Origin of the sequence: Streptomyces sp. NPDC079141, from assembly GCF_040686775.1 — a bacterium.
Classification (GTDB): domain Bacteria; phylum Actinomycetota; class Actinomycetes; order Streptomycetales; family Streptomycetaceae; genus Streptomyces.
Genome location: NZ_JBFBLP010000003.1, coordinates 892,649 through 948,969, shown reverse-complemented (window position 1 = coordinate 948,969; position 56,321 = coordinate 892,649). Strand labels below are relative to the sequence as shown.

Sequence of the window (56,321 nt, the reverse complement as noted above, 5' to 3'; positions counted from 1 at the left end):
CCAGGGTTCCTGCGGGAGCGGGCTGCCGGTCTCCAGGAGCGACTTGAGGTTGGACAGCACGGCCGGCCAGCCCAGGGAGACGTCCGCGAGGTCGCGCTCGGTGCGCAGGTCCTCGTGGGTGACGGTGAGCCGGACGATGTCACCGTGCGGCCGGATGTCGAAGGTGACCCGCGAGTACATGTCCGCGCGCCCCTCGTTCCCGGGCTCGGTCCAGGTGGTGACCAGCCGGGTCGGCCGCTCGCTCGCCACGACGGTGCCGACGACGTCGGCGATGCCGGAACCGTCGGTGCGCACATGCTCCCAGCGGGAGCCCTCCTGCCAGTCGGAGACATTGCGGTGCCCCCAGTAGGCGGCGGTCAGGTCGGCGTCGGTGAGCGCCTCCCAGACCTTCTCGGGCGTGCTCTCGATGTAGGTGACGTAGACGAATGTCGGTTTGTCGCTCATGGCTTCCTCGGCTCGTCGCTTCACGGCGCCGAGCGCGCGCAGGCGCGGGCGCTCGAACTTGTCGATCCACCGCTCCTGGATCTCGTGGAGCGGGACCGGGTTGAGGTAATGCAGCTTCTCCCTCCCCCGCCGCACCGTGCTGACCAGGTTGGCCGCCTCCAGGACGGCGAGATGCTGGGTCACCGACTGACGCGCCATGTCGATGCGCGCGCACAGTTCCCCGAGTGACTGGCCGTTGTGCTCGTGCAGCCGGTCCAGGAGCCGTCTGCGGGTGTCGTCGGCCAGGGCCTTGAAGACCTTGTCCATTCCGGAGTCACTCTCTGATCGCACACTCAACGTTATGCAGGCAATTACCTGCATGTCAATGCGCGCCCAGTTCCCGGCGGTGGTCCGCCACCCACGCGTAGGCGGCCCGCATCTCGTCCACGACTCCGCGTTCCCGCAGGCCGACCAGGGCCGGTTCCCCTCGCTCGGCTCCGGCCGAGATGCCCCGCAGGCAACGGTCCTGCCACCAAAGGACCGTGTCGATCAGCCCGTCGAGGCCGTCCCCGCCGTATGCGCAGCGGATCAGCACGATCCGCCGGGCCGCTTCGGGCACGTCCGTCACGCCCGGCCCCAGATCGAGGTACTGCCAGCACACATGGGCCACGTCGTGGACACGCTCGCCCGGTGCGGCGAGGTCCCAGTCGATGAACGCCGTCGGCCGCCATTGCTTGCCGTCCACGGCGTACACGGTGTTCTTCGGGGCGAGGTCGTTGTGGCAGACCACGTCCCGGTCACCGGCCTGCGGGGTGCCGTGCGTCAGGTCGTGGAACGCACGCACCATCCGGGCAACGCGCGCCAGCGCCGCGTCCGTTCGGGCCGCGACCCTGTCCCGCGGGCTCACCGCCGCCCGCCCCTCGATGTGGTCCAGCACGTCGCGCCCGCGCTCGTCGCTCCCGAGGAAGCGCGGCGCGCCCGGCCACCCGCGCCGCTCGAACAGGCCCAGCAGATCGCGTACGTAGTCCGATCGCGGCGTCGGCGTGCGGCGCACGGTCGCACCCACGCGTACCACCTCGTTGACGGCGCCGCCGCCGAGTACGCGCTCTTCCATCGGCGCCCGCCTACTCCTGGACGGTGAAGCGGTGGGGGGCGAGCGAGGCGAGCAGGGCGTCCAGGACGAGCTCGGTGGACGCGGCCATGGTGACGGAGGTCGGGTCGAGGAGCCACTGGACCTGGAGGCCGTCCATGACGGCGATGATCGCGTTGGCGGCGGTCTCCGCCCGCTCGTCCTCGGGTGCGAGCCCGCAGGCTTCGCGCAGGGCGTCGGCGACGAAGGCGCGCAGTCCGGTGTACCGGTCGCGGAAGTAGTCCCGCGCGGGATGGTCCTCGGTGACGGACTCCGCCGAGAGGACCGTGTAGAGGCGGACGATGCCCTCGCGTTCGGCGTTGCGGTGGGCGGTGTCCACGAGGTGGCGCAGGAAGTCCAGGCCCTGGGGGCGCTCGGGGCCGAGCTGTTCGATGTCGGTCTGGTCGCGCAGCTCCAGGACGCTCGTGAGCAGGTTCGCCTTGGAGCGGAAGTAGTGCAGGACCCCGGCCTGGGTGAGGCCGGCGCGGTCGGCGATCTCCGCGATCGAGGCGTTGTTGTAGCCGCGTGCGGCGAACGTTTCCATGGCGATGTGCAGGATGTCCCGCTGCCGCTGCTGGGCCTCCGGGCTGCGGGGGGTGCGCGGTTTGCCACGCGGGGCTCTGCGTGCTGGCTGCTGGCTCACGGGCCCGAGCTTAGACGCGGCGGCCAGGCCGGGCCGTGGCCGCAGGACGATCCAGAAGAGGTGTGACCCACATCACTTACTAAGTACTTAGTAAGCATGCTTTCATGTGGCCGGTGGGCCGAGCTGATCGGCACCCTCGGCCTTGAGTCGAAGGTCCGGCTGCTGACCCCGGTGTTCCACCCCTTCCGTCGCCGACCCGAAGGAGAGCCGCACCGTGTCCACCATCAGCAGCAGAGCCGGAGCGCGCGCAGCGGGCACCGCCCTGGCACTGACCCTGACCGCCCTCGGCCTCACCGCCACCGGCACCGCACAGGCCGCGGACCCCGTCGCCCAGGTGTGGGTCACCACCCCCGACGGCACCAAGAAGCTGTCGGACGAGGGCACCGTCCCCTTCTCCGCGAGCCCGCAGCCCATCGACATCCGTATCGACGCGGGCAGCAAGGGCCAGAAGTTCACCGGCGCCGGCGCCTCGGTCACCGAGGCCTCCGCCCACCTCATCCAGGGCCTGCCCGCCGACAAGCGCACCGAGCTGCTCACCTCGCTCTTCTCGCCCAGCGAGGGCATCGGGCTGAACTACCTGCGCCAGCCGCTCGGCAGCACCGACTTCAACTCCGGAGGCTTCTACACCTACGAGGACACCAGGGGAAGCTTCTCCATCAACCGGGACCTGCAGGAGATCATCCCGGTCCTCAAGCAGGCGACGGCCCTCAACCCGTCGATCCGGTTCATGGGATCGCCCTGGTCGCCTCCGGCCTGGATGAAGACCGGCAACTCCCTGAGCGGGGGCAGCCTCAGGCCCGACCAGTACCAGGCGTACGCCGACTACCTGGTCAAGGCCATCAAGGCGTACGGCCAACAGGGCATCACCCTGACCGACCTCACGGTCCAGAACGAGCCCGAGTTCGCCACCACATACCCCTCGATGTCCATGACGTCGTCCGAACAGGCGGCGTTCCTCAAGGTCCTGGACCAGACCCTGATCGCCAACGGGCTGCCGACCAACATCCTCGCCTACGACCACAACTGGGATCACCCGAACTACCCGCTCGACGTCTTCAACGCCACCCCGGGCATCCAGCGCGTCATCGGCGCGGCCTTCCACTGCTACGGCGGCGCCCCCTCCGCCCAGCAGCAGATCATCAACGCCGGCAAGCGGGTCTTCTTCACCGAGTGCTCGGGCACCGACACCGCCAACACCTTCGCGGACACGCTCCGGTGGCATGCCGAGAACCTGGTCGTGCAGAACATGCGCAACGGCGGCGAGACCGTCGTCAACTGGAACCTCGCCCTCGACCAGAACGGCGGCCCGCACCAGGGCCACTGCACCAACCGCTGCAACGGCGTCGTCGAGATCGCCGGCGGCAACGTCACCCGCGGCGCCGAGTACTACGTCCTGGGCCACGTCACCAAGTTCATCAAGCCCGGTGCGACCCGCATCGGCTCCACCAGCCAGGGCAGCGGCGGCATACAGAACCTCGCGTTCCAGAACCCGGACGGCTCCCGCGCCGCGTTCGTCGTGAACACCGCCACCAGCGCCCAGCGGTTCTCCCTCACCGACAACGGCAAGTCCCTCGCCCACACTCTGCCGGCCGGCGCCGTCGCCACGATGACCTGGCCCGGCACCACCGCACCCACCGGCCCGATCGACGCCACCAAGTGGTACTCGGTCGTCAACAGCAACAGCAACGCCTGCCTCGACGCCACCGACTGGGGCACCTCCAACGGCACCCCCGTCCAGCAGTGGACCTGCACCACCGGCCAGGCCAACCAGTCCTGGCAGTTCAGGCCCACCAGCGACGGCTACTACCAGGTCGTCAACCGCCACAACGGCCTGGTCGTCGACGTGGAGGGCGGCCCCGGCGCCACGGCCGACGGCACCAGGATCCAGCTGTGGAGCTGGGCCGGGAACACGAACCAGCAGTGGCGCCCCGAGCCCGTCGGCACCTCGGGCACCTACCGTTTCGTGGCCCGTCACAGCGGCAAGTGCCTGGCGGTCAACGATGCCTCGACCGCCAACGGGGCGCGCGTCTCGCAGCAGCCTTGCGGCACGTCCACTGCCCAGACGTTCACTTTGAACGGCTGACGCCGTCGCCGAGCACGACGTGCGGGCCCGGCGCGACTGCCGGGCCCGCACGGGCGACGCTGCCGCGCCACGCGTCTACGCCTTTGGTTCCTCCGTCGGCTGCGGTGCGGTCCAGTTGGTGAGCAGCTGGAGCGAATGGGCCGTGTCGGAGGAGGGCTCGACGTTGTAGACGCAGAGGGTTTGGTCGGCGTCGCCGGGGGCCTGGAAGGACTCGTACGAGAAGTACAGGTCGCCAACCAGCGGGTGATGGTAGTGCTTCGTGCCGTGGGTGCGACGGAACACGCGGTGGTCGTTCCACCAGGCCGAGAACTCCGGGGACTTGAGGGTGAGTTCCCCGATGAGGTCGGCGAGCCGGCGGTCGTCGGGGTGGCGTCCGGCTTCGAGGCGGAGCATGGCGACGGTCTCGGCGGCGATGCGCTCCCAGTCGCCGACACGTTCGCGGGCCTCGGGGTCCAGGAGGTAGTAGCGGGCCAGATTGCGGCGGGTCGCGGGCAGGGCGTCGAAGTCGGTCAGGACTTCCCGGGCCAGGCGATTGGACGCCAGGACGTCGGTACGCCGGCCGAGGATGAAGGCGGGCACATGGTTCAGGGTCTCCAGCATCAGGTGCAGTCCGGGGCGGACGCGCTGTGCGCCGGCGGGGGCGCGTCGGGCCGGGGTGGGGCGGGCCAGGAGGTCGGTGAGGTGCTCGCGCTCGGAGGCATCCAGCTGGAGGGCGCGGGCCAGGGCTTCGAGGACCTCGGGGGACGGGTTCTGCGCACGGCCCTGTTCGAGCCGGGTGTAGTACTCGGTGCTCACTCCGGCCAGGCGGGCCGTCTCGTCACGGCGGAGGCCCGGCACGCGGCGGACCCGGCCGTCGGCGGGGAGCCCCGCCTGTTCGGGGGTGACCCGGGCCCGGCGGGTGCGCAGGAAATCTGCCAGCTCGCGACTGCGGTCATTCATGCTTCCAGTGTGGCGGGCGTGGCCGGGTCATGGCGGGCGCCGGGTGGTACTGCCAGTACCTTCCTCGCGGATACCTGCCTGCTCAGGGCCCTTTGTGGCGTCCCGTGAGACGTCTGCGGGTGGTGTTCTGGTGGAGGGCCGGCGGCGACAGGCCGCCCATCCGAGCCCCCCTCCCACCCGCCTTGAAAGGTGTTGCCATGACCACGCAGAACTCCGCCCGTCCCCTCTCCGGTCGCGTCGCGGTCGTCACCGGTGCCTCCAGCGGTATCGGTGCGGCCACGGCCGAGCACCTGGCCGGGCTCGGCGCCCGTGTCGTCGTCCTGGCACGGCGTGCCGAGCGGCTGGACGACCTGGTCGGCCGGATCGAGAAGAACGGCGGCGAGGCGTTGGCCCTTGCCGTGGACGTTACCGACATCGCGGCCGTGCAGGCGGCCGCGGAGCAGGTGGACACCCAACTCGGCGGCGCCGACCTGCTGTTCAACAATGCGGGGGTCATGCTCCCGGCCCCGGTCGAGGAACTGGCCACCGACCAGTGGCAGCAGCAGATCGACCTGAACATCACCGGTTTGATGAACGTCATCGGCGCGTTCACGCCGCAGCTGGTGAAGGCCGCCGGGGAACGGGGTGTGGCCGACCTGGTCAACACGTCGTCGATCGCGGCGCAGAACATCTTCCCCACTTTCGCCGTCTACTCCGCGACCAAGGCCTACGTCACCCATCTCTCCCGGCACCTGCGAGCCGAGCTGGGTGCCAAGCACGTCCGGGTCTCGGCGATCGAGCCGGGGATCGTCGGCACCGAACTCCAGAGCCATGTCACCGACGCGGGGGCGCTGGAGTGGCTGGCGGGCTCCAAGGAGACCATGGAGTGGCTCACCTCCGAGGACATCGCGCAGACCGTCGGCTTCGTCGCGGCCCTCCCGCCGCGGGTCAACCTCCAGCAGGTCACCATCATGCCCACCGGCCAGCCCAGTTGAGGTGTGCCCCAGCGTCAGGGGCAGCCGCCGGGGGCCGTCGGCACCGTGCCGGCGGCCCCCGGCTCACGGAACCGGGATGTCAGCTCCGTCCGGCTCCCTTCAGGAACCGGCGCCGTACCTCGCGCGCGTACTCCGTGTTCTTCGCCGCCCGTTGCCGTGATTCCTCCGCACGGCGTTCCAGCCACTCCTGGCGCTGCGCGGTGAACTCGGCCATGCGGGCGTCGCGTTGGTCGTACATGGAGCGGCGCAGGTCGTCCAGGCCGGTGCGGTCCGGGGTCGGGAGGTCCTGCATCGACGGGCTGTCGGGGCGGCGCGGCAGACGCTGTTCGACGGGGAGGAGGTCGAAGCGGGGGGCGGGGAGCGTCTGGTACCAGTAGGCGGTCGAGGCCCAGTCGTCCGACAGGTGGTTGGCATGGCCGTGTTCCATGGTGACCTTGATGCGCTCCTCGAAGCGGACCGGGTCGGCCAGGTGCCATCGGTAGCTGATCTGGTAGCCGGGGACGTCGTCCTCGTGGATGATCGTGCCCTGGAAGGGATAGTTGATCTTCTGCATGCCCCAGCCGTGGCTGAAGTAGTCCTCGCCGCCGGTGCCGTGCATGCTCGGTGGCCAGCGGGTGGAGCCGTCGGGCAGGAAGTCGTCGTCGATCCAGATCATGTCGTCGCCCTCACCCCACCAGGTCTCGGTGAAGTGGGTGACCGTGTGGTTGCAGCCGATGTAGTTGCCGGTGCCCTCGGTCTCCAGGATGACGTAGTTGTCCTTGCCGTCCAGGTTGGGGACCTGCGTCTCCAGGCTGTTGACCTGGAGGTCCGGTCCCCAGCCGTCGCACGGGTTGTTGCGGCGCCACTGGGCGTGGAAGTAGAGGGTGTCCTCGGGCTGGTCCTCGGCGAACAGCTCGTAGTCGACGTAGAAGTACTGCATGTACGCCGACTCGCCCTGGTTCTCCACCTCGATACGGGCCCGGCGGTTGAACGGCATCGGCAGGAAGCAGTTGAAGGCGGCGGGGCCGCCGAACCTGCGTTCGGAGTCCTCCTTGACCGACACGGTGAAGGGCAGTGACTGGAAGCTGGCGGGCATCGAGTTGCCGACGCAGAAGAAGTCGCCCAGCGGTGCGACGACGCTGGGGTGCTCCTGGTCGTCCCAGTACATGCGGATGATGACCTTGCGGTAGTAGTCGGGGTCGTTGACCTCCCAGTTGTAGCCGAGGGCGTTGTTGAACTCGACCATCGCGGTGCCGGCCTGCCGGGCGTCGAACAGGCCGGGGCCGAGGACCAGCCGGCAGCCCTGGACGAACCACAGGTGGGTGATGGCGCCCGGGCCTTCGAGGTCGGCCAGGACGGCCGTCTCACCGGGCATGACGACGAACGCGTCCTCGTTCAGGCCGGTGTGGTCCCAGCTGGCCACGCGGGCCGAGCGGGCACGGCGGCGCTTGGCGGCCCGGCCGAGCAGGTCGTCGCCTAGGGAGAAGGAGGGGACAGACATGGGCGTGCGGCTTTCCGTGAGGTGGGTTACGAGGCGGGGCGCTTGTCGTGGATCTGGAGGCCGGCGAGGTCCCATGCCTCGACCGCGTAGGGCGCCGATGCCGTGGTCCGCAGATGCCACGGGGCGCCGCCGACCGGATACAGGCGCAGGGTGAGGGCCTGCCCCTCGGCCGTGAACACCTCGACGACCGAGCGGTCGAGGACGATCCGCAGATCCACCGGCCCCTCGGGCGCGGGCAGGCGCCAACTTCCCTTCTTGGCACGGGAGTCCAGCGACGCGTGGGAGCGGTCGACGATCACCTCTCCGGTCGCGGGATCGCGGGTGATGTCCAGATACTCGTCGCCGCTCGCGTCGGTGGTCAGGCGCAGGCCGCCCGTCGTGTCGAGGCGCGCGGTGATGTCACTGACGGGCGCGATCTCGCCGAGGTCGGCGGGCCCATCGCCCGAGGCGCGGATGCTCTGTCCGCGGCGCAGCTGGTCCAACTCCCGTGCGGGGCGCTGGCGTACGGTCCCGTCGTCGGCGAGGGTCAGCTCGCGGGGGAGGGACAGCATCCCGGCCCAGCCCACCGCGTCCGTCCAGGTGCTGGGCGCGCCGACGCGCTCCTCGTCCCGCGCCTCCCAGATCCAGGCCCACATCAGCCAACGGCCGTCGGGGGCGGGGAGCAGGGCGGGGGCGTAGAAGTCCGGGCCGTGGTCGAGGCGTTGGGGCGCTACGGCGGTGAAGGCGCCGTTCTCCTCGCGGCCGGGCCAGGCCGCCGTGCACAGGGCACCCTCCTGCGGGTCCCAGGCGCTGACGAGCACCACGCCCCGGCCGTCGCCGAAGTGGGCGTACTGGGCGCACTCCCAGCCCTCTTCGGTGTTGCCGCCGCCGGGCAGCGGCTCCGGTGCGCGGGCCAGGAAGATGCCTTGGTACGTCCAGTCGGTGAGGTCGGTCCCGGCCGAGTACTGGAGGGCGGCTCCGCGTCCGTCGCTGAGGCCGGCGCCGACGAGCATGCGCCAGCGGTCGCCGTCCCGCCATACATAGGGGTCGCGGAACATGACGGTGTCGGGCGGTGGGTCGGGGATCAGCAGGCCTTCGCGCTTGCTGAAGGTCGTACCGCCGTCGTCGGAGACCGCCGAGGTCACCGGCTGGTACCAGCGGTCGGGGCGCTTGGCGGAGTAGAAGGCGACCAGGTGGCCGTCGGCCTCGACGGCGTTGCCCGACCAGACCCCTTCGGCGTCCTCGCCGCCGGGGGTGGGGGCCAGGGCGTTGGGCAGGAGCTCCCAGGTGAGGAGGTCGGAGCTGCGGAAGTGGCCCCAGTGCATGTCCGCGTGGCGGGCGCTGTGCGGGTTGTACTGGAAGTAGACGTGGTACCGGCCGTCGTGGAAGACCAGGCCGTTGGGGTCGTTGAGCCAGTTCGCGGGCGGGCGCAGGTGCAGTGCCGGGAAGTGCGGGTCGTGGGCGGTGTCAGCCATGGGCGCGCTCGTCGTAGCGGCGGCGGACCGCGGCGGCCTGCTTGATGTTCGCCTCGGACTCCTGAAGCGAGCGTTCGCCGCGCTGCCGGGTGCGTTCGGCGAGGCGGTCCATGTGCCGTTCGAAGCGTGCCCGGTACTTCTCCCGCATCACGGCGATCTCCTCGGCGACCGTCCCGGCGCGCTCCGCCGGGACGGGCATCGGCTGTCCGGCCGGGCGCACGGGCAGGCGCTGTTCCAGCGGAAGGATGCTCGCCTTCGGGGAGGGCAGGGTCTGGTACCAGTAGGCGGTGGAGGCCCAGTCGTCGGCCAGGTGGTTGCCGTGGCCGTGCTCGACGGAGACCTTGATGCGCTCCTCGAAGCGGACCGGATCGGTCACGTGGAAGCGGTAGTTGACGGAGTATCCGGGGACGTCGGCCTCATGGAGGATCGCGCCGTGGTAGAGGTAGGCGTTCTTCTGCATCCCCCAGGCGTGGTTGAAGTAGTCCTCGGTGCCGGTGCCGTGCAGGGAGGGCGGCCAGCTGGTGGAGCCGTCGGCCAGGAAGTCGTCGTCGATCCAGATCATGTCGTTGCCCTCGCCCCACCAACTCCCCTGCCGGTGATGGACGGAGAGGTTGCAGCCGACGTAGTGGCCGCGGCCCTCGGTGTCGAGGATGACGTAGTTGTCCTCGCCGGTGACGTCGACGATGTTGACCTCGGGGCTGTTGGTCTGGATGTCGGGGGCCCAGCCGTTGCACGGGTTGCTGCGGCTCCAGCGGGCGTGGAAGTAGAGGGTGTCCTCGGGCAGTTCCTCGGGGAACAGCTCGTAGTCGATGTAGAAGTACTGCTGGATCGGCAGGTCGTTCTCGTTGACCAGCTCGATCCGCGCCCGCTTGTTGAACGGCATCGGCGCCCAGCAGTTCAGCGCCGCGCTGCCGCCGAAGATGAGGGACTCCTCGGGCTTTGCGGAGACGGTGAACAGGGCCGACTGGTAGCTGTTGGGCATGCAGTGGCCGATGCCGAAGAAGTCACCGAGCGGGACCAGGACGGCCGGCTCCTCCTCGTCGTCCCAGGTGATGCGGATGAGGACCTTGCGGTAGTAGTCCGGGTCCGGCTCCTCCCAGTTGACGCCGAGGGCGTTGTGGATCTCCATGACCGGGGCGACGGTGTCGGCCTCCAGCGGGTCGATCAGGCCGGGGCCGAGCGTGCGGCGGCAGAACTGGGTCATCCAGATGTGGGTGATCCGGCCGGGGCCCTCCAGGTCGGCGAGGACCCGGGAGGAGTGGGCGGGGGTGGTCCAGTAGTCCTGGTTGCGGCCGCGCTGGTCCCAGCTGGAGACACGGGCGGAGCGGGCGGTGGTGGGACGGGTGAGGTGTTCGAGGGATGAGGACATGAGTAAGTGATCCCTTCGGTCGGTTGTGGCAGTGGTGGAGTTGGTTCGGTGATGCGGGGGGGGCTATCGGGGGTTGCAGCCGCACGACGCGCGGTAGACGATGCGCGGCGCCAGGCGGATGACCCGGCCGTCCTCGCCGATGTCGCCGTTGACGCGGCGCAGCAGCAGAACCATGGCCGTGGCGCCCACGTCGAAGGCCGGCTGGACGACGGTGGTGAGACGGGGTTCGAAGAGGTCGGACTGCGGGAAGCCGTCGAAGACCGCGAGCTTGAGGTCGCGCGGGACCCGTAGTCCGAGCTCCGCGGCGGCCTCCATGACACCCACGGCGGTCTCCGTGCTGGCGCAGGCGACCGCCTCCGGCCTGCTGCGCCGGTCGCCGAGCAGCCGGCGGGCCAGGACGCGGGTCTGCGCGGCCAGCCCCGATCCGGTGAGCACCAGCCCGGGATCCGGCTCGATGCCCGCCGCTTCGAGCGCCTGGACGTAGCCGCGGTGGCGTTCGGCCATGGTGGGTACGGCGAGGTTTCCGGCGGCCAGGGCGATGCTGCGGTGCCCGTGCCCGAGCAGATGCTCCACGAGCTCGCGCATCGGCGCGGTGTTGTCCACCCCGACCTGGTCGCCGAACCCGGGGTCGCCGAGCCGGTCCAGGATCACCACGGGCGTACCGCTGCGCTGTACGACCTCGGCCTCCCGGCCGGTGGAGCGCGCGGCCGGGGCGACGATGAGGCCGTCCACCCGCCGGGCGGCCAGCGCCTGCACCGACCGCGTCTCCCGGGCCGGGTCCTCCCCGGAGTTGGCGAGCAGCAGGGTGTAGCCCGCCTGCGCCGCCTCGTGCTCGACGCCCCGGACCATGTCGGCGAACGTGGGCTGGCCGGCGTCGGAGACGACCAGCCCGATGGAATCCGTACGCGAGCGGCGCAGTGACCGGGCGAGCGTGTCCTGGCGGTAGCCGGTCTGCTCGATCGCCTTCAGCACCCTCGCCCGGGTCCGGTCGGCGACCGGCCGGGTCCCGTTCACGACATGCGACACCGTCGAGATGGAGACTCCGGCGAGCTGTGCCACATCGACGATGGTGACCACACACGACCCTCTCTATCGAAACGTTTGCGCGAAACGTTTGCGCAGATTCTTGCCTCAGGTTCGGAAGGGCGTCAAGGCGTTGAGAGGTGCCAACTTTGGCTGATCTGCGGGAGCTTCCTGCACGGATGGGCGGGTGCCGCCTGCGCGGATCCAAGTGACCCACGACCCCAGAGCCCCCCGCGGAGGAAATCTCCCCGACACAGCCTTGACACCCGAATCCGCCTGAGTATCTTTCATCGAAACGTTTGCCCCCGCGGTCGGGCTCAACGCAAGCAAGCCCCCCACGGCCGTCGACGGGCCGTTCTCCGCCGGCCGAAGGTCTTCCGGCACCGCTGCGCGTACGAACCGACGAACCGAGCCGCTCCCCCGAACCATCCCGACATTCAGGAGCCGCACATGAACCGAGGATCAACACCGATCTCACGCCGCAGAGTTCTGGCCGCGGGGCTCGGCACCGCGCTGACCGCGGCGGCGCTCACCACCACCGCACAGCAGGGCACCGCACAGGCCGCCACCGCCGAAGCGCCGCGGCCGCGTCCGCGCCCCCACCATCCGTCCTACCGGTCCATCGTCGGCCTTCTCTGACCGTCCGCCGACGCGCACCCGAGCCACCACAGCGCCCGGGTCGCCACCCGCCACCCACTGCCGGCCGCCGCCCCCTCCCCCGCCGGCCCCCGCCACGCGCCCTCACTGCGTCGCACCACGCCAACTCCCCCGCCATCACGAAGGGTTGAGCCGCCTTGCCCACCGTCTTCGACGTCACGACATGGACCCACTCCAGCAACCCGTCGATCACCTGCTACACCGACATCGGCGCCCTGATCAACGACATCATCGCCCGCATCAAGCAGGACCAGCCCAACCAGGCGGCGAAGCCGGGGGCCGTCATCTACATCCCGCCGGGCGACTACCCGCTCAAGACGAGAGTCACCGTCGACATCAGCTACCTGACCATCAAGGGATCGGGGCACGGCTTCGCCTCGTCGAGCATCCGCTACAACGCGGGCGACACCTCGGCCTGGCACGAGCTGTGGCCGGGCGGGAGCCGTATCAAGGTCCAGAACACGGACGGCAACAGCGAGGCCTTCCTCGTGGCGCGGACCGGCGACCCGCGACTGGGTTCGGTCGTGTTCAAGGACTTCTGTATCGACGGGCTGAGTTTCAGCCCCCACCAGAACTCGTATCTGAACGGCAAGTACGGCATCAAGGTCAACACCGCCAACGACGCCTTCCGGATCGAGGGAATGGGCTTCGTCTATCTCGAACACGCGGTGCTGGTGCGCGATGCCGACGCACTGAGCATCAGCGGCAACTTCATCGCCGAATGCGGCAGTTGTATCGAACTCGTCGGCTCGGGCCAGGCGACGAAGATCACCGACAATCTGATCGGCGCCGGCTACGTCGGATTCTCCATCTTCGCCGAGCAGCACCAGGGCCTGCTGATCACCGGAAACAACATCTTTCCGCGCGGCAGAAGCTCCGTCCACTTCAAGAACGTCGACCGGTCGTCGATCACCGCGAATCGCCTGCACTCCTTCTACCCCGGAATGATCGACTTCGAGGGCGTCAACAAGGAGAACCTGATCAGCGGCAACCACTTCCGGCGCGAGGCGGAGCCCTGGCCGCCCATGCAGTCGTACAACAACGGCAAGGACGACCGGTACGGGCTGATCCACCTGCGTGGTGACAACAACATGGTCTCCACCAACTTCTTCGCCTTCAATGTGGCGTCCGGCTCGATCACGCCCTCGGGGGCGACACCGGTGATCGTCCGCGTCGAATCCGGGGACGCGAACCACATCTCGAACAACCGGGCCGTCACGAATATCGCGGCCAAGTCGGTGCTGCTGGCCTCCACGACCACCGCGACAAAGGTTCTGGACAGCGCCACGGCCGCCGAATTCCAGGCCGACACAACGAACCACACCTTCCGCGCCACGCCCTGATTCCGCACGCACGCCCAAGACGCCCGCACATCCACAACCGACGTTCGACCCGGAATGTTCAACCCGATGGGGAGCAAGTCATGCAGAACGGGAACACCACACCTGGCGCCGCGGGCCTGCCGCGCCGGAACATACTGAGGCTCGGCGGGCTTGCCGGGCTGGGCCTGCTGACCTCCACGGCCTGCGGCGCCGGCGGCTCGGGCGACTCCTCGGACGGCTCCGGGTCGCTTCGGGTGCTGTGCGAGGCCGGTGGCAAGCAGGAACTGCTGAAGACCGCCGCGCTGTTCAAGAAGAAGACCGGCACTTCGGTGACCTTCGTCGAACTCCCCTACGACGGGCTGTTCAACCGGCTCTCCAGCGACTTCAGTTCAGGAGCGGTGAGCTTCGACGTCGCCGCCCTCGACGCGATCTGGCTGCCGGCGTTCGCCGGAGGCGTCCTGCGCCCCCTCGACGAACTGTTCACCGCGGACGTCAAGAAGGACCTGTTCCCCTCCCTCGTCCAGGGCGCCCAGGTCAAGGGCACCTACCTGGGAATGCCCGCCTGGACCAACGCCGAGATCCTGTTCTACCGCACGGACCTGTTCGAGGACCCCAAGGAACGAAGGGCCTTCGAGAAGGAGTACGGATATCCGCTCGCGCCGCCCACGGACTGGAAGCAGTTCTCCGACACGGCGGCCTTCTTCACTCGCGAGGGCATGTACGGCACCGACGTGAAGGGCGCGGTCGAGACCGAGTGGCTCGCCCATGTACTGCAGGCCGGCTCGCCCGGAGCGGTCCTCGACGACCGGGGTGAGGTGATCATCGACAACCAGCAGCACGTGGACGCGCTCCGCTTCTACAGCGACCTCAACAACAAGGCCAAGGTCAGCCCGCCCGGCGCGAAGCAGCTCGACTGGGGCGGGGCGCAGAACCTGTTCAACCAGGGCAAGACCGCGATGATGCGGTTCTGGGCCCACGCCTTCCCGCTGATCCCGAAGGACTCGCCGGTCCACGGCAAGGTCGGCGCGGCCCCCATGATCGCCGGCGCGCAGGGCATCGCCGGCGTTCCGGGACCCTGGTACCTGTCGGTGCCGGAGGCCACCAAGAAGGCTGACCTCGCAACGGAGTTCGTCAAGTTCTGCTACGACAACAACGCGCTCGGCATCCAGTCCTCGCTCGGCCTCGCCGCCCGTACCTCGGCCTTCGAGGAGTACCAGGACAAGCCCGGCTACGAGCACTTCAAGCCGCTGGTGCAGACCCTGTCCGCACCCGCCACCCGCTCCCGCCCCGCGACGCCGAAGTGGCAGCAGATCGTCGACACCGTGCTGGTGCCCACCCTGCAGAAGTCGCTGACTCCGGGCGCCGACTACGCGGAACTGCTGAAGGGGGCCCGCTCCGATGTCGAGCGTCTCCTCGGATAGGCGGGTGCGTCGTCGGACGGTGCTCCCGCCGTCCGACGGTGTCGGCTCCCGCCCTGGCCCCAGGCGGCGGCGCCGGGGGGCGCGGCTGACCGACGCGCGGTTCGCGCTCCTGCTGATGGCACCGGCCGCGCTGTTCTTCGCGGCCTTCGTGCTCTGGCCGTTGGCCCGCCTGGTCGTCGACAGCTTCTACGACATCGCCCCGATGGCCGGTGAGCGCCGGTTCGTGGGGCTTGGCAACTACCGGGACGCCTTCGCGTCCGACGAGTTCATCAGTTCCTCACTGCGCACCCTGCTGTACACCGTCCTTGTCGTCAGCGCCGAGTTCCTGCTCGGCCTGGCGGCCGCCCTGATGTTCAACGCCCTCGGGCAGCGCTCGCGGATCCTGCGCACGGTGTTCCTCTATCCGCTCATGATCGCGCCGGTGGTCGCCGGTCTGCTCTGGCGCTTTCTGATGATCGACAACTTCGGCATCGTCAACGAGCTGCTCACCGGCCTCGGAGTGATCGACGATCCGGACGACCTCGGCTGGCTCAGCGACCCCGACATCGTGCTGTTCTCGGTCGCCCTCCCCGACATCTGGCTGACGACGTCCTTCATGGCGCTCGTGCTCTTCGCCGGCCTGCAGAACCTGCCCGGCGACGTGCTGGAGGCGGCTCGCCTCGACGGAGCGGGCCCGGTCCAGATGCTGGTGCGGATCATCCTGCCCCTGCTGCGGCCGGTGATCGCCGTGGCCCTCATCGTGCGGGGCATCGACGCGGCCCGCGCCTTCGACGTCATCCTCATCCAGACCAACGGCGGCCCGCAGAACGCCTCGCAGACCCTGAGCCTGCTGATCTACCGCACCAATGTCCGCTTCGCCGACCCCGGTCTCGCATCGGCCATGGGCACTCTGTACCTCCTGGCGATGCTGGCCGTCGCCCTGATCGCGGTCGCCACCATCTGGCGTCCCGGGAAGGCATGAGCGTGAACAGTCCGCGAGTCCGGCGGCCGACGGCCCGCGCCCTGCTGTGGGCCCTGCTCTCCGCCATGATCGTGCTCTACGCGTTCCCCTTCGCGTATCTCGTCCTCACCTCCTTCAAGAGCCCGAGCGAGGCGATCTCGGTGCCGCCGAGCATCGTGCCGCGCAGCTGGAGCTGGAGCTGGGAGAACTACTCGGCCGCCCTCTCGGAATCGGGGGTGCTCGCCTCGTTCGTCAACAGCATCAGTACGGCATCCATCAGCACGGTGCTCTCGCTGGTCCTCGCCGTGCCGGCCGCGTACGCCGTCACCCGTTTCCGTACGCCCGCCGGGCGGGTGTTCGTCCTCGCCGCGCTGGTCACCAGGATGGTTCCGCCGGTCGCCGTCGGCGTACCGCTCGTCGGCATGATGAAGACGCTCCATCTGACCGATACCCCCTTCGGGCTGGCGCTGGCCCACACCACCGTGTCCCTGCCGCTGTCGATCTGGCTCATGACGAGCTTCCTGGAGGCGGTGCCCGGAGAGCTGGAGGAGGCCGCGAAGGTAGACGGCTGCAACCGGTTCGAGGCGATGCTCCGGGTGGTCGTGCCCGTCGTGTCCGGCGGTATGGCTGTCACGGCCATCTTCGCCTTCCTGGCCTCGTGGAACGAGTTCCTCTTCGCCCTCCTCCTCACCGCGGTCGAGGCGCAGACCACCCCCCTGGTGATCGCCGAGTTCCAGACGCAGTTCGGTCTTCAGTGGGGCTCGATGACAGCCCTGGCCACGCTCTACTCCATCCCCGTCGTACTCCTGACCCTCCTCCTCCAGCGCCGCATCGTGGCGGGCCTGACGCTGGGGGCGGTCAAGAGCTGACGCCTCGGTGGTGGCAGCCGAACGGACTGTTCGGGCCGTCCGTGGGCACTCGCGCAGGTGCGGGGGACTTGAGGAAAAGGGGCAGAGATGGAGATCTCTGGCGTCATCAGTGCCATCGTGATCGGCATCGTCATCGGTGTGCTGGGGCGGCTCGTCGTCCCGGGCCGTCAGCGCATCGGGATCCTGCTGACGATTCTCGTGGGTATCGCGGCCGCGCTGATCGGTACGGCGGTCGCCGATGCGGTCGACGTGGCCGACACCGAGGGTGTCGACTGGGGCGAGTGGCTCATCCAGATCGGCCTGGCCGCGCTGGGCGTCGCCGCGCTGGACCGGAGCAGGGCGCGCCGACGCTGAGGCCGCCCGCCGGGCAGGGCTGCGGGCGGCACCGAGGAGGGGCGGTACGCCGCCGTCCCTCCCCCTCCTCGCCCGGGCCCAATTTCCGTTGCGGTCCGCCGGCAGCGGGGGCTAGCCTCTGCCGCTCGCCCAAGTCGACCATGACGGAGTCACGTTGTCCCTTCTCATCACCCCTCTCGCCGACCCCGAACCCGGTGCTTCCAGTCGCCGTCTGGCCTGGCTGGCCTCGGGAGCGGAGGGCGCGCCCGTCGGTTCGGCATTCCTGCGGCTGTTCACGCGGGAGGGCCAGGAGCATCTCGCCGAGGTGGAGATAGCGGTGCACGGCACCGAGCGGCGGCGGGGCGTCGGCAGCCGGCTGCTGGAAGCCGTCGTGGCCGCGGCGCGGGCGGAGGGCCGGCGGTCGGTGCTCGCCCAGGCCGAACAGGGCTCCCCCGCCGATCTGTTCCTGACGGCGCGCGGATTTCGTCCGGTGCTGGCACTGACGTACGCCAGGCTGCCGCTGCCGGGGGCGGATCTCACGGGGGTCGAGGCGGTGGCCCACAAGGCGGTTCCCGGGTACCGGATCGTCGAGTGGGACGGCACCGTGCCCGCGTCCCTCGCCCAGTCCTACGCCGGCTCACGGTCCGCGATGGACGACATGCCGATGGAGGAAACCGACTACGGGACGGTCGCCTGGGACGTGGACCGGGTGGTCGCGGCGGCCGAGGCGGTCGCGGCGCGCGGGGAACTGCTGCACACCGTCGCCGTGGTGGCCGAGGAGGACGGCTCGGTCGTCGGGTTCTCCGAACTCGTCGTGCCCGGCGACGGACTCGGGGACGCCCAGCACTACGGCACGGCCGTGCTGCGCGCACACCGCGGTCGTGGCCTGGCCCGCTGGATGAAGGCGACCTCGATCCTCCGGGCCCGTGAACGTCACCCGGAACTGGCCGGGTTGCTCACCGACACCGCGGACAGCAACGCGCCCATGCGCGCCCTCAACGACTCCCTCGGATACGAGCCCACGCACCGCGCGGTGGAGCACCAGCTCGACCTCTGAGCGCGGTGCCCACCCCGGGGGTCCAGGCCCGCCGACGCAGCTCCCCTCGCGTACGGCGGGCCTGCCGCCTGCACCGTGCGCCACCCGAGCGGGAGTTCGGGCGCACGGGAGGCAGTTCCCCCCGGGGTTGGCGGCTCCCCACATCATCAGAATCGCAGCGGTCGGCGCCGCTCACCGTGGGCCGAACGGCCCTTCAACCCAGGTCCGTACGGCCCCCGTTGGGCACACGCGGTCAGCGGGCCCCGGCCCGCATCGCCGCGAGCCCGTCCCGCGCGGCCGGATGTACGGGCGACCAGCCCAGTTCCCGTTCGGCCTTGTCCGTCGAGACCCGCAGGTTCGTCGACATCACCGTGTGGGCGTAGGACATGGGCCGCATCAGCCACAGCGGTACGGTCATCGGCTTCGGCAGTCCGAACTCCTCGGCCACGGCGAGGACATGGGCGCGGAAGCCGAGCGGTGTGCGGTCGGCGATGTTGTAGGCCTGTCCGGGGCGGCCGTGTTCGACGGCGGCGACGACCGCGCGGGCGGCGTCGGTGAGTTCGATCCATGGCAGGACGCGTCCGTGGTCGTCGGGGACGGGCAGTTGCCGCTTGCGCAGCATGGCGATGAGGGCATCGGTGCCGCCGGGGCCGTAGAAGAGGGCGAAGCGCAGGGCGATGCCCTCAAGTCCCGGGGTTTCGAAGGTGAGTTGTTCCTTGGTGCGCATGGCTCCGACGTGCTGCTCCAGCTCCGGGGAGCTGCCGCGCGGGCCGAAGGGGTCGTCCTCGGTGAGTGCGCGGGCGCCGTGGTCGCCGTAGCCGTATCCGAAGACCATGGACTCCGTCACGAAGCGGCGGGCTCCGGTGATCTGGGCGGCCTCGACGAGGTGGGCGGTGCCGGCGATGCGCAGCGCGTTGGTGGCGCGCATGCCACGGTGGCGCATGGGCGCCTTGTGCAGGGCGGTCGCGGCGTGGATCACCGTGTCGAAGCGATGGCCGTCCACGGCGCGCAGCAGGGCGTCGCGGTCCATCAGGTCGGCGCGGATGCCGTTGCCCTGTCCGCGGCCGAGGCCGGTGACCTGGTGACCGGCCTCGGTCAGGGCGCGGGCGACGTGCCGGCCGAGAACGCCGCTTGCGCCCGCGAGGAGGATGCTCTGGCTCTTCTCGTTCGTCGTCATGACAATGCGACGGATGCGGTGGGCCCGGATGTGACATCCCCGGCGTGACCGCGCCGGTCACTGCCGGCCGAGCCACTCCGCGTACCAGGCGACGGTGGCGTCGATGGTCTCCTGGAGCGGCACGGGGGCCGCGCCGAAGGCCTGCTCGAAGGCCGAGGAGTCCATGATCTGGGGCTCGGTGTGCTGGTAGAACATCTCCGCGTACTCGGCCATGAACTCCTCGTCGAACGGGCCGAAGGGGCGGGCCTCGGGCACGGGCACGATCTTCAGCGGGCGGCCCACCCGCCGCTCGATCATCGTGAGGATCTCGCGGGTGCTGACGGCGGGCGCGGTCGGCAGGTGCCAGACGCGGCCGTCGCCCTCCGGGTGTTCGCCGAGGGTGGCGAGACCGGCGGCCACGTCCTCGATGTTGGTGTAGCTGTGCGGCAGGTCGATGTCACCGAGGCCCGGGACCTCGCCGCCGGTGAGCGCGGCCGGGAAGACGGCGGCGCCGAGGGTGGAGCTGAGCACGCCGGGGCCGACGAAGTCGGCGGAGCGGCCGAGGACCACCCGGACGCGGCCCTCGCGGTGCGCGGCGAGGTACTTCCCGTCGAGTTCGGCGCGCATCCGGCCCTTGCGGGTGGTGGCGTTCCACGGGGAGTCCTCCGTCATCACCGCTCCCCCGGTCTCGCCGTACGGGTAGAGGGTGTCGAGCACGACGAGCCGGGCGCCGACGGCTTCGACGGCCCCGAGGACGGCCTCCTGTATGCGGGGCATCGCCTCGACCTGGAGGTGATAGCCGACGTTGACGCAGTGGTGGACCACGGCGGCACCGGCGACGGCCGCCCGTGCGCCCTCGGCCGTGGAGACGTCGGCGGCGAAGCGCTGCACGCCGTCGGGCGCGGGCCCTTGCCCCTTGCGGTCGACGAGGCGCACGGAGTGGCCGCGGCGGGCGAGTTCACGGGCGAGTGCGGTTCCGGCGGGGCCCGAGCCGAGGACGACGTGCAGGGTCATGACTGACTCCTTCTCGAAGTGGTTACTTCAACTCGCTTTCGTTAGAGACTATAACTCCATGGATAGGGGTTAGCAATGGCGGGCTGGTGACGCTTCGCTCGACGGCGGACTGTCCGCGGGGCCTTCCAGTGTCACCTTGGGCAGCAGCCGGGCCAGCGGGGCGGGCAGCCACCAGGCCCACTTGCCGAGCAGCTGCATGATGGCCGGGACCATCAGGCAGCGGATGACCAGCGCGTCCATCAGGATCGCCACCGCAAGGCCCAGGCCGAACTCCTGGAGCATCCGGTCAGCACTGAGGACGAAGGCGCCGAACACGACGATCATGATGGCTCCGGCCGCGGTGATCACCTTGCCGGTGGAGGCCAGTCCTTCCCGTACCGCGAGGGAATGATCCTTCGTACGCTCCCACTCCTCGTGCATGCGCCCGACGAGGAAGACCTCGTAGTCCATGGAGAGCCCGAACACGATCGCGAAGATCAGGACGGGGAGGAACGCTTCGATCGGACCGGGCTGCACCCCGAACAGGCCGTGCTGGAACACCAGGGTCATCGCGCCGAGCGCCGCGGTGATCGAGATCAGGTTCAGCAGCGCTGCCTTGAGGGGAATCAGGACCGACCGGAAGACCATCATCAGGAGCAGGGACGACAGGCCGACCACGACGGCGACGAAGAGCGGCATCCGCCGGGAGACGGTCTCCGAGAAGTCCTGGGAGGCGGCGGTGGCCCCACCGACCAGGACCTTGGCACCGGTCTCGCGCTCCAGCCCGGGGGCCACGTCCTCGCGCAGATGGTGGACGAGGTCGGCGGTGCCCTCGTCCTGAGGCGACGTCCTGGGATAGACGATCACGGTGGACAGGGCGCCGTCCTCCGAGGGCATCGCAGGGCTGGCCGCGGCCACGCCCTCGGTCCGGGCCAGGGTGGACTGCACCGCCTTGCCCGCGGCCTCGTCGCCCTGCGCCAGGACGACAAGGGGGCCGTTGAAGCCCGGGCCGAAGCCTTCGGCGAGCAGGTCGTACGCCTGCCGGGAGGTCGTGGCCTTCGGGTCGTTGCCCGCGTCGGCGAAGCCGAGCCGCATGCCCAGAGCCGGTGCGGACAGGGCCAGCAGGGCGATGGTGGCGGCCAGGAGAGCCGGCAGCGGCCGACGCTGCACCGCCGCGGCCAGCGCCCTCCAGCGCCGGCCTTCGGCCCTGCCCTTGGCCTCGGTCCTGGCCGCGTGCTTGAGCACATGGCGTTGGATGCGCCGGCCGAAGAGCGCCAGCAGCGCGGGCAGCAGGACCAGCGAGGCGGCCATCGTGGTCAGCACGGTCAGGGCCAGGGCGAGGGCCACGCCCTGCAGTGAGCCGAGGCCGAGTGCGACCAGGCCGAGGAGGGCGATGATCACCGTGCAGCCGGCAAAGAAGACCGTACGGCCGGCGGCGTCCAGGGCCTTGCGGCCGGCCTCGGCCGGTTGGGCACCGTCGGTGAGTTCCTGCCTGTACCGGTAGAAGATCAGCAGGGCGTAGTCCACGCCGACACCGAGCCCGACGAGCATCGTGATGGGCGGGGTGAAGTCGGCGATGGTGAAGACGTGCGAGGCAAGAACGATCAACCCGAGCGCGGAGCCCACCGCGAAGAGCGCGGTGATCAGCGGCACGGCGGCCGCGACCAGGGAGCCGAAGAGCAGTCCGAGGATGACCAGGGCGGCCACGATGCCGGCGAGTTCGGCGGTAGGACTGCCCTTCTCCTCCGCGCCGCGCACGGCCTCGCCACCGACTTCGACCTGGAGATCGCCCGACTCGGCACCCCGGGCGGTGTCGATGATCCCGGTGATCTCCTCCTTGGGTACGGATTCGGCCTTGCCGTCGAGCGTGACGGTGGCATAGCCGATCGTGCCGTCCTCGGACACGGCGGAGGCATCGGCGTACGGGCTGCGCACCTCGGCGACGCCCGGCAGCCGCTCGACCTCGGCGAGCATCTTCTCCACGGCGGCCTTGGGCCGGTCGATGCCCCCGGGATCCTTGAGCACGATGTCGACGCTGTCCCCGGCCTGATCGGAACCGTGCTGCGTGAACAGGTCGGTGGCGGTCTGCGAATCGGTGCCCGGCAGCGCGAAGTTGTTCTTGTACGCGGAGCCCGCGGCCTGCGAACCCAAAGTGACGGCGGCCAGAACGGCCAGCCACATCAGCAGGGCCGCCCAACGGTGACGCTGCGCCCAGCCTGCCAGGGCGCCGAACCGGCCGACGCGGGTCTTCGCGCGTCGGCCGGGCGGTGCGGGTGGGGCAACGGGCGCGGATACCCCGCGAGTTGGAGACATGGTGACTACCTCTGATTCGAGCGTGAGTGACCGGGCATGACGAACGCGCCCACCACGGCGCCGCACAACGCGGGCACGCCGATGGCAGGGACGGCGAACACGCCGTCGATCTCCAGAGCGAGGGCCCCGGCAGCCGAGACCAGCAGAATCCCGGCGGCGGCTCCGACGAGCGCGCCGACAAACGCGGTCGTGACCCGTCCGGGAGAGGAAGGTGCGTTCATGGCCCTGATCGTGCACGCGGGGCACTGCCGAAATCGTCGGCCCCGGGATGACACAGGGCGTACCTCGGCGGATGTAGGCGAGGCGGTACCCGCGAAGTAGAACGGCGTCAGGGGGTCATCGCAGGGCGGTCGGCCGGGCCGGCTAGTCCCCCAGCCAACCGGGGCTGACCATGCCCGACTCGTACGCCAGCACCACGAGCTGTGACCTGTCCCGTGCGCCGAGCTTCGTCAGGATGCGGCTGACGTGCGTCTTCGCCGTCGAGTGTTGCAGCACCAGCCGCTCGGCGATCTCGTCGTTCGTCAGCCCCGCGGCCACCAGTTGCATGACCTCGCGTTCCCGCTCGGTGAGCACGTCGAGCCGGGGATCCGGCTGCGGGCGCTTCACCCGGGTCGCGAAGTCGGCGATGAGCCGGCGGGTGACCGACGGGCTGATCAGCGCATCGCCCCGGGCGGCGACCCGTACCGCGTGGAGCAGTTGCTCCGGCTCGGTGTCCTTCACCAGGAAGCCCGTCGCCCCGGCGCGCAGCGCCCCGTACACGTAGTCGTCCAGATCGAAGGTCGTCAGGATGACCACCTTCACCGACGCCAGCCGCTCGTCCTCGGTGATCACCTGGGTGGCGTCCAGACCGTCCATCCCCGGCATCCGGATGTCCATCAGCACCACGTCCGGATTCAGGTCGTGGCAGGCGGAGACGGCGGTCTGCCCGTCGACCGCCTCGCCCACCACCTCGATGTCGTCCTCATCGTCCAGGACCGACCGGAATCCGGCCCGGACCAGCCAGTGGTCGTCCGCCAGCAGGACCCTGATCATCGGTCTCCCCGCTCCATCGGCTCTTGTGTGATCCCGTACGGTAGCCGGGCCCGCACCGCGAATCCGCCTTCCGGCCGTGGGCCCGCGGTCAGCTCGCCGCCCAAGGCCCGCGCCCGCTCGGTCATGCCGGCAACGCCGCTGCCGCCGCCCGCCTGGGCGGGGCGGGCCGCCCCGCCCAGGCCGTCGTCCTCGACCGTGACCGTCAGCTCACGGTCTCCGTAGGCGAGCCGGAGCGTGACCTGTCCGGCGCCGCTGTGCCGAGCCGCATTGGTCAGGGACTCCTGCACGATCCGGTACGCCGCCAGGTCGACCCGCGCGGGCAGCGCGCGCTCGGCGCCGATCCGCTCGACCCGCACCGCGAGCCCCGCGAGTTTCGCCGAGGCGACCAGTGCGTCCGCCCGGGCCAGGCTCGGCGCCGGGGCCCTGGGCGCGTCCTCGTCGACCCGGCGGAGCACGTCGAGGGTGGCCCGCAGCTCCTGCAAGGTCTCCCGGCTGCCCGCCTTGATGGCGCTCAGCGCCGCCTCGGCCTGCGCGGGATCCTTCTTCAGGCGGTGCAGGGCCGCACCCGACTGCACGTTGATCATCGAGATGTTGTGCCCGATCACGTCGTGCAACTCGCGGGCGATGCGCAGCCGTTCCTCGGTCGCCCGCAGCCGTGCCTCCTCCTCGGCGTAGGCCACCCGGCCGTGCCGCACACTGCCCAGAGCCACCACGGCGACCAGCCAGCCGGTGAGCATGAACACCGCCGTACCCGTGACGTCGCTGTCGGTCATGAGGGCGCCCACACCGACGCCGATCACCATCGCCGCCGCGATGGCGACGGCCGCCTGCATCCGGCCCTGGGCCGCGATGGCGTACAACGCCACGATCGGAACCAGGACCAAGGGCCCGTCGACGGCACTGAGCACGTAGTAGCCCCCGGTGGCCAGCGCCGTGAACCAGCCCACCGCCACCGGCACTTGACGCCGGAAGAACAGCGCGCCGCACACCGCGGCAATCAGCAGCCAGGACACCGACAGCGAGAGCGCCGAGCCCTCGCCGTCCCGCAACCGCTGTCCTTCGGCGATCGCCACCAGCACGAACGTCCCCAGAGCCAGTACGGCGTCGGCGCGGGCCCCACGAGGCAGCCGGAAACGGGTCTGAGCGAGAGGCGACACGCGTCCATTCTGCCCGTGACCCCGCTGCACGACGGATGCCGGAGGCGGCAGGGCAAGGGGGCCGCCCGGTGAACCGTGCTCGGCCGACCTGGTCATTCGTACACGTACGGCGTCGTGGTCGTCAGCGGTGCGAAGCCCAGGCGTTCGAGGATCGGGCGGCTCAGGTCGGAGGCGTCGACCTGGAGGTAGCGGTAGCCGCGGTCGGCGGCGGCACGCGCGCGGTGGGCGACGAGCGCCCGGTAGATGCCGCGTCCGCGCCACCCCTCGACCGTGCCACCGCCCCACAGTCCGGCGAACCGGGTGCCGGGCACCAGCTCCATCCGGGCCGAGCTCACCGGTGTGTCACCGGCGAGGGCGACCACCGCGACGACGGTGTCCGGGTCGGCGGCGAGCCGGGCGAGCATCTGGTGCCGCAGCCGGGAGGCGTCCGTGCCGAACGCCCGCTCGTGGACGTCCGCCACGAGGTCCACGCCCGCCGTGTCGGTCACGGCCACGACCCGGATGCCGTCCGGCAGTTCCACGTCGGCGGCCTGAGCGGCGGCCTCGGCGACCATCAGGGTCTCCTCCGGCTCGGCCGCGAAGCCGGCCGCGACGAGCCGCCGCCCGAGGTCCAGCGGCTGGTCGTGGCCGTAGAGCTTCCACTCGAAGCCCTGGCCGCGCCCGGCGAAGAACGCGATCTGCTCGGCGATCGCCGCATCCGCGCCCGACTCGTCCAGGCCGGACCAGACGACGCCGTTCCAGCCCTGCGGGCCGGCGACCTGGCGGACGACCCGCCCGGCCCGCTCGACGCGTGCGTCGGGGCCGTCCGGCCGCGCGCCTTCGCGCATGTCCCGGTCGTACAGGGCGAGTACCGCGGCATGATCCATGCGCCCCACTCCAGCAGCCGGCCGCGACACCGGCAACGGCTTTACGACGGCCGCACCGCGGCCAGGTAGGCGCGCAGCCGGTCGCGGTTGCGGGCCAGGCAGTCGATGCGGGCCTGGATGCGGTCGATGTGGCCCTCCAGCAGGGCGGCCGTCTCCGGCGTCAGGCACTCGGCGGGCAGCAGGATCTCCTCGGGGCCGGAGAGGTAGGGCAGGATCGCCCGGATCATCTCCGTGGTCAGGCCCGAGTCGAGCAGCCCGCGGATCTGCTGGACGTCCCGGACGGCCTGCTCGTCGTAGTCGCGGTAGCCGTTGGCGGCGCGGCCGGGGCGCAGGAGGCCCTGGTCCTCGTAGTAGCGCAGCAGGCGGGTGGGGACGGTGGTGCGGCGGGAGAGTTCGCCGATCTTCATGACGGTCTTCCGGGTCGGCCTTGCCTTCACACTGATGTGAAGGTTCGAGCATGGTCGCATGTCCACCTCGTCCCTGGCCAAGGGCACCGCCCTGTCCGGGCCCCGGACGCTACCGTGGTCCGGGCTGCTCGCCCTGACCACCGCCGCGTTCACGGCCGTCCTGACCGAGTTGCTGCCCGCGGGCCTGCTGCCCCGTATGGCGCCGGCCCTCGGTGTGTCCGAGGCGCGCGTCGGTTTCCTGGTGACCGGCTACGCGCTCGCCTCCTTCGTGGGCGCGATCCCGCTCACGGCTGTGCTGCGCGGGCTGCCGCGTCGCCCGGTCCTCATGGGCTCGCTGCTGGGGTTCGCGGCGAGCAACGCGGTGGTGGCGCTGTCCCCGTCGTACCCGCTGACCTTCGCCGCCCGGCTCGCGGCCGGGCTGATGGGGGGTGTGCTGTGGGCGATGCTGGCCGGGTACGCGGCCCGGATGGTGCCCGTCGAGCGGCGCGGGCGGGCGATCGCCGTCGTGCTCGCCGGGATCACGCTCGCGCTGGCGCTGGGTGTGCCCGCCGGGACCTGGCTGGCCGAGGTCGTCGGCTGGCGTGCGGCCTTCGCCGTCCTCGCCGCGCTCGCCGTCGTGCTGGCCGGCTGGGTGCGGTGGCGGGTGCCCGGCTTCCCCGGGGAGGCGCCCGGCGCGCGGCTGCCGGTGGTCCGGGTGGCCGCGCTGCCGGGGATCCTGCCCGTCCTGTCGGTCACGCTGTTCCTGCTGGTCGGCCATCAGGTGCTGTACACCTACGCGGCCCCGTTCGCGGCGCACGCCGGGTTCGGCCGGACCGGCCTGGTGCTGCTGGTGTTCGGGACGGCCACGGTCGCCGGGATCTGGGTGACCGGCCTGGTCGTCGACCGGCACCTGCGGCCCGCCCTGCTCGCCGCGCTCGCGGTGTGTGCGGCGGTGATGCTCGCGCTCGGCCTGTACGCCCGTACGCCCGGTGTGCTGCTCACCGCCGTCGCCCTGTGGGGCATGGCGTTCGGCGGGGCGCCCACGCTCATCCAGACCGCCCTGGTCGACGCCTCCGGGCCGGTGCACGCCGACGTGGCCACCTCCTTGCAGACCACCGTGTACAACGCGGGCATCGCGGCCGGTTCGTTCACCGGCGGTCTCGCCCTGGACCGCCTGGGCGCCGGTGCGCTGCCCTGGACGGCTCTGCCGCTGGTCGCGGCGGCCCTCGTCACCGTGGCGCTCGCCTTTCCGCCCGGGCGGCGGCGCACGTAGGGTGCGGGGGAAGATCACGTCGCGAGAGAGGGTCGTACGCCATGGTCGTGAAGGACTCCGAACTGCCGTATCTGCGCCGGTGCGTGGAGCTGGCGGCCGCGGGACTGGAGGCCGGGGACGAGCCGTTCGGTTCGGTGCTCGTGGGGGCGGACGGCACGGTGCTGGCCGAGGACCGCAACCGGGTGGCCTCCGGCGACCGCACCCGGCACCCCGAGTTCGAGCTGGCCCGCTGGTCGGCGGAGCATCTCGGCCCCGAGGAACGGGCGGCGGCAACGGTGTACACGTCCGGCGAGCACTGCCCCATGTGCGCCGCCGCGCACGCCTGGGTCGGCCTCGGCCGCATCGTCTACGTCGCCTCCTCCCAGCAACTCGGTGCATGGCTCGCGGAGTTGGGGGTGCCCGAGCCGCCGGTGCGCACACTGGCGGTCAACGACGTCGCGCCCGGCGTTGTGGTGGAGGGGCCGGTGCCCGAACTGGCGGAGGAGGTACGGGCCCTGCACCTGCGTTTCCATCACCGCCAGGGCTGAGCCGCGGGCGCCGTCCGTCCGAGATGCAGGGGCTGACCTGCGATGCCTAGGATCGGAAATGGACCGAACCAGGTGGACGGCCGGGTTCCTCCCGCGGGGGAGGTGCATGCCCTTGCTGCCGGCGCAGCGGCTGACGGCCGCTCTGCTCACGCTGGTCGCCGTCGCCACGGTCGTCTACCTCACGGTCCCCGCTGCCCGGACCCCGGTCTGGGCCGTGATCGGCCTGCTGGGGGTCGCCGCCGTCCTGGCCGGGACCCGGCTGCACCGGCCCGCCCACCGCTGGCCCTGGTGGGTGCTCGCGGCCGGTCTGCTGACCTTCGTCGCGGGCGACACGTACTACAACGTCATGGAGGAGTACTTCCACGCCTCCAACCCGTTCCCCTCCCCCGCCGACGCCTGCTACCTCGCCACCTATCCGCTGTTCGCCGTCGGTCTGTCCGGCCTGGTGCGCTACCGCTGGGCCGGCCACGATCTGCCCAGCCTGCTGGACGCGATCATCCTCACCGCGGGGCTGGCCCTGCCCGTGTGGCTGTATCTGGTGCAGCCGCTGACACAGTTGGAGGGGCTGACCTGGCAGCAGCGGGCGATCAGCATCGCCTACCCGCTCGGCGACGTCCTCGTCCTGGCCCTGCTGGCCCGGCTGCTCACCCCCGCCCCGATCAGCGGCCACAACCCCGCGGTACAGCTCCTGGTCCTCGGCACGCTGACGCTGCTCTGCTTCGACATCGCCTACGGCATCCTCCAGCTCAACGAGATGTGGCAGGCGGGAACGCTGCTCGACGCGGGCTGGATCGTCTTCTACACGGCCTGGGGCCTGGCCGCGCTGCACCCGGCCATGGTCGAGCTGACCGCGTCCGTGTCCGCCCGCGAGTCGCTGCTGCCGCCGCCGCGCCGGCTCGCGCTGCTCGCCGCGGCCACCCTCATCGCGCCCGGGATCCTGCTGTACGAGGCGGTGACCGGCCCCGCCCACAGCGCCGGTGTGCTCGCCGCCTTCTCCGGCCTGCTGTTCCTGCTGGTCATCGTGCGTCTGGCGGGCATGGTGGTGGCCCACCGCAGGGTGGTGGCCCGGGAGCTGGCGCTGCGCGGCGCCGCCGCCTCGCTGGTCGCCGCGGCCCGGCCGGCGGACGTGGCGCGCTCCTGCGAGCGGGCCGTGCGCACGCTGCTCGGCGCCGGCGTCCCCCATCAGACCCTGCTGCTGCCCGCCGAGCAGGCGCGGGACCCGGTCCTGCACCACACGCACCTGACGACCGCCGACGCACTCGGCCCGGACATCGCCGCCCGGCTGGGCGATCAGCCGGACGTCATGGTGTGCACCACCGCCCAGCCCGACCGTCCGGCCGGGCCTGCCGCCGGCGTGCTGCTCGTGGCCGGGCCGGTCGGGCCGCTCACCGAGACCCGCGGATCTCTGGAGATCCTCGCCTCCCACGCGGGGCTCGCGCTGGAGCGGGTGGTGCTGCGCCAGGAGGTCGTGCGCCGGGAGAGCGAGGCGTACTTCCGCACGCTCGTGCGCAACACCTCCGACGTGATCCTGATCGTGGAGGACGACGACACCGTCCGGTACGCCAGTCCGTCGTCGGCCTCCGTGTTCGGCACCGCGGACCTGGCCGGCAGCTCCCTGCCGGAGCTGGTGGACCCCGGGGACCGGCAGCGGGCGGCCCGGACCCTGGCCTCCGTGCGGCAAAACGGATCCCGGCCGAGCCACGACCACTGGTGGGTGCGGCGCCGGGAGGGCCGCGTCGAGGTGGAGGTGCGGTGCAGCGACTTCCGCAACGAGCCCACCGTGGGCGGCCTGGTCGTCACCCTGCGGGACGTGACCGAGCAGCGGCGGCTGGAGCACGAACTGACCCAGCGGGCCTTCCACGACTCCCTCACCGGTCTGCCCAACCGGACGCTGCTGCTGGAGCGCATCGAACGCGCCCTGCTGCGCGGCCGCCGCGAGTCGGCGCTGACCTGTCTGCTCTTCATCGACCTGGACGACTTCAAGCAGGTCAACGACATGCTCGGGCACTCGGCGGGCGACCATCTGCTGATGGCCGTCGGCGACCGGCTGTCGCACACGCTGCGGCGCAGCGACACCGCGGCCCGCCTCGGCGGCGACGAGTTCGCCGTGCTGATGGAGGACGCGCGGGAACCGCTGGACGCGGAGCTGCTGGCGGCGCAGGTGATCCAGGCGCTGTCCCGGCCGTTCGCGCTGGCCGAGGAGTCGGTGACGGTTTCCGCCAGCGTGGGCGTCGCCACCGCCCGGGACAGCACGGACGCGGAGGAACTGCTGAGCCATGCCGACCTCGCGCTGTACGCGGCGAAGGCGGCCGGGAAACGGCAGTGGCGGCGCTTCCAGCCGCTGCTGCACACCCGCATGGTCGAGCGGCACGATCTGCAGAGCCGGCTGGCCCGGGCGATCTCCGGCGAGGAGTTCGCGCTGCGCTACCAGCCGGTCGTGGACATCACCGCGGGCGACGTCGTCGGCTTCGAGGCGCTGGTGCGCTGGCCGCACGCCCCGCGCCGGCCCGTGCAGCCGGAGCAGTTCATCACGCTGGCCGAGGAGACCGGGCACATCGCCGTCCTCGGTGCGTGGGTCCTGCGCAACGCGGTACAGGACATCGCGGGCCTGCAACGGCTGGTCCCGGCGGGTGGGCCGCCCTACGTGAGTGTGAACGTCTCCGCCCGCCAGTTCCGTGACACCGGGTTCCTGGACCAGGTCGACCGGGCGCTGCGCACGCCCGGGCTGGCCCCCGGAAGCCTCCAGCTGGAGCTCACCGAGACGGTGCTGCTGCGGCGCGACGCGCAGATCCAGGGCATGCTGCACGCCCTGAAGGACCTGGGCGTGCACATCGCGGTCGACGACTTCGGCACCGGGTTCTCCTCGCTGCGCTATCTGCGGGACTTCCCCATCGACGTCCTGAAGATCGACAAGACGTTCATCGACGACATCCCGCGCGACGCCCAGCAGGTGGCGCTGGTCGAGGGTATCGTGCGCATCGCCGACACCCTCGGCCTCCAGGTGATCGCCGAGGGCATCGAGGACCCGGCGCAGCGGGATCTGCTGGCCGGCATGGGATGCCGGTTCGGGCAGGGCTATCTGTTCGCCCGGCCGATGACCGTGGAGCAGAGCGAGCGGGTGCTGCGGCGGCACACCGGCGCCCTGGGCACGCGGGCCCGCGACACGCCCCCGCCGGATCCGTCGGCGCGGGACACCGGCCCGGGCGACCTCGACCGGCTGCGGCGCACCAGCCCGATGAGCGACGCCGTGCTGGACGAGGTGCGCGGGCGGCATGTGCGCTGCGGCGACCACTGGCTGATCGATTTCGCGTCCTGCAACTACCTCGGCTTCGACTGGGACCCGGAGATCATCGACCGCGTCGAACCCGCCGTACGCCGCTGGGGCACGCATCCGAGCTGGTCGCGGCTGCTGGGCAGTCCGCGGCTGTATCCGCAGATCGAGGAGCGGCTCACGGACCTGCTGGGCGCGCCCGACACCCTGCTGCTGCCGACGCTGACCCTCATCCACGCCTCGGTCATCCCCGTCCTCGCCGACCAGGGCCATGTCTTCGTCGAGGCGACCGCCCACCGCACGGTCTACGACGGCTGCCTGGTCGCCCGCGGACAGGGCGCCACCCTGCGCCGCTTCCACGCCGAACGGCCCGACGAACTGGACGCGTTGCTCTCCGCGACGCCCGCGGGCGCACCCCGGCTGGTGTGCCTGGGCGGCGTCAACAGCATGAGCGGCAGCGTCTGCGACCTGCCGGCGCTGGCCGCCGTGTGCCGCCGCCGGGGCGCCACCTTGTACGTCGACGACGCGCACGGCTTCGGCGTGATCGGGCAGCGCGGACCGGGCGAGCCGTGCCCGTACGGTTCGCGCGGCAACAGCGTGGTGCGGCACACCGGTGAGACCTACGACGGGATCGTGCTCGTCGGCGGCTTCTCCAAGGCGTACTCCTCGCTGCTGGCGTTCGTCGCGCTGCCCACCGAGCTGAAGAACCGGATGAAGACGGCGGCGGCACCGTATCTGTACTCGGGCCCGTCACCCACGGCCTCCCTGGCCACGGCGCTGGCCGGGCTGGACGTCAACGACCGTCGCGGGGACGCCCTGCGCGCCGATCTGTACCGCAAGACGGCCCGGGTCGTGGACCATCTGGCCGCCCTGGACGTGTTCACCCCCAACGACGGCCGGCTGCCCATCCTGGAGATCCCGCTGGCGAACGCCGGCGACCTGGACGCGGTCGCCCGGTTCCTGTGGGACGAGGGCATCTATGTGACGCTCGCCGCCTATCCGCTGGTCCCGCGTGACCGGGTGGGTGTGCGCATCCAGATCACGGCGCTCAACTCCGACGCCGACATCGACCGGCTGACGGACGCGCTGACCCGGCTGTCCGCGCGGTTCCCGCTGCGGCACCGGACGGCGCCGCGGCCGGGGCGACGATGACGACCCGCAACGACGACGTGGACTGGGACCGTTGGCCGGTGGCGGACTATCTCGCCGATAACTACCGGGAGTTGCACCCGGCGGACGCGGCGGTCATCGCCCATCACTCGGCGTTCTACCGGCGGCTCGCGCCCGACTCCGTTGTGCGTGCGGTGGAGTTCGGGGCGGGTCCGAATCTGTATCCGCTGCTGCTCGCCGCCGCCGCGTGCCGCCGGATCGACGCCGTGGAGGCGGGCGCGGGCAACGTCGCGTATCTGGAGCGGCAGATCCTCGAAGGTCCCGACGCCAGTTGGCTGCCGTTCCACGCCTTGTGCCGGCGGCTCAACCCGGCGCTGCCCGCGACCCCGGCCGGGGGGCTGGCGCGGGTGCGCGTCGAGCACGCGGACGTCCGCCGGCTGCCGCCGGGCGGGTACGGGCTGGCGTCGATGCACTTCGTCGCGGAGGGCGCCACCGAGGACGCCGGGGAGTTCGCCGCCTTCTGCCGGGCCTTCGTCCGCTGTGCGGCGCCGGGCGGCTACGTCGTCGCGGCGTTCATGGAGAACATGCCGACGTACCGCATCGGCCCGGCCTCGCGCTGGCCCGGCTGCCCGGTGGATCCGGAGGTCGTCACGCGCGTCTTCGCGCCACTGACCCGGGAGTTGTCGGTCACCCGCATCGACGCGGACCCGACTCTGCCGGATTACGGGGACTCCGGGATGGTGCTGCTCACGGGGGTGGTGGCCTGAGGGTTGACCGGGGGCGGGCCGGCGGCGCGGACGGCGGAGGCCCCACCGGTCGGGGGGAGTATCCGGTGGGGCCTTCCGTCCGTGCTCGGCGCTGCGGAGTGTCAGCGCGTCGCGCGGGGGCGGAAACGCCGGTGGAGGGCGGCGCCGCCGAGGATCAGGGCAGCGGCGCCCGCGACCGCGGGGACGGTGTGGTCGGCTCCCGTGTGCGCGAGGGAGGTGTCGGGTCCCTCCGGCACCCGGGGCACGGGCCTCGGGGCGGGGCGGTTCTTGGGGGGTGCGGGCGGTTCGGGGGTGGGCTCGGCGGGGCGGTCGGGGCGGTCGCCGGAGGTGTTCACGGACTCGTTGCCGACGGCCGCGTTGCCGATGCCGACCACGTTCACGCTGTTGCCGCTGACGTTCACCGGGAGATCGACCGGCAGCTGGACGCCGTTGCCGGAGAGCACCCCCGGTGAATCCTTTCCGCCGCCCTCGGCGGACGCTCCGCCGGGCGCCGCGCGGTCGTCGCCAGTGCTCTCGTTGGCGCAGGTGTTGCCCGCGGCCGGGTTGAGCACTCCCACCACGTTCACGGTGTTCCCGCACACGTTCACCGGGACGTGCACCGGGAGCTGGACGGTGTTGCCGGAGATCAGACCGGGCGAGCCGGCCGCGGTGCCGTCCACCGCGGAGTCGGCCTGCGCGGGCATGGTCACCGCCAGCGCGCCGGAGGCGGCGGCGACGGCCATCACACCGTTTCGGGTAACCCGTCTCATAGGTTCCCTGCCTTCCAGACATGGACGCGGGCGCTCGCCCGCACCGGATAAAACGCAGGCGAACCATCCGAGTTATGGCTTATCGGCCTTTCACCCCATCGAGCGGCACGGTTATCGAACTAGTGACGAAACCGCCTCAACCATCGGCAAGGGGTGCAGGGTACGGCACATCGCGCGGCCCCGCCCGCCCACGGGCGCGGCCCACGGTCACCGCTTATCGTGATCGAAGGCGCCGTCCCGGGCGTCTCTGGAGGCATCGATGCGGGTCAAGCTGTCGAAGCGGGGCACGCTGCGGCGCTGCGCGGTCACCGGCGCCGTCGGACTCGCGCTGCTGGGCGCGGGGCTGCCGGCGGTGGCGGCGGACGGCGACGAACCCGACCTGACGCGGTTCTACCGGCAGAAGGTGGACTGGACGAGGTGCGAAGGCGCCGAGACGCCCAAGGACCTGCAGTGCGGAAAGGTCACCGTCCCCCTCGACTACGCCCACCCGGAGACGGGCACGCTCGACCTGGCCCTCGCCCGCTATCGCGCCACGGGGAAGTCCAGGGGCTCGGTGCTGCTGAACTTCGGCGGCCCCGGCGGCGCGGGCGTGGCTCAACTCGCCTTCGGCGGCAAGGACTTCATGGGCCTGACCAACGGCTACGACGTGGTGACCTTCGATCCCCGCGGCGTCGGCAGGTCCTCGCCGGTCAGCTGCGGCGACGGCGCCGAGGAGACCGCGGACACCTCGGACGACAGCATCGAACTCGACGCCGATCCCGAGGCGGTGCTCGACGGGATACGCAAGACGGCGGCCGCCTGCGCCAAGTACTCCGGGCCGGTCCTGCCGTACATCGGCACGGTGAACGCCTCCCGCGACCTGGACGTGATGCGTCAGGCCCTCGGTGACAAGAAGCTCAACTACCTCGGCTTCTCCTACGGAACGCGGCTCGGCGCGGTGTACGCGGCCCAATTCCCCAAGAAGGTGGGCCGGATGGCGCTGGACGGCGTGGACACCCTCACCGAGCCGCTGACCGAGCAGGGCGTGGCGGGCGCCGAGGGGCAGCAGACGGCGCTGGAGAACTTCATCGACTGGTGCGCCGAGGACATCGCCTGCCCGTTCGGCCAGGATCCGCGCACGGCACGGGCGGAGGTCGTACGGCTCGTCGACTCGATGGACCAGGACCCGGTGCCGACCGGCTTCGGGGACCTGTTCACCGGCCAGGACCTGGTGGCCGCGATCGGACAGGCCCTGTACAGCGAGGAGTTGTGGCCGTCCCTGCAGCGGGCCCTCGCCTCGCTGGTCGAGGACGGCGACACCAGCGGCGTCGAGGCCTTCGCCTCCGGCGGCATCGCCCTGCCCGGCCGCGAGGACGACGACGGCGGCGGCCTGGTCGACGAGGAGGACGTCCCGCTGGACAACCTCCCGGCGGCGCTGATGGCGATCAATTGCGCAGACGACCCCGACCGCCCCACCACCGAGCAGATCACCCGCAACCTCGGCCGGTTGCGCGCCGAGTACGAACGGGCGTCACCGGTGTTCGGCCGCTACCGCCTCACCGAGGTGCTGATGTGCTACGGCCGCCCCAAGGGCACCGACTTCATCCGCGAGAAGGTGAAGGACGTCAAGACGCCGAAGCTGCTCCTGGTCGGCACTCGCGGCGACCCGGCAACCCCGTACCGCTGGACCGTGCAGACGGCCCGACGGCTCGGCGACTCGGCGGTCGTCCTGGACAACCGCGACGACGGCCACACCGGGTACTCGTCCTCCCCCTGCGTGCACCGCAAGGTCGACGCGTTCCTCCTGTACGGTTCCCTGCCGGCGAACGGCAGTTCGTGCGGGGACGAGGACTGAGCGCAGGGCGCGAGCAGGAACCCCGGCTCGCGCCTGCCGTTGTCAGTGGCCGCTGTCATGATGCCCGGGAAGATCGACATCCGGGAGCGGAGCATGGTGGAGCAGGCGGTTCGGCCGATCGTGGCGGAGATCATCGAGCAGGCGCCGGAGGGCTGGACGCACGCGGTGCTGCACGCCCGGGCCGGGCGCGGCGGCACCTCGGCGACCGGCGGGTATGTGCCCGCAGCGAACCCCTGGACGGCGCGCGTGCCCGCGCCGCACCAGGAGATCATGGCCCTGGGGACGCGGCTGGGCGCGGAGCGCGGCTGGGAGCGCGTGAGCCTTGAGATACGGTGCCGGCCGTCGGGCGAGTGGCGGCTCGTCGCCTTCCACGACGCCGTGACCTACGAGACGGGGTCGGGCGGTGCCTTCCAGGTGGTCCTGGACGCCGACCACCGGCTGGCGCAGCCCGGTCTGCGCCAGGAGGCCGGCACGGCCGCTCCGGCAGGCGACCCCGAGGTGGCCGTGGCCCGCTTCCACACCTACCTGGAGCGACGCGCCGCGATCCTGGGCCGGCGTGACCAGCTCCCCGCCCCCGCCACGCCCGCCGCGATCGAGGAGGCCGAACGCCGTCTCGGCCGCCGGCTGCCCGCCGACCTCCGGGCGCTCTATCTGATCGCCGACGGCGACTGCGTCGACTACGGGAGCCGGGGCCTGTTCCGGGGCAACTCCTGGCTGTCGCTGGCGGAACTCGTCGCCGAGTACGGCGAGTGGGGCGCGAGCGAACGCCCCTGGTACGGCTGGGACCTGGAGTGGGACTCCGTCGTCTTCGACGCCGCGCCGGGCGACACCGTGCGCCGCTGCGGAGGCCACCCCGGCTGGCTGCGCTTCGGCAGCAGCGAGGACGGCAACTACCTGGCCGTCGACACGGACCCTGCCCGGAGCGGCCGCCCCGGGCAGGTCATCCGCACCGGCCGCGACTACGACGACGGCCCCGTGTACGTCGCCGACTCGGTCACGTCGCTCCTCGGCCACTACCTGGAACTGCTCGACCAGGGTGCCTACGAGCGGCACGGCGACCACATCTCCCTGCGCGCACCCGCCCGTGACACAGGTCCTCGGCAGATCGTCGGCGCCATCCCGGACGAGGTCCCGCCGACCCTCCAGGCGATCCACATCAACGACGCCCCCGGCCTCGTGGACCTCGCTCCGCTCACCGCCGCCGCGCACCTGCGCCTGTTGCACCTCAACCGCTCCGCCACCGCCGACCTGACGCCCGTGCGTCAACTCCCCGTGGAATCCCTGCGCGTCACCCTGCCCGACGGCGACCTGACCGCGCTCACGGGCCACCCCCACCTCGCCTCCCTGGACCTGACGACCACGGTCCCGGTCGATGCGGGGCGGTTGCGCACCGTCCCCCGCCTGCACGGCCTCGACCTCTCCCGCGCCAACGTCCCCGATCCGGCGCCCCTGGCCGACCTGGCGGAGCTGCGCTACCTCTCCCTCACGGGGTCCCAGTGGGCGGCCCTGCTGGACGGGCACAAGGCGCCGCCCGCTCTCGCGGCAGCCGCACTCGCCGGCAAGGACGCGGGCTTCGACGACGCCCTCGCCTGGGCGGCCCGACTCGGGCTCGACACCGGCGACGCCCTCCGCGTCACCGGCACCTTCAAGAGCGCCGGGGCGTGAGCAGGCTCAGTCGTTCCCGTAGGCAAGCCGCTCCAGGGCGGCCGCGGTACGGGTGAAGCCGTCGTCGCCGAGCAGCGCGCGCATCTCGGCGTTGAAGCGGTCGATCTCCGGCCGGGCCGCGGTCAGCGCGGCGGTTCCGGAGTCGGTCAACTCCAGGACCACGGCGCGGTGTTCGCTCGGGTGGGCCCGCCGCGCGAGCAGGCCGGCCGTGGTCAGGCGGGCCACGAGGCCGGTGACGGCGGACTCCCGCAGGCCGAGCGTGCGGGCCAGCTGCTGCTGGGTGATGCCCGGCCGCTCCTCCACGGCGAAGAGCGCGCCGAGCTGTGCGGTGGTGACCCCGGCGGCCGCCACGCAGCGCCGGTCGGCGGTGGTGCGCAGCCGGTGCGCCGCCCGCTGCAACAGGAAGTACAGGCGCTGATCGGGCTCGGACATGGGCCGATCTTGACAGAGGACACCGGGCCGCGCCACCCTCACTTCACTACTGAAGTGAGATGGAGAGGTGAGCGGGACGATGGATCTGGAACTGGCCCGGAAGGTCCTCGCGGAACAGCCCTTCAGCAGGCTGCTCGACGCCAGGGTGACGGCGTTCGGGGACGGCGAGGCCACACTGGAGCTGGACATCCGCGAGGAACTGCTCCAGCAGTACGGCTTCGTCCACGGCGGAGTGCTCTCCTACGCGGCCGACAACACCCTGACGCTCGCGGCGGGCACCGTCGTCGGGGCGGGGCTGATCACGTCCGGGTTCACCATCGACTACCTGCGCCCGGCCAAGGGCGAGATCCTGCGCGCGCACGCCCAGGTGGTGCGGGCCGGCCGCACCCGTGTGGTGTGCCGCTGCGACCTGGTCACCATCGACGCCTCCGGTACGCAGACCCTGTGCGCCGTGGCGCAGGGGAACATCGCCGTGATCGACACGGCGGGCGAGTCGCGGTAGGTCAGAACGTCACGGCGTCCCGCACGATCGGGCACGTCATGCAGTGACCGCCGCCGCGGCCGCGGCCCAGTTCGGCGCCGACGATGGTGATGACCTCGATCCCGGCCTTGCGCAGCAGGGTGTTGGTCTGGGTGTTGCGGTCGTAGGTGAACACGACGCCGGGCTCCAGGGCCACCGCGTTGTTGCCGCTGTCCCACTGCTGGCGCTCGGAGGCGTAGACGTCGCCACCGGTCTCCACGATCCGCAGCTCCGACAGCCCGAGCGCCTTGGCGACGACGTCGACGAACCGTCTCGGGGCCTCGTCGACGAGTTCGACGCCGGGCGGAGTGTCGGAGGGGCGCAGGGAGAAGGTGTGGACGCCGTCCATGATGGCCGGGTAGAGGGTCACCAGATCGCGGTCGGCGAAGGTGAAGACGGTGTCCAGGTGCATCGCGGAGCGCAGCCGTGGCATGCCGGCGACGATGACGTGCTCGGCGGCACCGCCCTCGAAGAGCGCCTTGGCCACCTGGGTGATCGCCTGGCGCGAGGTGCGCTCGCTCATCCCCATCAGGACCACGCCGTTGCCGACCGGCATGATGTCGCCGCCCTCGAACGTCGCTTGCCCCCAGTCGAGTTCGGGGTCGCCCCACCACACGGTGGAGCCCGCGTACTCGGGGTGGAAGGTGTAGACCGCCTTCATCAGCAGCGTCTCGTCGTGCCGGGCGGGCCAGTACAGCGGGTTGAGGGTGAGCCCGCCGTAGAGCCAGCAGGTGGTGTCGCGGGTGTAGAGGGTGTTGGGCAACGGCGGCATGAGGTACTCGCGGACGCCGGTCGACTCGCGGGCGAGGGCGAGGTAGCCGGAGCGGTACTCCTCCGGCAGGTCACCGGTGGCCAGGCCGCCGATCAGGTACTTGGCGAGGCGGTCCGGTTCGAGGGACTCCAGATACGCACGCGTGCTGTCGATGAGGCCGAGGCCGACCTCGTTGGCGACGATCTTCCGGTCCAGGAGCCAGTCGCGGGCCCCGGGGACCGCCATCGTCTGCGCGAGCAGCTCGTGCAACTCGACGACGTCGACGTCCCGTTCACGCAGTTTGTTGACGAAGTCGGCGTGGTCGCGCTGGGCGTTCTCCACCCACATCACGTCGTCGAAGAGCAGGTCGTCCGAGTTGGTGGGGGTGAGTCTGCGGTGGGCGAGCCCGGGCGCGCAGACCAGCACCTTGCGCAGTCTGCCGACCTCGGAGTGGACGCCGTACGCGGGACGGGTTTCCTGACTGGTCACGGTGCACCTTTCCGAATGTCCGGGCGGTCAGAGGCCGATCCAGCCCAGGGCCAGGGCCACGATCCCGAGGACCGCGCCGGCGACCGAGGCGGTGAGGATCACGTATTCGCGCGGTGAGAACAGCCGTCTGCCCTGCTCCCTGCGGGCCATCACGAACAGGACGGTGGCGGGGGCGTAGATGATGAAGGAGACGAGGACGAACTTGAGGCCGGCCGCGTAGATGAGGAACGCGGTGTAGGCCGTCGCGAGGGCGGCGACCGTCAGCTCGCCCGCCCTGCCGCCCCATCCGATCTTCACTGCGAAGGCCGCGGCCAGCAGGAACGGGATCAGTGTCAGGGCGCTGGTCAGGTCGAGGGCGAAGTTGAACGCGTCGTCGGAGAACAGTGTGATGACGAGGAAGACCTGGCTGAGCAGTGTGGTCATCACGAGCGCCGGTACGGGGACGTCGGCGGCCGTGGAGCGTTTCAGGAACCGCGGCATGTCGTCGTCCTTGGCGGCCACGAACAGCACCTCGGCCGCCATCAGCGTCCAGGCGAGATAGGCGCCGAGCACGGAGACGATCAGTCCGACGCTGATGAAAACCTGCCCCCAGGTGCCGACCGCGTGCTCCAGCACCTCGGCCATGGACGGCTGGCGCAGTTCGGCGATCTCGGCCATCGGCATCAGGCCGTACGACACGATGGTCACCGACGCGAAGATCGCGAAGACGCTCAGGAAGCCCAGCACGGTGGCCCGGCCGACGTCCTCGCGGCGCCGGGCGTGCCGGGAGTAGACGCTGGCGCCCTCCACTCCGAGGAAGACGAAGACCGTGGCCAGCATCGTGCCCTTGACCTGGCTGAACAGGGAGCCGGCGTAGTCGGCGCCGCCGAAGTTGTCGGCGAAGACGCCGGGTTCGAGGTAGAAGAGCGCCAGGACGACGAAGACGATGATCGGCACGACCTTGGCGACCGTGACGATCCGGTTGATTGCCGCCGCTTCCTTCACTCCGCGGCTGATGAGCGCGAAGAACAGCCACAGCCCCACGGAGGAGAGCACGACGGCGAGCACGGTGTCGCCGTCGCCGAGCGCGGGGGCGATCGCGCCGATGGTCGACATGATCAGCACCCAGTACGTCACGTTGCCGACACAGGCGCTCGCCCAGTAGCCGAACGCCGAGAAGAAGCCGAGGTATTCACCGAAACCGGCCTTGGCGTACGCGTACACACCGGCGTCGAGGTCGGGGCGGCGCACCGCGAGCGTCTGGAAGACGAAGGCGAGCATCAGCATGCCGGTGCCTGCCACGGCCCAGGCGATCAGCGCACCGGCGACCCCGGTCTCCTGAGCGAACCGGCGCGGCAGGGAGAACACACCGGCGCCGACCATCGAGCCGACCACCATGGTGGTGAGCGTGGGCAGGCTCAGCTTGGCCGTGCGGGATTCCTGGGTCGGGCTCTCGACCTGGGTCATGGGCGTCCTCGACGGTCGGGAAGCGCCGCAGAAGGGGCGCCACGAGGACGCCTCCAGCGACCCGAGCGAGATTAGCAATGAAATGCCCGCATTGCCCGATCAGTTTGCCCCCTCATGCCCGATCGGCGAAACGGTCCTATCGTGCTGTCATGGAGCACGCACTGAGTCCCACCGCACTGACCGAGTTGCGCCGTCCGCGCCCGTATCCCGCGGTGTCCGTGCTGACGCCGACACATCGCCGGGAGCCCGAGAACACCCAGGACCCGGTCCGGCTGCGCAACGTGGTGGCCGAGGCCAAGAAGCAGCTGGAGGCGGATCCCTCGGTCACCCGTGACCGCCGGGTCGACGTGGCCCGGCAGCTCGACCAGGCCCTCGCCGAGGTCGATCTCGCGCATGCCGAGGACGGTCTGGTGATCTTCGCCGCGCCGGGTGAGCACCAGGTGTGGTCACTGGCCCGCCCCGTACCCGAACGCGTGGTGCTCTCCGACACCTTCCTCACCCGCAACCTCGTCTCGGCGCAGGCCGCCGAGCGGCCGTTCTGGGTGCTGTCCGTCTCCGCCGACCGGGTCACGCTGTGGAACGGCGGCGCGGGCCGCGTCACCGAGGAGGACGCCGGAGGCTTCCCGCTCATCCGCAGCCACGACAACTTCGACGCCGAGCGTCAGGAGCGGATCGGTGATCTGTCGAGCACCTTCCGTGACGAGAGCACCCGGCACTTCCTGCGTGACGCGGACGCCGCGATGAGCAAGCTGCTGCGCGACGATCCCCGTCCGCTGTACATCACCGGCGAGACGGCGGCGCTGTCCCTGCTCGACGAGGTCGGCAGCGCCACCAAGGACGCCGTCCACGTCCGGCACGGCGGCCTCGCGGACGCCACCCCGGACACCGTGTGGCAGGCGGTGCGCCCGATGATCGCGGCCGACGCCCGCAGGACCACCGACACGGTGGCCCGGGAACTGGTGTCGGCCCGCGGTCGCAAGGCGTACGCGGCGGGCGTGGACGAGGTCTGGCAGAGCGCCCGCGAGGGCCGGGTCCGACTGCTGGCCGTCGAGGAGAACTACCGCGTCACGGTGCGCAACGAAACCGGCGACCACCTGGTCCCGGCCGAGAGCGGCGACCTCGACGCCCGCGAGGACATCGTGGACGAGATCGTCGAGCAGTGCCTGGAGACCGGGGCCGACGTCCGCTTCGTACCGGACGGCACCCTCGGCGACGCCAGCGGCATCGCGGGCGTGCTGCGCTACTGAGTCCGCACGGGCGGTCGTCACCTCAGACGCTCCCGAAGAGCGCGCTGAGCCCCTCGTCGACGGCCGCCCCGACATCCTCCTGCCCGGCAGGTACGACCGCGTACGTCCGCAGCACGAAGCGCTCCAGCGCCGAGGTGTCGAACTGGAGCAGCGCCAGCCCGTAGGGCGAGTGCAGCTCCAGGACCGTTCGAGCACGTCCGCACGGCCAGATGTGCACGTCCCCGGCCCCGGCCGGACCGCGCAGCCCGTCCGCCAGCAGCGTGCGGGCGAAGGTCCAGCTCACCCCCTCACCGTCCAGCGAGACCTCGGGCGGGAAGTCGATGTGCACGGCCAGCGGGTCGACCGAGGCGTAACGGAGCGTCGCGGGAGCGGGCAGCTCCTGTTCGTCAGCGGTGATCAGTCGGGCACGCGCGGGCTGCTCAAGGGTGATGTCCATGGCTGTCTCCACTGCGGATGAGAGGTCGGCCGGTTTACCGATGTGCCTTTACGACCTCGCAGGTGCCGCTCGCATTACGCCCAAGCCGGAATTGATGACGTGACCTGCGTCACTCTTGAAACGGTCATTTGTCATTTAAGGTTACGAACTTGTCCGAACCCACCACTGGGGACGGGAGAGTTCCTGCCATGACCGACGGCCCCGCCGCCACGCCCGCACCGGCGTCGCCCGAGTCCGCCATCGCCGCGTACACCCGGGTCTACGAGGAGGAGCAGTCCCGGCTGGTCGCCTACGCCCGCTCGCTGACCGGCGACACCTGGGTCGCGGAGGACCTGGTGGCCGAGGCCCACTTCCGGGTCTGGCGGCGCCTGTCCGCCGGGCACGAGGTCGAGAACGTTCCGGCGTACCTGACGACGACCGTGCGGCACCTCGCCGCCACGGTCGGCGGCGCGGCCGCCCGGGAGATACCGCAGGACCCCTGGACCGCCGAGCGGGTCGAGGTCAGCGGCTCGGAGACCGACCCCGCCGAGCGGATGTCCTCCGTCGACCTCCTCGTCCGCGTGCTGGGCCAGCTGCCGCGGCGCTGGGTGAAGGCCCTGTGGCTCGCGGAGGCCGAGGGGCGTCCCCTGGACGAGATCGGCCGCCGCCTCGGCACCCGGCGCGGCGCCACCGCCGTACTCCTGCACCGGGCCCGCGAGGGCATGCGGCAGGCCTTTCTGCGGGCGCACCCCGGACTGCCGGACGACCCGGCCTGCGCGGCCCACTGGGACCGCATGCCCGCGTACGTGCGCGAGGCCGCCACGCCCCGGCAGTCCGAGCAGCTCCTCGCCCACCTCGACGGATGCGAGGACTGCCGGGCCCGGCTCGCGGTACTGATGCGCGCCAACGACCGGCTGCCCGCGTTCGTCGGCCCGGCCCTGCTCGTGTTCGCCCTGGGCGGCGCCGGCAAGTTCCTGGTGCCCCTCGCCGGGGGCGCGGCGGGCGCCGCCTCCGCACCCCACAGCGGCAGCCGCCTGCTGCACTCCGTACGGCACGCCGTGACCGCCTGCACCAAGGCCCCCGGCGCCGCGCTGACCGCGATCGGCGCGACGGTGACGGGCGCCGCGGTGGCGGCCGGGATCGTGCTCAGCGGGAGCGGCTCACCGTCGGTGCCGCAGGAGCGGGCGGCCACCGCGCAGACCTCGACGGTACGGACGCCAGGAGCGGCGGCCGAGCGGGGTGCGCCGCCGGTCGGCACGGAGCCGGAGCAGCGGACGGAGGTCTCACCTGCGGTTTCCCCTGCCGACGCCAAGGCGCCGACACCGACGGCGACACCCGGGACGACGGAGGCGACACCCGAGGAAGTCCAGGCGGCGGCACCCACTACGGCGGCCACGACGCCCGAGACGACGCCCACGCCCACGCCGACTCCCACTCCGACGCCCACGCCCACACCCCCCGCGGCGATCACCCCCACACCCGTCACTCCGACTCCGGCGACCCCCTCAGCCACCCCGGTCGAACCCACCCCGACGCCCGCGCCCCCGATCCCCGTCTGCGAGCCCTGGCACGGCCCGATCCAGGTCTGCCGCACTGGCTAGAACACGCTGCCGTCGAACACATAAATGAATGCGAGCACAGGCCACCCGACGGGCCGTCAATTCACGTACTCTGCCTACGACTTGCCCCACCCGGAGGTGTACGCCCACTCTACGGCGGGAGCACTCCGTGAAGACTGTGGCATATGCCAGAAGCACCACCGTATCGTGTGTTGCCAAATCCCTTACAGGGCGTCGCGGGCTGTGCAACAGTCGTAACGGTCCCTCCGTCAGCCTTGGTCGTACCGTTCCCCTTCACCGGAGTGCGTCATGCCGTCCCATCTCTCCGCGGACCGCCCAGCCGCTCAGCCACCCGGACGCGGCTCGGTCGAGGCGCTCATATCGCAGGCGCGGCGCCTCAAGGGCGACGTCGACGCGGTGCGGCGGGACACGCAGAGCGACGGTTCGGACCCGCAGGAGCGCTGGCAGCGTGCACTGTACGACCTCGCGCTGACCCAACTGGAGGACCTGGACGCCCACTTGGCACAGCTGCGGGAGGGACCGCCGCCCGTGCCCGGGGCACCGGCGGCGGCCGCAGCCCGGACCGTGCCGCCCGCTCCCCGGCGCGGCTCACTGCTCAGCCGGGTCGGCAGCGCGGAGTGGAACCTCCTGACGGACGAGGCCAGTTGGTCCGGGGAGCTCTACCAGATCCTGGGCCGGGACCCCGCCGCTCCCCCGCTCACCCTCGACGAACTGCCGTCGCTGGTGTTCGAGGAGGACCGGCCCAAGCTGACGGCCATGGTCACGGACTGTCTCATCGACGCCAAACCCATCGACGGGGAGTTCCGCGTCATCCGCTCGGGCGGAGACGTACGGACCGTGCACATGATGGGCGAGCCCGTGCTCGACGCCGACGGCAGCACCGCCTCGATGTGGGCCGTGCTGCGTGACGTCAGCGAACTGCGCCGCAGTCAGCGCACCGTGAGCGAGACCCGTGACTCGCTCCAGCGCCACCGGCACCGCGCACAGACCGAGCACCGGCTCGCGGTCGAGCTGCAGGAATCCGTGCTGCCGCCGTGGCGCGGCTCCCTGCGGCTCCCGCACCAGGGCCCCGAGACACTGGACCTGGCGGCCCGCTACCTGCCGTCGGCGACCAGCGCACTGATCGGCGGCGACTGGTACGACGCCCTCGAACTGGCCGACGGATCCACCCTGTTGAGCGTCGGCGACCTCACCGGACACGGCGTCGCCGTGACGTCCGGCATGGCGATGCTGCTCGGTGCGCTGCGCGGTATGGCGATGGCCGGCACCGAGCCGGGGCAGCTGATGAGCTGGCTCAACCAGTTGCTGGACGCCACCGTGCAACCCGCCCTCGGCAGCGCCGTCTGCTGCCGCTACCGCCCCGAGACCCGCACCCTGTCCTGGGCACAGGCAGGACACCCCGCCCCGCTGCTGTTCCGCGACGGGACGGGGTGCAGGCTCGAAGCACCGGACGGCGTCCTGCTCGGCGCGACCACCGGAGCCACCTACGAGCAGGCCGACGTGGCCCTTGAGCCGGGCGATCTGCTGCTCCTGCACACCGATGGACTGGTGCCAGGACACAGCAGCGCCGACGCCCTGAGCCGTCTCCTCGGCCTGGCTCCGCGGTTCGACGGAGCGCGCACCGCACAGGACTGCGTACGGCTGGTCGTGGAGGAGTTCGGCGAGACCGAGCGCGAGAACGACGCGTGTGTGCTCGTCGCCCGGGTGACGGCCTGAGAGACGTACCGGCTGAATTCGGCGCGCAAGCTCCTTACGCCCGCGCGGTGTTGCCGCCCTTCGCCGGCTTCGGCAGCGCCACCCTGATCTCCTCCCGCAGCTCATTGATCTTCGGATAGCTGGAGTACTCCGCGGTCAGCCGGTACATCTGCCGCAGCCGGTCCCAGGTGCGGTGGGAGGAGTTGGAACCCATCGACACCAGGGCCAGTCGCGCGTACCGGTCGGCCTGTTCGGGATCGTCGGCGATGAAGCAGGCGGAGGCCATGGACAGGAAGTCGAAGATCTTCGACCGCTGCCGCCCGTCGACCCGCAGGGCCAGGGCCTTCTCCGCGTAGTGCTGGGCATGCACGGCCGCACCGGGCTCGTACTCCGCCAGCGTGCGGTAGGCCAGGGCCTGCATGCCGTACAGGTCCTCCTCCTTGAAGGTCTGCATCCAGCTCGGCGCCGGTACATCGCTCTTGTCGGAGACGAAGAGGTCCTCCGCCTGTCCGAGCGTGCGGCGCATCGCCTGGCCCTTGCCCATGGAGGCCTGTGCCCAGGCCTCGATGGTGTGGAGCATCGCCCGGGTCCGCGGCAGCACTTCTTCGCCGGAGCCGGACTGGGCGAGCTTCATCAGGTCCAGTGCGTCGTCGGGCCGGCCCAGGTGCACCATCTGGCGAGCCGCTCGCGAGAGCGCCTCCCCGGCGCGGGGCCGGTCGCCGCCCTCACGGGCCGCGTGGGCGGCGATGACGAAGTACTTCTGGGCCGTGGGCTCCAGGCCGACGTCGTGCGACATCCAGCCCGCGAGAACGGCGAGGTTGGCGGCGACGCCCCACAGGCGCCGCTGGAGGTGTTCGGGATGGCGGTAGGCGAGCATGCCGCCCACTTCGTTGAGCTGTCCCACGACCGCCTTGCGTTGCAGCCCGCCTCCGCGGGCCGCGTCCCAGGCGCGGAACACCTCTACCGAGCGCTCCAGTTCCTCGATCTCCTGCGACCCGATGGGGGCGGCCTCGTAGCGGTCGAACCCAGCGGGGTCGGCGTGCAGAGGATCGAGGAAAACGGGTGCGTCGGCCTTCAGAGTCGGATCGGTGTGCAGCCAGTCGTGCATGGCGCTGCTGAGTGCGGATCCCGCGGCGAGCGCGGCACCCGCGCCCACCAAGCCGCGTCGGTTGAGCATGAGGTCCATTCCCGTGAATTCGGTGAGGACCGCAGCCGTCCGCTCGGGCGCCCACGGCACACCGTCGGGATGTTCCACATTCCCGCCGCTCTGCCGTTTCCCCGCACGCCCGTGCCGGACCAGACCGAGGTCCTCGATGGTCACGACACGGCCGAGACGCTCGGTGAACAGAGCCGCCAGCACCCTCGGTACGGGATCGCGGGGGATCTCCCCCATGTCGATCCAACGCCGTACCCGCGAGGTGTCGGTCGACAGCTGGGGGTGGCCCATGGCCGCCGCCTGCCGGTTGACCAGCCTCGCGAGTTCACCCTTGGACCAGCCGGCCAGGCCGAACAGGTCCGAAAGGCGGGTGTTGGGTTGTCCGCTCACGTCAAGCCCCCAGGTTCTCGGCTGAGTTGACAGTAGCCCGGTGAGAGTTGCCGGGCGACTATTCGCCAGGGTTCGCCAGGGTGCGCCAGATGGTGTGCCAGTGGGCGACGGGTGTCAGGTAGGAACGCGCCACCCCGACCCGGTCACCGCCCGGCAACACCGGTGCATTCCCCAGGGTGCACCCGGGTGACCGGGTCGGGCAGCGCATTTGCGCAGAGCAGGCACAGCAGGCACACGAAGGGATCTGTTTCGCCCATGTACGCAGCATCGTCCTCCGTGTCCGCCCCGCCCCGGACGCTGCACCCCCGCCCGGCGGGCAGCGGCCCCTACCTCGACCCCGCCCGCCCGGCGGCGCCCGCCCTCGGAGCGGGCCGGCCACGGCGCGCAGCGGGGCTCGGCACCCCACCGCTCAGCGGGAGACTCGACTTGTCCGGCCCTCAGGGCGCCCAGCTGCGTACGGCCATCGCGTCCGTGCACCGGATCTGCCCGGAGTTCGCTCCGGTGCAGGTGCTGCGCCGGAGCGGGCGGTCCGTGCTCCTCGTGGGAACGACAGGACGCAGCACGGCCGTCGCCAAGTGTTTACTGGACCACTCCCCCGCGTGGGCCGAGCGGATCCGGCACGAAATAGCTGCGTACCGCTCGTTCGTCCGGCACCGCCCCCCGGTGCGGGTGCCCCGGCTGATCGCGGCGGACCCGGACAACTGCACTCTGGTGATCGAGCGGATGCCGGGGCGGGTGGCGGCCTTTCAGCGGCACCCTGCCGAGGCCCCGCCGCGCGCGGACATCAGGGCGGCCCTCGCCGCGATCTGCCGGCTCAACGCCTGGCGGCCGCCGGCGGGCACCTTCGACGCCCCGCTGGACTACGCGGCACGCATCGCCCGCTACCACGAACTGGGCCTGCTGACCGACCGGGACATGGGCGACCTGCAGAAGCTGCTGCACGGCATCGCGCACTCGGCGGGCCGCCAGGGCATGGGCCAGTTCAACCACGGTGACGCCCTGCTGTCGAACATCCTGCTGTCCCCGGCCGGTCCAGTGCTGGTGGACTGGGAGCACGCGGGCTGGTACCTGCCGGGCTACGACCTGGCGGTGCTGTGGTCGGTCCTCGGTGACGCGCCGGTCGCCCGGCGGCAGATCAGCCAGATCGCCCAGTCGGCGGGCCCGGCCTCACGGGACGCGTTCCTGGTGAACCTGATGCTCGTGCTGACCCGCGAGATCCGTACCTACGAAATGGCCGTGCAGCGTTCGATGCACGACACGGCCCCGGCGGCACCGGGAGTGGCCCACCCAGGTGCTGCGCCGTCCGGCGAGGAACAGCGGCTGTTGCTCAGGCGGCTGCACGACGACTGCCAGCTGGCCCGACGGGCCGTACGTGCGGCGGTCGGTACTCGCTGACGGGGACGGCGGTCCGCGGTGCGCCCGGAACGGCGGCGCGCCGCGGACCTTCGTATGTCCCGTGGCCGGAGCCGTTGCCCGGGTCAGCGAGGGGTCAGGAGGCAGAACTCGTTGCCTTCCGGGTCGACCAGGATCCTCCAGTGGATCTCGGACTGGTCGATGCCGGGGTCGGTGGCGCCCAGGGCGCGCAGTCGGGCCTCCTCCGCTGCCAGGTCGTCACCGCGGTAGGGGGCGATGTCGAGGTGGACGCGGTTCCACACGCTCTTGGTGTCGGGGGTGCGGACGAACTCCAGGTAGGGGCCGACGCCCTTGGCGGAGCGCATGGTGGCGTGGTCGTCGGTGACTTCGTGCACCGTCCAGTCCATCGCCTCGCCCCAGAACCGGGCCATCACCCGTGGGTCGGTGCAGTCGACCACCACCGTGGCGATCGGCCCGGTGTCCCGGTAGAGCGGACGGGGCTCCAGGACGCAGAACTCGTTGCCCTCCGGGTCGGCCATGACCGTCCAGGGGACATCGCCCTGACCCACGTCGGCGAGCGTCGCGCCGAGGCCCTTCAGGCGCGCGACCAACTCCGCCTGATGGGCGGGCGAGGTGGTGGCCAGATCAAGATGCACCCGGTTCTTCACCGTCTTGGGTTCCGGGCGGGCGATGAGGTCAATACAGACGGCGGCGGGGTCGGGGTAGACAAATCCCACGGGTTCGAGGTTGGTCACACCGGGTGCCTCGCTGTCGACACCCCAGCCGAGTACATCTGCCCAGAACCGGCCGAGCGCGGAGTCGTCCTGGGCCTTCATATTGATCTGCACAAGTCGTGTTGCCATGCGCAGATCCTAGAAGCCGCCGCCCGGGCCGCCGCCAGCGAATATTTGCTCGGCCCGGCGCCGTCGAACTCACGTCGGGCAACAAGCGCGACAGGTATACGCCACTGACGCCCCGCAGGCCCGAACGGTGCCATCGCGAAACTCCCGGGAACCCCGGTTGACAAGGGAATTCTCCTTTCCCTGGGCATGATTGACGGATCGTCGGAGAGCCGGTACCACTGACGCACGCCCGGCCCCGCACGGCTCATTTGCGCCCGACCGTCCCAGGAGGCTGCATTGCGAGGATCCGTCACTGTCCCGAGACGTGCCGCCGGAGCGGTGGCCGGCGCGGCACTGTTGCTGCCCCTGCTGGGCGCGGCCCCTTCCGGCGCCGAGGCGTCCGCGAACCGGCTTCAACTGGCGTTCGCCGCGGCGGCGGCCGAGTACCGGGTGCCGCAGAGCGTGCTGCTGGGCGTCTCCTACCTCCAGTCCCGCTGGGACGCGCACGCCGGGGCGCCGAGTGTGACCGGTGGCTATGGGCCGATGCACCTCACCGACGCCCGTACCGCGCTCGCCGGGGCGGCCCATCACAGCGAGGGCGCGGAGGACGCCCGCGGCGACGAGGCCCGTACACCGCTCGTCCCCGAGGAGCGCATCCCGGAGAGCGGCGAGATCCCGGCCCGCCTCAGGACACTGCCGAGGGCCGCGGAGCTGACCGGTCTGAGCGCCGAGCGGCTGCGTACCGACCCGGCGGCCAATGTGGCGGGAGGTGCCGCCCTCCTCGCCGCCGCCCAGAAGGAGCTGGGCGAGCCGGCGAGCGCCGACCCGGCGGACTGGTACGGGGCGGTGGCCCTCTTCTCCGGCGCCGACGACTCCAGGACGGCGGCGGCCTACGCGGACGACGTCTACGACGTGATCCGCACCGGCGGTGAGCGCGCCACGGACGCCGGTCAGCAGGTGGTGCTGGCGGCGCAGCCCGGCCTGGAGCCCGACACCGCGTCCCTGGCGGAAGCGGGGCTGCGGGCTCCGGCCGCCGGTGACACGGAGTGCCCGGCGTCGGTGTCCTGCGAGTGGATCCCGGCGCCGTACGAGGAGTTCGGGGACGGCGACTACGGCAACCACGACCTGGGGAACCGTCCGGCGTCCCAGAAGATCGAGTACATCGTGGTCCATGACACGGAGGGCCGCTGGGAAGGTGTCCTGGACCTGGTCCAGGACCCCACCTATGTGTCGTGGAACTACTCCCTGCGCTCCACGGACGGCCATATCGCCCAGCATCTGAAGGCCAAGGAGGTGGGCTGGCACGCGGGCAACTGGTACGTCAACGCCAAGTCGATCGGCCTGGAGCACGAGGGCTTCCTCGCGCAGCCGGACGCCTGGTACACGGAGGCGATGTACCGCTCGTCGGCCCGCCTGGTGCAGTACCTCGCCCGCAAGTACGACATCCCGCTGGACCGGCAGCACATCCTGGGCCATGACACGGTGCCGGGACCGACCACCGCGACGATCAAGAACATGCACACGGACCCGGGTCCGTACTGGGACTGGCAGCACTATTTCGAGCTGCTGGACCACCCCTTCGAGCCCTCCGCCGGGAAGAGCGGCGGCATGGTGACGATCCGCCCGGACTACGCGACGCACCACCCGGTGTTCACCGGCTGCACCGCGGCGGGCGAGCCGTGCACGGCCCACGGTTCGAGCGCGGTACGGCTGTACTCCGGGCCGGGTACGTCGTACCCGCTGATCAAGGACATCGGGCTGGGGACGACCCCCGGTACGGGCGTGAACGACCTGTCCTCACAGGTCTCGACCGGGCAGCAGTTCGCGGTCGCTGGCCGCGACGGCGACTGGACGGCGATCTGGTACCTGGGGCAGAAGGCGTGGTTCGAGAACCCGGCGAAGGCCCCGACGGCGATGAACGCGACGGGCCTGGTGGTGACGCCCAAGAAGGGCGTGGACAGCGTCCCGGTCTACGGTCGCGCCTACCCGGAGGCCTCGGCCTACCCGGAGGGGGTACCCGCCCAGCCGGTGTCCCCGCTGCCGTACCAGCTGCCGGCGGGGCAGAAGTACGTGGTCGGGGACAAGGTGCCGGGTGAGTACTACTACGCGGTGACCTTCGACGAGGCCTCGCACCGGGTCGTCGTCGGTGAGGACCTGTACTACGAGATCCAGTTCGGCCACCGCGTGGCGTTCGTACGGGCCGCGGACGTCCGTGTGGTGCCCGCGGCCGGGTAGCAGGGTCAGCCCTGCTGGAAAAGCTCCGCGGGCAGCGGCTTCAGCAGGGCGTACAGGTCGTCCGTGATGGGGCGGTCCCAGGCGGCGATGGTCACCAGGACGTTGTCGCTGCGGTCGAACTGCACACAGGAGATCCGGCTCTCGGAGAGCTTCAGCCGGCGCACGATCAGAAGGTTGTCGCCCTGCATGACCGGGACGTCCTCGGTGCCTACGACACGGATCTCCTCGTCGTTCTCCAGGGCCAGCAGCAGCTGGGCGACCTCGAAGGGGATCTCGTCCTCGGCGACCTCACGGGCCGGTGATCCCTCCGGCAGATTGCCGATGATCATCGCGGGGCCGCGGCCGCCGAACAGGTCGTAGCGCAGAAAGACGCCCTGGCAGCTGCCGTCGGGCGCGGGCAGCAGCCCGGCGCCGAGGTTGCCGGGCCAGTCACCCGGATCCATGGCCAGAACATCGAAGTCAGGCCCGGCGGGCGTGGCGCTGCGGCGGCGGAGGAACGACATGCCGCCATGGTACGTGCCCGGCCCTGTTCCGCGACGGCCGGGCGACCCTCGCGGCACGACTGCCGACCGGGCATCCGGCGGCGCCGTGCGGGGCGTTGCCGCGCGGCCGGGCCCACGGGTGCTGGGCGTCCTCTCACTCCTCCGGCGGTGCCGGTGGGATCACCGCGATCGGGCTTGCCGCGTGGAGCAGTACCGCATGGGTGACGGAGCCCAGCATGCGGGCGGGGGCCAGGAGGCGGCGGCGGTGGCGGCCCACGACGGTGAGCTCGGCGTTCTTGGAGGCGGCGACGAGGTGGCCGGCCGCGTCGCCGGGGGCCACGTACGGCTCGGCGTGGACGTCCGGGTACCGCGCCCGGTACGGGGCGAGGAAGCCCTCGGCGAGGGTGCGGGTCTCGTGCTCGACGGCCTGCTGGTCGACGGCGGGCGGCAGGAGCTCGCCGGGGGCGGCCGTCCACACCTGGATCGGCCAGGGGTAGGCGGCCACCACCTGGAGGCGGGCACCGCGCCGGGCGGCCTCGGCGAAGGCGAAGGCGAGCGTCGCCTCGTCGGGGCTGTCGACCTGGAGGCCGACGACCATTCTCGGTCCGGGGCCGGTGGGCGGGCCCTCGTGGACCTCGCGTCCGGGCCGGGGCACCACGACGACCGGGCACTCGGCGTCGCAGGCGGCGGCCATGCCGTTGGAGCCGAGCAGGAGGGCGGCGAAGCCGCCCCGGCCTCGGGAGCCCAGTACCAACAGCTGGGCGGTGGAGCCCAGTTCGGGCAGCACGGCGCCGGGTGCGCCCTCCAGGCCGAGGTACTCCGTCGTCGGCCGGTCGGGCAGGCCCGCCAGGCGGGTGCGCACCTGGTCGAGGACCGGGTCGTCGCCCTGGTCCGGAGGAGGTCCGGCCACGAGCACATCGGCCTGCATCCACGCGGCGTACTGCCGCACATGGACCACCCGCAGCGCCGCCCCGCGTCCACGGGCGGCGTCGAGGGCCCAGTCCAGGGCCCGCAGGCTGTCGTCGGAACCGTCGACCGCCGCGATGACCGGCAGGGTGCTCATGGGTTCCTCGCCTCCGGAGTACGACCTTCCCCCCGGGGTCAGCGTGGCTCAGGTGCCCGCCCCGGAGAGGGTGCTCAAGGTCGCGTGTCCGGAAAAACGGGTGGAACACCCCCGGATCGGCCCGTCAGGTCACGTCAGGTCGAACTCGCCCTCGCGCGCCCCCGACACGAACGCCCCCCATTCGGCAGGGGTGAAGATCAAAGAAGGGCTCTCCGGACGGCCGCTGTTGCGCATCGCGATGAACCCCTCGACAAAGGCGATCTGGACATCTCCCAGACCGCGGCTGGTCGAGTGCCACTCGGCGCTGCTGAGGTCCAGCTCCGGCTTGTCCCAGCCCGTGAGCGGCTGCTGCTGGATGGTGCTCTCGGCCACGTCCGTGCTCCTCCCGATTCGCGTCGTCCGCGGCCAGCCTAGCGATCGGTTCGTGACGCCAACAGGCCACGTGAGGGGGACCTTTCAGGAGTCGGGGGGCTCGGCCCCCACGAGCCACATGGAGAAGAACTGCGAGCCGCCGCCGTAGGCGTGGCCGAGTACCTTGCGGGCCCCTTCCACCTGGTGTTCCCCGGCCTGTCCGCGCACCTGGAGGGCCGCTTCGGCGAACCGGATCAGGCCGGAGGCGCCGATGGGGTTGGCGGACAGGACGCCGCCCGACATGTTGACGGGCAGGTCGCCGTCCAGTTCGGTCACGCCGGACTCGGTGAGCTTCCAGCCCTCGCCCTCGGCGGCGAAGCCGAGGTTCTCCAGCCACATGGGCTCGTACCAGGAGAACGGTACGTACATCTCGACCGCGTCGATCTCCCGGCGCGGGTCGGCGATGCCGGCCTGCCGGTAGACGTCGGCGGCGCAGTCCTTGCCGGCCTGCGGGGAGACCGCGTCCTTGCCGGCGAAGAGCGTCGGCTCGCTGCGCATGGCGCCGCCCAGCATCCAGGCCGGGGGCCGGGGTGCGCGGCCGGCTCCGGCCCGGTCGGTGAGGACCATGGCGCAGGCGCCGTCGGAGGACGGGCAGGTCTCGGAGTAGCGGATGGGGTCCCAGAGCATCGGTGAGGCCTGGACCTTCTCCAGGGTGATGTCGTGCTCGTGGAGATGGGCGCAGGGGTTCTTCAGGGCGTTGCGCCGGTCCTTGTAGGCGACGAGGGAGCCGATGGTGTCCGGGGCGCCGCTGCGGCGCATGTACGCGCGCACGTGCGGGGCGAAGAAGCCGCCCGCCCCGGCCAGCAGGGGCTGCTGGAAGGGGATGGGCAGAGACAGTCCCCACATGGCGTTGGACTCGGACTGTTTCTCGAAGGCGCAGGTCAGGACCGTGCCATGGACGCGGGAGGCGACCTGGGCGGCGGCTACGAGCGCGGTGGAGCCGCCGACCGAGCCGGCCGTGTGCACGCGCAGCATGGGTTTGCCCACCGCTCCCAGCGCGTCGGCGAGGTACAGCTCGGGCATCATGACGCCCTCGAAGAAGTCGGGTGCCTTGCCGATGACGACGGCGTCGATGTCGGCCCAGGTCAGCTCGGCGTCGGCGAGAGCGCGTGTGGCGGCCTCCCGGACGAGTCCGGCGATCGACACGTCCCGGCGGGCCGCCACGTGCTTGGTCTGTCCGATCCCGACGACGGCCACGGGCTCCTTGCTCATCGCGGGTCCCCTTCCAGTACGGCGACCAGGTTCTGTTGCAGACAGGGGCCGGAGGTGGCGTGGGCGAGGGCCCGGTCGGAGGCGCCCCGGTGGATACGGGCGGCGGCCTCGCCGATGCGGACGAGCCCGGCGGCCATGACCGGATTGGCGGCCAGAGCACCGCCGGACGGATTGACGATGACCTCGTCCCCGAGCCTCAACGCCTTGCGCAGGACGACCTCCTGCGAGGTGAACGGCGCGTGCAACTCGGCGGTGTCGACGGGCCGTTCGAAGGCGCCTGCCTTCTCCGCGGCAAGCCGGGCGGAGGGTGAGTCCGTCAGGTCGCGCACGCCCAGGGAGTGGGCCTCGATGCGGTGGTCGATGCCGCGGATCCAGGCGGGCCGCGCGCACAGCTCGCGGGCGCGGTCCCCGGCGGCGAGGATCACGGCGGCGGCGCCGTCGCCGATCGGCGGGCAGTCGCCGGTGCGCAGCGGCCGTACGGCGTAATCCCCGTGGGGCACGGGGCCCTTGAGCTGTGCACGTGGGTTGTCGGTGGCGCGGTTGCGCGCGCCGATCGCCGCCAGCGCGGGTTCGTCCGTCTCGCCGGCGTCGATGAGCGCCTGGGCCTGGAGGGCGGCGAGGGCTATGGAGTCGGGCCAGAGGGGGGCGACGTAGTAGGGGTCGAGCTGGCGGGTGAGGACGTCGCGCAGGGAGCCCGGGGAGGACTTGCCGTAGGCGTAGACGAGCGCGGTGTCGGCGTCGCCGGTCAGCAGCTTGGTCCAGGCCTCGTACAGGGCCCAGGCGCCGTCCATTTCGACGTGCGACTCGGCGATGGGGGGCCAGGCGCCGACGCCGTCGAGGGCGAGGGTGAAGGAGAAGGCGCGCCCGGCGAGGTAGTCGCTGGAGCCGGAGCACGTGAAGCCGATGTCGGCGGTCTTCAGGCCGGTGCGGTCGAGGACCTCGTGCAGGACCGGCATCAGCATCTCCACCTCGGAGAGGTCCTCGCTGGTGCGCCGGGTGACGGTCTGGGCGAAGGCGACGACGGCGATCTCGCGGGTCACAGCAGCTCCCTGTAGGTGTCGTAGTCCGCGTCGGGCTCGCCGGTGGGCCGGTAGTGGTCGGGGTAGCGGGCGTTGTCGGTCCACACCGGTTCGACGCGCAGTCCCATGCGCACCTGGTCGTAGGGGATTTCGGCGATACGGCCGTGCAGGGCGAGGTCGGCGCCGTCGGGGGCGATGTGGGCGTAGACGTAGGGCACTTCGATATTGAGGTTCTTCGCCTTGATGTTGACGATGCAGAAGGTGGTGACCGTGCCTCGGGGGCCCACTTCGACCTGCTCGGAGGTGGCCACGCCGCAGGTGGGGCAGGCGCCCCGGGGTGGGACGTACACCTTGCGGCAGGAGGGGCAGCGTTCGCCGACGTTGCGGTG

Annotated in this window: 50 protein-coding genes (2 of these 50 running past the window's edge); 21 read left to right on the top strand and 29 right to left on the bottom strand. The window is 71.3% G+C overall.

The window, feature by feature from the left end:
* The 3 genes in view from AB0Q90_RS14045 to AB0Q90_RS14035 are tightly spaced (at most 55 nt apart) and all read right to left on the bottom strand, a layout consistent with a single transcriptional unit that may run on beyond the window.
* Positions 1–750: the 5' portion of a metalloregulator ArsR/SmtB family transcription factor gene (locus AB0Q90_RS14045; RefSeq protein WP_363162079.1), read on the bottom strand. The gene continues 18 nt to the left of window position 1, outside the view; the window shows 750 of its 768 coding nt (coding positions 1–750); the start codon lies at positions 748–750; the stop codon falls past the left edge of the window.
* A gap of 55 nt (positions 751–805) precedes the next feature.
* On the bottom strand, positions 806–1,537 hold the full coding sequence (locus tag AB0Q90_RS14040) for a phosphotransferase (RefSeq protein ID WP_363162078.1): 732 nt from the start codon (positions 1,535–1,537) through the stop codon (positions 806–808).
* Between the two features lie 10 nt (positions 1,538–1,547).
* Positions 1,548–2,108 carry a TetR/AcrR family transcriptional regulator gene (locus tag AB0Q90_RS14035; protein ID WP_363162098.1) on the bottom strand — a complete coding sequence of 187 codons (561 nt, stop codon included), beginning with the start codon at positions 2,106–2,108 and terminating at the stop codon, positions 1,548–1,550.
* A gap of 301 nt (positions 2,109–2,409) precedes the next feature.
* On the opposite strand from AB0Q90_RS14035, the gene AB0Q90_RS14030 reads away from it, so the two are divergent.
* Positions 2,410–4,278 carry an RICIN domain-containing protein gene (locus AB0Q90_RS14030; RefSeq protein ID WP_363162077.1) on the top strand — a complete coding sequence of 623 codons (1,869 nt, stop codon included), beginning with the start codon at positions 2,410–2,412 and terminating at the stop codon, positions 4,276–4,278.
* A 75-nt stretch (positions 4,279–4,353) separates the two neighbouring features.
* Here the strand turns inward: AB0Q90_RS14030 and AB0Q90_RS14025 are convergent, their stop codons facing one another.
* Positions 4,354–5,217, bottom strand: a complete 864-nt coding sequence (locus tag AB0Q90_RS14025; RefSeq protein WP_363162076.1) for a helix-turn-helix transcriptional regulator — start codon at positions 5,215–5,217, stop codon at positions 4,354–4,356.
* Between the two features lie 197 nt (positions 5,218–5,414).
* On the opposite strand from AB0Q90_RS14025, the gene AB0Q90_RS14020 reads away from it, so the two are divergent.
* Positions 5,415–6,191: an SDR family oxidoreductase gene (locus AB0Q90_RS14020; protein WP_363162075.1), complete on the top strand. Its 777-nt coding sequence runs from the start codon at positions 5,415–5,417 to the stop codon at positions 6,189–6,191.
* A 79-nt stretch (positions 6,192–6,270) separates the two neighbouring features.
* On the opposite strand, the gene AB0Q90_RS14015 is transcribed toward AB0Q90_RS14020, so the two are convergent.
* From AB0Q90_RS14015 to AB0Q90_RS14000, 4 genes are all read right to left on the bottom strand, one after another.
* Complete coding sequence (locus AB0Q90_RS14015; RefSeq protein WP_363162074.1) at positions 6,271–7,671, bottom strand: glycoside hydrolase family 172 protein; 1,401 nt, start codon at positions 7,669–7,671, stop codon at positions 6,271–6,273.
* A gap of 26 nt (positions 7,672–7,697) precedes the next feature.
* Positions 7,698–9,125, bottom strand: a complete 1,428-nt coding sequence (locus AB0Q90_RS14010) for a glycoside hydrolase family 32 protein (RefSeq protein WP_363162073.1) — start codon at positions 9,123–9,125, stop codon at positions 7,698–7,700.
* Entirely contained in the window at positions 9,118–10,494 is a 1,377-nt protein-coding gene (locus AB0Q90_RS14005; protein WP_363162072.1) for a glycoside hydrolase family 172 protein, read from the bottom strand. The genes AB0Q90_RS14010 and AB0Q90_RS14005 overlap by 8 nt, the downstream gene beginning before the upstream one ends.
* A 63-nt stretch (positions 10,495–10,557) precedes the next feature.
* Positions 10,558–11,553 carry a LacI family DNA-binding transcriptional regulator gene (locus AB0Q90_RS14000; RefSeq protein WP_363162071.1) on the bottom strand — a complete coding sequence of 332 codons (996 nt, stop codon included), beginning with the start codon at positions 11,551–11,553 and terminating at the stop codon, positions 10,558–10,560.
* A gap of 414 nt (positions 11,554–11,967) precedes the next feature.
* Here AB0Q90_RS14000 and AB0Q90_RS13995 point away from each other — a divergent pair, with 414 nt between their 5' ends.
* From AB0Q90_RS13995 to AB0Q90_RS13965, 7 genes are all read left to right on the top strand, one after another.
* The gene (locus tag AB0Q90_RS13995; protein WP_363162070.1) at positions 11,968–12,156 is read left to right on the top strand and encodes a hypothetical protein; all 189 of its coding nucleotides are present in this window, start codon (positions 11,968–11,970) and stop codon (positions 12,154–12,156) included.
* A gap of 155 nt (positions 12,157–12,311) precedes the next feature.
* On the top strand, positions 12,312–13,517 hold the full coding sequence (locus AB0Q90_RS13990) for a NosD domain-containing protein (protein ID WP_363162069.1): 1,206 nt from the start codon (positions 12,312–12,314) through the stop codon (positions 13,515–13,517).
* An 80-nt stretch (positions 13,518–13,597) separates the two neighbouring features.
* Positions 13,598–14,917: an extracellular solute-binding protein gene (locus tag AB0Q90_RS13985; protein WP_363162068.1), complete on the top strand. Its 1,320-nt coding sequence runs from the start codon at positions 13,598–13,600 to the stop codon at positions 14,915–14,917.
* Positions 14,918–14,921: 4 nt separating this feature from the next.
* The gene (locus AB0Q90_RS13980) at positions 14,922–15,878 is read left to right on the top strand and encodes a sugar ABC transporter permease (RefSeq protein WP_363162067.1); all 957 of its coding nucleotides are present in this window, start codon (positions 14,922–14,924) and stop codon (positions 15,876–15,878) included.
* 2 nt (positions 15,879–15,880) lie between these two features.
* Positions 15,881–16,726, top strand: a complete 846-nt coding sequence (locus AB0Q90_RS13975) for a carbohydrate ABC transporter permease (RefSeq protein WP_363162066.1) — start codon at positions 15,881–15,883, stop codon at positions 16,724–16,726.
* Positions 16,727–16,813: 87 nt separating this feature from the next.
* Positions 16,814–17,080: a GlsB/YeaQ/YmgE family stress response membrane protein gene (locus AB0Q90_RS13970; RefSeq protein ID WP_363162065.1), complete on the top strand. Its 267-nt coding sequence runs from the start codon at positions 16,814–16,816 to the stop codon at positions 17,078–17,080.
* A gap of 154 nt (positions 17,081–17,234) precedes the next feature.
* Positions 17,235–18,116: a GNAT family N-acetyltransferase gene (locus tag AB0Q90_RS13965; RefSeq protein WP_363162064.1), complete on the top strand. Its 882-nt coding sequence runs from the start codon at positions 17,235–17,237 to the stop codon at positions 18,114–18,116.
* A 232-nt stretch (positions 18,117–18,348) separates the two neighbouring features.
* Here AB0Q90_RS13965 and AB0Q90_RS13960 read toward each other — a convergent pair whose 3' ends face one another.
* The 8 genes from AB0Q90_RS13960 to AB0Q90_RS13925 form a co-directional block, all read right to left on the bottom strand.
* Complete coding sequence (locus AB0Q90_RS13960; protein ID WP_363162063.1) at positions 18,349–19,272, bottom strand: NAD(P)-dependent oxidoreductase; 924 nt, start codon at positions 19,270–19,272, stop codon at positions 18,349–18,351.
* 57 nt (positions 19,273–19,329) lie between these two features.
* On the bottom strand, positions 19,330–20,265 hold the full coding sequence (locus AB0Q90_RS13955; RefSeq protein WP_363162062.1) for an NAD-dependent epimerase/dehydratase family protein: 936 nt from the start codon (positions 20,263–20,265) through the stop codon (positions 19,330–19,332).
* Positions 20,266–20,334: 69 nt separating this feature from the next.
* Complete coding sequence (locus AB0Q90_RS13950) at positions 20,335–22,557, bottom strand: MMPL family transporter (protein WP_363162061.1); 2,223 nt, start codon at positions 22,555–22,557, stop codon at positions 20,335–20,337.
* Positions 22,558–22,562: 5 nt separating this feature from the next.
* Positions 22,563–22,778: a hypothetical protein gene (locus AB0Q90_RS13945; protein ID WP_363162060.1), complete on the bottom strand. Its 216-nt coding sequence runs from the start codon at positions 22,776–22,778 to the stop codon at positions 22,563–22,565.
* A 142-nt stretch (positions 22,779–22,920) separates the two neighbouring features.
* Positions 22,921–23,589 (bottom strand): response regulator transcription factor, encoded by a 669-nt coding sequence (locus AB0Q90_RS13940; protein ID WP_363162059.1) that lies wholly within the window; start codon positions 23,587–23,589, stop codon positions 22,921–22,923.
* Positions 23,586–24,746, bottom strand: a complete 1,161-nt coding sequence (locus tag AB0Q90_RS13935) for a sensor histidine kinase (protein WP_363162058.1) — start codon at positions 24,744–24,746, stop codon at positions 23,586–23,588. The genes AB0Q90_RS13940 and AB0Q90_RS13935 overlap by 4 nt, the downstream gene beginning before the upstream one ends.
* A gap of 92 nt (positions 24,747–24,838) precedes the next feature.
* The gene (locus tag AB0Q90_RS13930) at positions 24,839–25,612 is read right to left on the bottom strand and encodes a GNAT family N-acetyltransferase (RefSeq protein ID WP_363162057.1); all 774 of its coding nucleotides are present in this window, start codon (positions 25,610–25,612) and stop codon (positions 24,839–24,841) included.
* Between the two features lie 41 nt (positions 25,613–25,653).
* Complete coding sequence (locus AB0Q90_RS13925) at positions 25,654–26,019, bottom strand: MerR family transcriptional regulator (protein WP_363162056.1); 366 nt, start codon at positions 26,017–26,019, stop codon at positions 25,654–25,656.
* A gap of 58 nt (positions 26,020–26,077) precedes the next feature.
* Between AB0Q90_RS13925 and AB0Q90_RS13920 the strand changes: the two genes are divergently transcribed.
* The 4 genes from AB0Q90_RS13920 (at position 26,078) to AB0Q90_RS13905 (ending at position 32,946) form a co-directional block, all read left to right on the top strand.
* Positions 26,078–27,271: an MFS transporter gene (locus tag AB0Q90_RS13920; protein WP_363162055.1), complete on the top strand. Its 1,194-nt coding sequence runs from the start codon at positions 26,078–26,080 to the stop codon at positions 27,269–27,271.
* Between the two features lie 41 nt (positions 27,272–27,312).
* Positions 27,313–27,798, top strand: coding sequence for a nucleoside deaminase (locus AB0Q90_RS13915; RefSeq protein ID WP_363162054.1), 486 nt, complete (start codon positions 27,313–27,315; stop codon positions 27,796–27,798).
* Between the two features lie 106 nt (positions 27,799–27,904).
* Positions 27,905–32,221, top strand: coding sequence for an aminotransferase class I/II-fold pyridoxal phosphate-dependent enzyme (locus AB0Q90_RS13910; RefSeq protein WP_363162053.1), 4,317 nt, complete (start codon positions 27,905–27,907; stop codon positions 32,219–32,221).
* Complete coding sequence (locus AB0Q90_RS13905) at positions 32,218–32,946, top strand: class I SAM-dependent methyltransferase (RefSeq protein WP_363162052.1); 729 nt, start codon at positions 32,218–32,220, stop codon at positions 32,944–32,946. Before AB0Q90_RS13910 ends, AB0Q90_RS13905 begins: the two co-directional genes overlap by 4 nt.
* A 101-nt stretch (positions 32,947–33,047) precedes the next feature.
* On the opposite strand, the gene AB0Q90_RS13900 is transcribed toward AB0Q90_RS13905, so the two are convergent.
* The gene (locus tag AB0Q90_RS13900; protein WP_363162051.1) at positions 33,048–33,668 is read right to left on the bottom strand and encodes a chaplin; all 621 of its coding nucleotides are present in this window, start codon (positions 33,666–33,668) and stop codon (positions 33,048–33,050) included.
* A gap of 286 nt (positions 33,669–33,954) precedes the next feature.
* On the opposite strand from AB0Q90_RS13900, the gene AB0Q90_RS13895 reads away from it, so the two are divergent.
* On the top strand, positions 33,955–35,529 hold the full coding sequence (locus AB0Q90_RS13895) for an alpha/beta hydrolase (protein ID WP_363162050.1): 1,575 nt from the start codon (positions 33,955–33,957) through the stop codon (positions 35,527–35,529).
* 93 nt (positions 35,530–35,622) lie between these two features.
* Complete coding sequence (locus tag AB0Q90_RS13890) at positions 35,623–37,194, top strand: SMI1/KNR4 family protein (RefSeq protein ID WP_363162049.1); 1,572 nt, start codon at positions 35,623–35,625, stop codon at positions 37,192–37,194.
* A gap of 6 nt (positions 37,195–37,200) precedes the next feature.
* Here AB0Q90_RS13890 and AB0Q90_RS13885 read toward each other — a convergent pair whose 3' ends face one another.
* Complete coding sequence (locus AB0Q90_RS13885) at positions 37,201–37,626, bottom strand: MarR family transcriptional regulator (RefSeq protein WP_363162048.1); 426 nt, start codon at positions 37,624–37,626, stop codon at positions 37,201–37,203.
* Positions 37,627–37,705: 79 nt separating this feature from the next.
* On the opposite strand from AB0Q90_RS13885, the gene AB0Q90_RS13880 reads away from it, so the two are divergent.
* Positions 37,706–38,128 carry a PaaI family thioesterase gene (locus tag AB0Q90_RS13880; RefSeq protein WP_363162097.1) on the top strand — a complete coding sequence of 141 codons (423 nt, stop codon included), beginning with the start codon at positions 37,706–37,708 and terminating at the stop codon, positions 38,126–38,128.
* 1 nt (position 38,129) lies between these two features.
* Here the strand turns inward: AB0Q90_RS13880 and AB0Q90_RS13875 are convergent, their stop codons facing one another.
* Both AB0Q90_RS13875 and AB0Q90_RS13870 read right to left on the bottom strand, forming a co-directional pair.
* Positions 38,130–39,386: an arginine deiminase gene (locus AB0Q90_RS13875; protein WP_363162047.1), complete on the bottom strand. Its 1,257-nt coding sequence runs from the start codon at positions 39,384–39,386 to the stop codon at positions 38,130–38,132.
* Between the two features lie 27 nt (positions 39,387–39,413).
* Positions 39,414–40,832 (bottom strand): basic amino acid/polyamine antiporter, encoded by a 1,419-nt coding sequence (locus AB0Q90_RS13870; protein ID WP_363162046.1) that lies wholly within the window; start codon positions 40,830–40,832, stop codon positions 39,414–39,416.
* Positions 40,833–40,981: 149 nt separating this feature from the next.
* Here AB0Q90_RS13870 and AB0Q90_RS13865 point away from each other — a divergent pair, with 149 nt between their 5' ends.
* Entirely contained in the window at positions 40,982–42,079 is a 1,098-nt protein-coding gene (locus AB0Q90_RS13865; RefSeq protein WP_363162045.1) for a chemotaxis protein, read from the top strand.
* 22 nt (positions 42,080–42,101) lie between these two features.
* Here the strand turns inward: AB0Q90_RS13865 and AB0Q90_RS13860 are convergent, their stop codons facing one another.
* The gene (locus tag AB0Q90_RS13860; protein ID WP_363162044.1) at positions 42,102–42,515 is read right to left on the bottom strand and encodes an SsgA family sporulation/cell division regulator; all 414 of its coding nucleotides are present in this window, start codon (positions 42,513–42,515) and stop codon (positions 42,102–42,104) included.
* 188 nt (positions 42,516–42,703) lie between these two features.
* Between AB0Q90_RS13860 and AB0Q90_RS13855 the strand changes: the two genes are divergently transcribed.
* Both AB0Q90_RS13855 and AB0Q90_RS13850 read left to right on the top strand, forming a co-directional pair.
* Positions 42,704–44,095 (top strand): sigma-70 family RNA polymerase sigma factor, encoded by a 1,392-nt coding sequence (locus tag AB0Q90_RS13855; protein ID WP_363162043.1) that lies wholly within the window; start codon positions 42,704–42,706, stop codon positions 44,093–44,095.
* Between the two features lie 267 nt (positions 44,096–44,362).
* Positions 44,363–45,790, top strand: a complete 1,428-nt coding sequence (locus tag AB0Q90_RS13850) for a SpoIIE family protein phosphatase (protein WP_363162042.1) — start codon at positions 44,363–44,365, stop codon at positions 45,788–45,790.
* Between the two features lie 34 nt (positions 45,791–45,824).
* Here the strand turns inward: AB0Q90_RS13850 and AB0Q90_RS13845 are convergent, their stop codons facing one another.
* Entirely contained in the window at positions 45,825–47,315 is a 1,491-nt protein-coding gene (locus AB0Q90_RS13845; protein WP_363162041.1) for a hypothetical protein, read from the bottom strand.
* Between the two features lie 255 nt (positions 47,316–47,570).
* On the opposite strand from AB0Q90_RS13845, the gene AB0Q90_RS13840 reads away from it, so the two are divergent.
* Positions 47,571–48,710 carry an aminoglycoside phosphotransferase family protein gene (locus AB0Q90_RS13840; RefSeq protein ID WP_363162040.1) on the top strand — a complete coding sequence of 380 codons (1,140 nt, stop codon included), beginning with the start codon at positions 47,571–47,573 and terminating at the stop codon, positions 48,708–48,710.
* An 83-nt stretch (positions 48,711–48,793) separates the two neighbouring features.
* On the opposite strand, the gene AB0Q90_RS13835 is transcribed toward AB0Q90_RS13840, so the two are convergent.
* The gene (locus AB0Q90_RS13835; RefSeq protein WP_363162039.1) at positions 48,794–49,531 is read right to left on the bottom strand and encodes a VOC family protein; all 738 of its coding nucleotides are present in this window, start codon (positions 49,529–49,531) and stop codon (positions 48,794–48,796) included.
* A gap of 276 nt (positions 49,532–49,807) precedes the next feature.
* Between AB0Q90_RS13835 and AB0Q90_RS13830 the strand changes: the two genes are divergently transcribed.
* Complete coding sequence (locus AB0Q90_RS13830; protein ID WP_363162038.1) at positions 49,808–51,745, top strand: peptidoglycan recognition family protein; 1,938 nt, start codon at positions 49,808–49,810, stop codon at positions 51,743–51,745.
* Between the two features lie 5 nt (positions 51,746–51,750).
* Here the strand turns inward: AB0Q90_RS13830 and AB0Q90_RS13825 are convergent, their stop codons facing one another.
* From AB0Q90_RS13825 to AB0Q90_RS13800, 6 genes are all read right to left on the bottom strand, one after another.
* On the bottom strand, positions 51,751–52,248 hold the full coding sequence (locus AB0Q90_RS13825) for a hypothetical protein (protein WP_363162037.1): 498 nt from the start codon (positions 52,246–52,248) through the stop codon (positions 51,751–51,753).
* 133 nt (positions 52,249–52,381) lie between these two features.
* Positions 52,382–53,290 carry a universal stress protein gene (locus AB0Q90_RS13820; RefSeq protein ID WP_363162036.1) on the bottom strand — a complete coding sequence of 303 codons (909 nt, stop codon included), beginning with the start codon at positions 53,288–53,290 and terminating at the stop codon, positions 52,382–52,384.
* A 129-nt stretch (positions 53,291–53,419) separates the two neighbouring features.
* On the bottom strand, positions 53,420–53,662 hold the full coding sequence (locus AB0Q90_RS13815) for a DUF397 domain-containing protein (protein WP_188291989.1): 243 nt from the start codon (positions 53,660–53,662) through the stop codon (positions 53,420–53,422).
* Positions 53,663–53,746: 84 nt separating this feature from the next.
* Positions 53,747–54,913 (bottom strand): thiolase domain-containing protein, encoded by a 1,167-nt coding sequence (locus tag AB0Q90_RS13810; protein ID WP_363162035.1) that lies wholly within the window; start codon positions 54,911–54,913, stop codon positions 53,747–53,749.
* Positions 54,910–55,953 carry a thiolase domain-containing protein gene (locus tag AB0Q90_RS13805; protein ID WP_363162034.1) on the bottom strand — a complete coding sequence of 348 codons (1,044 nt, stop codon included), beginning with the start codon at positions 55,951–55,953 and terminating at the stop codon, positions 54,910–54,912. The genes AB0Q90_RS13810 and AB0Q90_RS13805 overlap by 4 nt, the downstream gene beginning before the upstream one ends.
* A protein-coding gene (locus AB0Q90_RS13800) for an OB-fold domain-containing protein (protein ID WP_363162033.1) crosses the window boundary here: on the bottom strand, positions 55,950–56,321 show its final stretch. The gene runs 570 nt beyond the window's last position; only the last 372 of its 942 coding nucleotides appear in the window; the start codon falls outside the window, past its right edge; it ends in the stop codon at positions 55,950–55,952. Before AB0Q90_RS13800 ends, AB0Q90_RS13805 begins: the two co-directional genes overlap by 4 nt.

Coding starts and splice junctions, on each gene's coding strand:
- AB0Q90_RS14040 (WP_363162078.1), bottom strand. CDS start 1,537: ATGGAAGAGCGCGTACTCGGCGGCGGCGCCGTCAACGAGGTGGTACGC.
- AB0Q90_RS14025 (WP_363162076.1), bottom strand. CDS start 5,217: ATGAATGACCGCAGTCGCGAGCTGGCAGATTTCCTGCGCACCCGCCGG.
- AB0Q90_RS14020 (WP_363162075.1), top strand. CDS start 5,415: ATGACCACGCAGAACTCCGCCCGTCCCCTCTCCGGTCGCGTCGCGGTC.
- AB0Q90_RS14015 (WP_363162074.1), bottom strand. CDS start 7,671: ATGTCTGTCCCCTCCTTCTCCCTAGGCGACGACCTGCTCGGCCGGGCC.
- AB0Q90_RS14010 (WP_363162073.1), bottom strand. CDS start 9,125: ATGGCTGACACCGCCCACGACCCGCACTTCCCGGCACTGCACCTGCGC.
- AB0Q90_RS14005 (WP_363162072.1), bottom strand. CDS start 10,494: ATGTCCTCATCCCTCGAACACCTCACCCGTCCCACCACCGCCCGCTCC.
- AB0Q90_RS13995 (WP_363162070.1), top strand. CDS start 11,968: ATGAACCGAGGATCAACACCGATCTCACGCCGCAGAGTTCTGGCCGCG.
- AB0Q90_RS13985 (WP_363162068.1), top strand. CDS start 13,598: ATGCAGAACGGGAACACCACACCTGGCGCCGCGGGCCTGCCGCGCCGG.
- AB0Q90_RS13970 (WP_363162065.1), top strand. CDS start 16,814: ATGGAGATCTCTGGCGTCATCAGTGCCATCGTGATCGGCATCGTCATC.
- AB0Q90_RS13960 (WP_363162063.1), bottom strand. CDS start 19,272: ATGACGACGAACGAGAAGAGCCAGAGCATCCTCCTCGCGGGCGCAAGC.
- AB0Q90_RS13955 (WP_363162062.1), bottom strand. CDS start 20,265: ATGACCCTGCACGTCGTCCTCGGCTCGGGCCCCGCCGGAACCGCACTC.
- AB0Q90_RS13950 (WP_363162061.1), bottom strand. CDS start 22,557: ATGTCTCCAACTCGCGGGGTATCCGCGCCCGTTGCCCCACCCGCACCG.
- AB0Q90_RS13945 (WP_363162060.1), bottom strand. CDS start 22,778: ATGAACGCACCTTCCTCTCCCGGACGGGTCACGACCGCGTTTGTCGGC.
- AB0Q90_RS13940 (WP_363162059.1), bottom strand. CDS start 23,589: ATGATCAGGGTCCTGCTGGCGGACGACCACTGGCTGGTCCGGGCCGGA.
- AB0Q90_RS13930 (WP_363162057.1), bottom strand. CDS start 25,612: ATGGATCATGCCGCGGTACTCGCCCTGTACGACCGGGACATGCGCGAA.
- AB0Q90_RS13925 (WP_363162056.1), bottom strand. CDS start 26,019: ATGAAGATCGGCGAACTCTCCCGCCGCACCACCGTCCCCACCCGCCTG.
- AB0Q90_RS13920 (WP_363162055.1), top strand. CDS start 26,078: ATGTCCACCTCGTCCCTGGCCAAGGGCACCGCCCTGTCCGGGCCCCGG.
- AB0Q90_RS13915 (WP_363162054.1), top strand. CDS start 27,313: ATGGTCGTGAAGGACTCCGAACTGCCGTATCTGCGCCGGTGCGTGGAG.
- AB0Q90_RS13910 (WP_363162053.1), top strand. CDS start 27,905: ATGCCCTTGCTGCCGGCGCAGCGGCTGACGGCCGCTCTGCTCACGCTG.
- AB0Q90_RS13905 (WP_363162052.1), top strand. CDS start 32,218: ATGACGACCCGCAACGACGACGTGGACTGGGACCGTTGGCCGGTGGCG.
- AB0Q90_RS13900 (WP_363162051.1), bottom strand. CDS start 33,668: ATGGCCGTCGCCGCCGCCTCCGGCGCGCTGGCGGTGACCATGCCCGCG.
- AB0Q90_RS13895 (WP_363162050.1), top strand. CDS start 33,955: ATGCGGGTCAAGCTGTCGAAGCGGGGCACGCTGCGGCGCTGCGCGGTC.
- AB0Q90_RS13890 (WP_363162049.1), top strand. CDS start 35,623: ATGGTGGAGCAGGCGGTTCGGCCGATCGTGGCGGAGATCATCGAGCAG.
- AB0Q90_RS13885 (WP_363162048.1), bottom strand. CDS start 37,626: ATGTCCGAGCCCGATCAGCGCCTGTACTTCCTGTTGCAGCGGGCGGCG.
- AB0Q90_RS13880 (WP_363162097.1), top strand. CDS start 37,706: ATGGATCTGGAACTGGCCCGGAAGGTCCTCGCGGAACAGCCCTTCAGC.
- AB0Q90_RS13870 (WP_363162046.1), bottom strand. CDS start 40,832: ATGACCCAGGTCGAGAGCCCGACCCAGGAATCCCGCACGGCCAAGCTG.
- AB0Q90_RS13865 (WP_363162045.1), top strand. CDS start 40,982: ATGGAGCACGCACTGAGTCCCACCGCACTGACCGAGTTGCGCCGTCCG.
- AB0Q90_RS13860 (WP_363162044.1), bottom strand. CDS start 42,515: ATGGACATCACCCTTGAGCAGCCCGCGCGTGCCCGACTGATCACCGCT.
- AB0Q90_RS13855 (WP_363162043.1), top strand. CDS start 42,704: ATGACCGACGGCCCCGCCGCCACGCCCGCACCGGCGTCGCCCGAGTCC.
- AB0Q90_RS13850 (WP_363162042.1), top strand. CDS start 44,363: ATGCCGTCCCATCTCTCCGCGGACCGCCCAGCCGCTCAGCCACCCGGA.
- AB0Q90_RS13840 (WP_363162040.1), top strand. CDS start 47,571: ATGTACGCAGCATCGTCCTCCGTGTCCGCCCCGCCCCGGACGCTGCAC.
- AB0Q90_RS13835 (WP_363162039.1), bottom strand. CDS start 49,531: ATGGCAACACGACTTGTGCAGATCAATATGAAGGCCCAGGACGACTCC.
- AB0Q90_RS13825 (WP_363162037.1), bottom strand. CDS start 52,248: ATGTCGTTCCTCCGCCGCCGCAGCGCCACGCCCGCCGGGCCTGACTTC.
- AB0Q90_RS13820 (WP_363162036.1), bottom strand. CDS start 53,290: ATGAGCACCCTGCCGGTCATCGCGGCGGTCGACGGTTCCGACGACAGC.
- AB0Q90_RS13810 (WP_363162035.1), bottom strand. CDS start 54,913: ATGAGCAAGGAGCCCGTGGCCGTCGTCGGGATCGGACAGACCAAGCAC.